Genomic DNA, 57,671 nt, shown 5'->3' on the forward strand with positions numbered 1-57,671 from the left:
CAGCAAGTTACCTGTGCGGAACACGTTGGTCAAGCCGGTTAGGCCACTCAAGCTAGTCAGATCTAGATTCGTACCCACGCATAGGCTCAAAGCAATCGGCGCCACCACTGGCGCATTCACGCCTGTCACCGAAATTGGCGTAGCGGTGGTGCAGCCTGTTGGCGCCGTACTTACCACATTGAAGAGGTTCACCCCAGCCCCAATGCTCACCGAGGTCGGTGTACCCAGAAGATTGCCTAGACCCAGCAGACCGCCTGTGCGGAACACGTTGGTCAGTCCAGTTAAGCCACTCAGGCTAGTCAAGTCCAGATTCGTGCCGACGCACAAGCTCAGGGCAATGGGGGCTACAACTGGAGCATTCACCCCGGTTACACTAATTGGTGTGGCCGTGGTACAGCCTGTTGGGGCCGTAGAGACGACATTGAAGAGGTTGACGCCTGCCCCGATGCTCACCGAGGTTGGTGTACCCAGAAGATTGCCTAGACCCAGCAAACCGCCTGTGCGGAACACGTTGGTCAAGCCAGTTAAGCCAGACAGACTCGTTAGATCTAGATTGGCCCCGACACATAAGCTCAGGGCAATGGGACCTACCACCGGTGCATTTATCCCCGTCACTGAAATCGGGGTAGCGGTGGTGCAACCTGTTGGCGCCGTGCTCACTACATTGAAGAGGTTCACCCCGGCCCCAATGCTCACCGAGGTCGGTGTACCTAGTAACGTACCCAGCCCCAGCAGACCGCCTGTGCGGAACACGTTGGTCAGCCCAGTTAGGCCACTCAAGCTAGTCAGATCTAGATTGGCCCCGACGCAGAGCGAGAGAGCGATCGGCGCTACAACTGGCGCCTCTATTCCTGTTACTGAAATCGGGGTAGCGGTGGTACAACCCGTTGGCGCGGTGCTTACGACATTGAAGAGATTCACCCCAGCCCCAATGCTTACCGAGGTCGGTGTGCCTAGCAACGTACCCAGCCCCAGCACACCGCCCGTGCGGAAGACGTTGGTCAAGCCGGTTAGGCCAGACAGACTGGTCAAGTCCAGATTCGTGCCGACACATAAGCTCAAGGCAATGGGGGCTACCACAGGAGCATTCACCCCGGTTACACTAATTGGTGTGGCCGTGGTACAGCCTGTTGGGGCCGTAGAGACGACATTGAAGAGGTTGACGCCTGCCCCGATGCTCACCGAGGTTGGTGTACCCAGAAGATTGCCTAGACCCAGCAAACCGCCTGTGCGGAACACGTTGGTCAAGCCAGTTAAGCCAGACAGACTCGTTAGATCTAGATTGGCCCCGACACATAAGCTCAGGGCAATGGGACCTACCACCGGTGCATTTATCCCCGTCACTGAAATCGGGGTAGCGGTGGTGCAACCTGTTGGCGCCGTGCTCACTACATTGAAGAGGTTCACCCCGGCCCCAATGCTCACCGAGGTCGGTGTACCTAGTAACGTACCCAGCCCCAGCAGACCGCCCGTGCGGAAGACGTTGGTCAAGCCGGTTAGGCCAGACAGACTGGTCAGATCTAGATTGGCCCCGACGCAGAGCGAGAGCGCGATCGGCGCCACCACCGGCGCATTCACTCCTGTCACTGAGATTGGCGTAGCCGTGGTACAACCTGTTGGCGCGGTACTTACGACGTTAAAGAGGTTCACCCCGGCCCCAATGCTCACCGAGGTCGGTGTGCCTAGTAACGTACCCAGCCCCAGCAGACCGCCTGTGCGGAACACGTTGGTCAGCCCAGTTAGGCCACTCAAGCTAGTCAGATCTAGATTGGCCCCGACGCAGAGCGAGAGAGCGATCGGCGCTACAACTGGCGCCTCTATTCCTGTTACTGAAATCGGGGTAGCGGTGGTACAACCCGTTGGCGCGGTGCTTACGACATTGAAGAGATTCACCCCAGCCCCAATGCTTACCGAGGTCGGTGTGCCTAGCAACGTACCCAGCCCCAGCACACCGCCCGTGCGGAAGACGTTGGTCAAGCCGGTTAGGCCAGACAGACTGGTCAAGTCCAGATTCGTGCCGACACATAAGCTCAAGGCGATCGGCGCCACCACCGGCGCATTCACGCCTGTCACCGAGATGGGCGTAGCCGTGGTACAGCCCGTTGGCGCGGTGCTTACGACGTTGAACAGATTCACCCCCGCCCCGATACTCACCGAGGTTGGCGTACTTAATAACGTACCCAGCCCTAGCAGACCACCCGTGCGGAAGACGTTAGTCAAGCCCGTTAAACCCGAAAGACTGGTTAGGTCCAGGTTCGTACCCACGCACAGGCTTAGCGCGATTGGTGCAAGGACTGGTGGGTTCACGCCCGTCACTGAGATCGGTGTGGCCGTGGTACAACCCGTTGGCGCCGTACTTACCACATTGAAGAGGTTCATTCCGGCGCCAATACTCACTGAAGTGGGTGTACCCAGAAGATTGCCCAAGCCCAGCAGACCGCCCGTGCGGAACACGTTGGTTAAGCCGGTCAAGCCACTCAAGCTAGTCAAGTCCAGATTCGTACCCACACATAGGCTTAGCGCGATTGGTGCAAGGACTGGTGGGTTTATGCCGGTCACCGAAATTGGTGTAGCGGTCGTACATCCCGTTGGTGCGGTGCTCACCACATTGAAGAGGTTCACCCCGGCTCCCACGCTTACTGAGGTTGGTGTGCCTAGTAACGTACCCAGCCCCAGCAGGTTACCTGTGCGGAAGACGTTGGTCAGTCCAGTTAAGCCAGACAGACTCGTCAGATCTAGATTGGCACCCACGCATAGACTCAAAGCAATCGGAACGATCGTTGGCGCATTCACGCCAGTCACCGAGATGGGTGTGGCCGTGGTGCAACCTGTTGGCGCGGTGCTTACGACGTTAAAGAGGTTCACCCCGGCTCCCACGCTTACTGAGGTCGGCGTACCTAGTAACGTACCCAGCCCCAGCAGACCACCCGTGCGGAAGACGTTGGTTAAGCCGGTCAAGCCACTCAAGCTAGTCAGATCTAGATTCGTACCCACGCATAGGCTCAAAGCAATCGGCGCCACCACTGGCGCATTCACGCCGGTCACCGAGATGGGCGTAGCCGTGGTGCAACCTGTTGGCGCGGTGCTTACGACATTGAAGAGATTCACCCCAGCGCCAATGCTCACCGAGGTCGGTGTGCCTAGCAGCGTACCCAGCCCCAGCAGACCGCCCGTGCGGAAGACGTTGGTTAAGCCGGTCAAGCCACTCAAGCTAGTCAGATCTAGATTCGCACCCACGCATAGACTCAACGCGATGGGATTCACCACGGGCGGGTTCACACCCGTTACCGAAATCGGTGTGGTTGTACTACAGCCGTTGGCATTGGTACTTACAATACTATATGTGTTTATTCCTGCCACCACTGTTGCTGGCACTGACCCTAACAGCGTGTTCGTCAAACCCGTTAAAATATTGTTCTGACCTAAGATGCCTGTCAGGTTCAGCGGTGAACCTACGCATAACGATGTGCTCGCTGCGGCCACAGTAGGTGGCGGATTCACAATGACCGTTACCGGGCAGCTGGATACTAAACCACCCAATATGGGAACCTGCGCGATAAAGGTAGTGGTAGCCGTGGGACTGAATACGTTCGATGTAACAGGGTTCAACAAGGCACCCAATGCATCGACGGTATTAAACACAACTGGCCCAAGCGCCGGTAGAACGCCGCCCAGCGTGGTTGACAAGGTTAAAGCCTGCCCAACACAAATAGCCGATTGTGAGGCCGATAGAGTCAACAACGTGGCGGCACTCGCCGTAACAGAAACAATATTGGTTGTGAAACAAGTCGGACTGTTCGTGATCGTAACGGTGAAAGTATTGACGCCCGAATTCAGGTTTGTCACAGTTGCCGTACCGGTAGTGCCCCCCGTAATCACCACCCCGGCAGGGCCAGTAACCGAATACGTATAGCTGCTCGATGGCGTAACCTGGGTTGTCAAGACAATAGGCTGACCAATACATACGGCGTTGCTGCTGGCTGTAGTGGTTGCCGTGAACGAACAGGGCACTACACCCGCGTCGAAGCTAAAGTTATTTTGCCCAACTCCACCTGTGGTGAATGATACAGTTGCCGTAGCGGCACCTGGCGTGAAGTCACTATCAAGCAACCGGTTCGATCCCGTGGTGGGCGATGTAAATACATAACCCGTCAACGGAGTCTGCGCATTGGCAATCCGAAGCTGATAAGCTGTATTGTACGTCAACGCTGTTGTTGTGGTCGATCGGAAGGTATACAGACCATTGCTGTCTGTAACCGTGGTGGCAATGGGCGTTGTACCCGTCGCCGTAAAGAGTTGTACGGTCACGCCGGCCAGTGGCGCTTCGCCCGGATCCTGAATACCATTCTTATTGGTATCGACCCATAAGCGGTTACCAATTTCGATAGGCGCCGCATTACAGGTAATGTCCATGGCACCCAGCCCGTTCGACTTACCGATGTTGTTAGCCGTTCCGCCACCAGCCGTGTAGCCGAAAAATATATTGCCGGCCGCTGTGATCTGGCCACTTCGGTTGCTCATCGACATAACGCCGACCTGACCCGTATGGCCAATGGCATCTACCTGCGAAACAATGACATTGGGCGAGCCCGGGATCTGAAGTATAGAGCCTTGCGAAGCTTCTCCCTCGAATCCATCATCACCCCAATAGTATTCGTATCCACCCGGGCCACGGCTGTTATCGACCATCCCGACCCGACCGGTATACGGGTCGATGTTTGGCGGAGCCGTCCCCACAAATGACTGAATACCCCCGCAAACGCCATTACTCTCAAGGGTCCAGCTGCCCGGCGTGGTTGAACAGGCGCGCAAGATATCACCGCCTACTACCCAGAAGCTTTCGTTCACGGCATCGGCCAGCCGAGACCGGATGCCCAGAATCATGTTTTCACCGTCGAACGTAATATCAGTCAACCAGGGCTGTGTTTTGGCCACCGGGCCGCTCCCCGACGTACTGGCCGCCGCCGCACTGGTAGGGCCAGCCGTCAGATCAGGATAGGTATTCCAGCCAACCCAGTCCAGGTTATTCCGGATGTAGTTAGGGAATGTACCAAATCCGTAATAGTTTGCATTAAATGACACATCATTTACACCATCATCGGCCCGTGAATAATCAAATGGAATGGTCAGTACCGTAGTGAAGGTGGACCCGTTATATTCATATACATACCCTTTCAGATTGGCTATGGTGCCTGATCCGCAGGTGACACCAATATAAATTTTGCCACGATGCACCCGAATCGCGAATGGCCGGTAGTCGTTGATACAGTCAGCGGGCGCCGGAATCGTCACCGAGGTAGAGGCGCCCGCTGTTGGTGTACCTGTTCCCAACGGGATACTGACCAGCGCGCGGGTGTTTAGGTTAATGGCATACAGCGTCTGCTCATCTTCCGACAGCGCAATGTTCCCCAAACCAATGCGCCCCACGTTACCAGCCGCGACCGCACCACCCGTCCCGGTAGCTGAACCAACGTTGGCAATGGTGGCAAACACCGCCGTAGTGGCCGTAGCACCCGACAGGTTGATGGCGTAGATTGTCCCAAGGCCGTTCCGAACGGGTGAGGCCGTACGCGCAAAAGCCGCAGCAAACAATATTTTGCTACGGCGGTGATAGGCAAATCCGTTGACAGTCCCAACCTGCGCCTGGGTAGCCAGCGCCGATTCGCTCATCGGTGGCGTTTGGGCAAATTGATTGGTCCCCCCGGTTGTTCCAGACACGAAGGGCTGTGCCGGATCATTGATTTGTGTAGGTACAAAACCAATAATAGCGGCATCAGTCAGCGTACCAACAGCGTTAAAACAGGATGTAATAACATTGGTCTGGCCAATCGCCTGGCAATATTCGCGGGGGTAGTTCAGGCCAAAATTGGCGGTGGTGCTGGCACCGGCTGTGACAAACTGCACGGATGTGCTAGTGCCGCCCGTTCCCAGCTGACCACCGTCGTAGTCAAAATTAGCCGCTGAAAAACCTGAAAATACCAGCCGCACAGCGGTGTTGGCTGGTAGCTGGGCGCTGGTGAAGGCATAGCTACCGGTACTGCTGGTAGTAGTCGTGAAGGATGCACCAGGCGTAGTAGCCACTACGGTTATACCCGATACCCCGGGTTCACCATATGTATACGTACCTGAAGCCGGTATACTCTGATAGGTACCGTTGGCATTAAAGTCCCGGTACGCAAAGCCCGTAACCTGTGCCTGAACAGCGGAGCTTATCAAAAGCGATATGACGACTACTGCCGAAAATAGCGATTGAAACAAGGAAGATGGTTGTCTCTGTAAAGACGGATACGTTCTCCCAGAAAATGTTGGCAGGAAGATGTTATTCATATGCAGCCGCTGAGTTGATCGTGCGACTGAGCACTTGCTAAAACTATGCCATGTTTATAAAATCTATGTACTTAGGTGATTACTACTCAGTTTCTCCAAATAAGTTTAAGTTAAATTACTAAAGGATACAAAGAATAAATACAGTACACCTCCTACTAAACAAAATGTCGACCAATACACTTTCGCTTTCCGGACAATCAGCGCTTTTAGGCATAATTATTGTCTATCTAACCAATCCCCCTCAGCCAAGTCCCCTTTCCAAACCGACTGGTAAAGCCTCTTCCGTCACAAAAAATCAGTAGGCGTATTCAGGCTATTTCCCCTGTCGGCAGCCATCGAAAATGGGCCTCGCTTTTCTAAACCGATAACGTTTAAACTGAGGTTCTATCAACAAAGGAATCGCATCTACCAGCCGACAAGTGACTTTACGTAGTAGCCGATCTGCCACGAAACATGACCATACTGCCAGCAGGGATCATTACCTGAATTTTGGCGAGCATATGCCTGTATCGGCTTATTGTCACGTTGACCTCCACACAGCTACGTAGCTGTGTGGGTGAAGCCTGCTCGGGTTGGGCGGTATCCTGGCGCCGTACAAACAGCGGAAAGAACGTGCCTCAGTTGGTGCGGCCCAGGTCATCCGCTACGGCTTTAGTGGCGTACCCCGGTTAGGAACCATATGGCCCTTGATCATCCAGACCTCGGCATTAGCGCCTCCATATGACTTCGTACTGGTCAGGGCAACCACGGTATCACCACGCAGTACGCTCAACGAATTCCAAAGCCCGCTATGCGTCGGCAGGATACGAAACGGCTCAGACGGGTGCTTAAAATTCCGGGCTTCGCGGTCGCCCAGATACACGACCAGCCTCGATACAGCCAATTGGTTACTGCTCCGACTTTCGGTACTCTGAACACCAAGAATGGTTATTCCCGATTTCAGTTGACGCAGATAAGGAGCACCCGCGTAGACCGATTCGCTCAGCGGCTGGCTAAGCGCGTAGCTCCGATTCGGACTATCGCCGCCAACGGGTCCGCTTTGCCAGTTATCGGCAATCCTGTTCCTTATTATATAGGGCTTAAAGGTTGTCTGATCATTGTCTTCCATAGAAAAGGCGATGTCGGTGCCGTTCAGCACAATCGGAACGGGCATTCCATCGCGTTTTCCAGCCCTGAACGAGACAACTTCGGGCTTAGCTGTCCAGGTTAGCCCCCCGTCGGTCGAGCGCATCAGGGAAATGTTTTGCTCGTTAGAGTTAGTGTAAACACCTTCATCAGAAAAGTAGAGCTGCACCTCACCGGATGGCAACTGTAGCGCAGCGGGTTCCCAACAGCCATCATCGAAGCGGGTACCGGCTTCGTAAACCAGTCGATTATCTGTCCAGGTGGCACCACCATCATCACTTTTTACGGTTCGAATACCAAACCGTTTTCCCATTGCATTGCGTCCCGGACGCGGGTTGTATGCAACCAGCAACGAACGGTCGGCCAGTTCCACAATTTCTGGTACGGCCATACTGACGCCCGGTTCGCTAGCCGCCACCACGACCCTCCCCGACCAGGTATTGCCCCCGTCGGCACTCCGCACAAGCGCTACTTGACCACTGGCTTCATAGACGCACAGCAACGTATTATCTGCACGTTGAATCAGTCGGGCATAACCACAGTAGCCAGCTGCCTGGCCAGGCAGCGGCGCAATTTTTCGCAGCGTGTTATCGGCCCAGACAATCCAGCTGTTGTCGGGTGGTTGCGCTGCCAGGTACGTTCCGGCCACACCGACGGAGGAAGTGACGGGTTTGGCACAGGCAAGAAGCAGCCCGATCACGGTTGAAAGAAGCAGGGTCCGTTTCATAGTTAGTATACTTACGAAATAACAGCCTAATTTCTTGGGCTTCCGTATGCCCAGTGTACCCATTCGCCAGCCGCGCGGGCGTGATTAGCCTGAAGTGGTTAGCCCCCATCCCCCAACGATTCAGTTGAGTGCTCACCACAAGCAGCTTGCGGTAGTATCGAAAGCATTCAGTTTGCGAGTCATACCGACACAGCCCTTTGTTGTTGAACGCCCCGATTTCAGGACGGTCGTTTTCCTGACTATCAATCCAGAAAGGGGTCACTCACCCATTAGTCCCGGCAGTTTACCCAGTGGCGGTAGCTTGACAACTTTTTTTGCGTAACCTTCAGCGACTTGAGCGGCGCCGGAAAGAACCCAGTTGGCTTATCCGAAAAAATCCTCAGATTTGAGGATACGATTACCCCAAAACCAAGGAGAGGAAACTCGCCGAAGAAAGCTGACCTTTGCCTACTAAACAGATTGACATACAACCACTTCCAGCTCCCCCATGCGTATTCTAATTGCCGAAGACCACCGGATTCTACTCGAAAGTCTCGCGTTGCTGCTGTCGAGCATCGAGGGCGTCGACGTGGTCGCCAAACATACCAACGGCAGGCAGGTATTGGATGCACTGGCCTACGAAACGGCTATTGACCTGGTTGTGTCAGACCTTCAGATGCCCGTTATGGGGGGCATCGAGCTGACTCTCCGCCTTCGCGAGCAGTTCCCGCAGGTGAAGCTCTGCCTACTCACCGTTGCCGACCAGCCCGAGGCCATCAAGGAAGCCCTCCGCGCCGGAGCCGATGGCTATGTGTTGAAAAGCGCCGAGAAAAGCGAACTGGAAACGGCCCTTACCATGATCGCCGGCGGGCATAAATACTACAGCGAACAAGTGCTGATGCTACTGGCCAATGACCCCAACGAAACCCTGACTTTTCAGGAGGCTAGCCCACAAAAAATTGCCATCACCCGCCGCGAGCTGGAAGTGCTGAAACTGATAGCCCAGGAATTATCGGGTACGCAGATCGCCGAGAAATTATTCATCAGCCCAACCACGGTAGAAACGCACCGGAAAAACCTGATGCAGAAACTGAATACCCGTACCACCATTGGGCTGGTGAAATACGCCCTTAAATTTCAACTCATTTAGCAAGTTTTTTCACCCGTTAATCACCCAAAAAAATGGCCGATCCCGCACGCCGACTCATTCAACTACAAAGCTTTGTCACCATCGAATACGGACAGGGCACCGTTAAGTTTATTCTGCTTGACAACGAAGGCAGGCCCATCAATGCCCAATCATCCCCGTTGGTGTTTGCCTTCGGACAAGTTTTTGATAAACAAGTATTTACCACAAAAATCAATAACCAGCCGGTGCTGTTTGTCAACGTACTGCTCGATGCCAACCAGGAGCAGTACAGAACGCTGAAAGATCTGACCCACACGACTGCCAACTTGGAAACACTTGAGTTCAGGGCGTTGGCAACCAGTAAAGATCCGCTTCGCCCACCGCGAAAAGATCTGGAAGCCAATACCGTAAGAGAGTGGACTATTGAAAACGGTGTACTGGCCACGGTCAGCCGTGTGGCCGAATCGATCGACTCACACCCCGCTTAAACTAAAGTAATCACTTGACTGTATCCCGAAAATTCCCATCGCTCAAAACGGTTTCGATGGGAATTTTCAGGCGTATGCGGGTGCCTGTTTCAGCGGGATGCAGGGTATTGAACGCCCCCCCCAGCGAATCAAGTCGGGCTTGAATATTTTGCAGCCCAATGCCCCGCTTATCAAGACTTTGGCCCAGGCCCACGCCATCATCGTCAACGGCGAGGTCGATTCCGGTTTCGGTTCGTACCAGCTCGATGGTTACGGATCTGGCTTTGGCGTGTTTAATGGCGTTGTTAATTAGTTCAAGCACGATGCTGTAGACATTAAACTCAATCTCCACCGGAAGTCGCTCCACTAATCCAATGATAGTCAGCACAAACTGAAGCGGTGAATTCTGATTCAGTTGCCCTACCAGCGTAGTCAGTGTACTCGCCAGCCCTAACTTCTCCAGTTCAGCGGGGAGGATATTGTGCGATATATTCCGCACTTCGACATAGGCGTTCTGAATGAGTTGCTTCACGTTCTGATACACAGACTGCTCGGATGCTGACAGGTGCTGCGGGTTGATGTACTGAATGCTCATATTCACCGCACTGAGAAGGCTACTCAGGTTGTCGTGCAGTTCGATAGCCACCCGCTTGCGTTCAATTGTTTGTCCTTTAAACAACGCACTTTTTATTTCTTCGTTTTTCTGAATCAGTTCGCGGTTAGCCCCCACTAGTTCAGCAGTTCGTTCATCTACCCGTTTTTCCAGGGTTCGGTTGATGTCGGCGAGTTGCTGTTGGGTGGTTTCAAGTAAAGCCCGTTGCCGGTTGATCTCGTGGTTTTTGGCTTGCAGCCGCCGGTTGTTCCAGAGCAACAGCCCAAGGCAGAGCAGTGCGACTGCAATACCCGCGAAGAGGCCGTTACGGGTTTGGGCGAGTTGTTGATTCTGGTTTTGCTGTGCCAGTAATTGCACCTGCTGTTTTTGAATGGCATTTTCTTTCTGCACATTATCATACTGTGCCTGCAACGCCTCGATCCGCTGCTGGGTACGTTCTCTAGACAGGCTATCTTTCAGGAAGGTTGCGTTTTCAAACGAGGCCAGTGCCTTTGCCTGTTCGCCAGTGTTCTTATAAATTCGATAAAACAGCTCTTCTGCCTCAACTACCACGCTGCTGTTATTGACCTGAACTGCCTTCTGTTTGGCGCGCTGGCAATAAGCCAATGCCAAAGACCATTTTTTCTGGTCAGTATATAACTCCGTGATGTTGAGTAGAATGCTTCCTTCCAGATCAACGCTCCCAGTTCCCTGCGACTGCACCAGGGCTTGTTGGTAATAGGCTAACGTCTTGGGCAGATCACCCATTTTCCGGTAGATCCGTCCCATGTGATGCAGGGCCTGCGCCTGGTACCAGCCGTCGCGTTCGCGTTTGGCCAGCTCGTATAACTCGCTGCAAACCCGGAGCGCACTGGCCAGTTTGCCCTGCTCCCGGTAGGCAGGTATCAGCGAGTTCAGAATACCCAGTTCAACGTACCTGTCGGGATGAGTACGCAGCACCGCCAGCCCCTGCTGACAGAATTTCTCCGCCTTCGCATAGTCTTTCAGGCTGCTATAAGCGTGGGCCAGCGCCCCCTGCGACATGGCTATTCGGGTGTACTGCTTCAGCCTCTCGGCCAACAGCAGGGCCTTGTAATGTACCTGAATACTTTGGTAATGATCGCCTTTTATCTGATGCAGAAAACCAGCAAACTGGTAGGCATAAATTAACTCTTTCTGTAGTGTTGGCTTATTGCACAGCGCAATAGCCAGCGTTGCGTAATGCATCGACGAGTCAACGTTTGCGTCAATATAGCCATTCATCACGGCCTTCAGCGTCTTAAACACGAGCGTATCACGGGCCAGTCCGCCGGGGCGTTGCTGCAACGTACCCAGTACTCGTTTCAAGCTGTCGATCTCATAAGTCTGGGCCAGGGCAGTTTGGGCCAGCAGACAGCACAGAAGCAGATACTTTTTCATAAGCAGGGCGTAGAGACCAGTAAACATACGAACCGGAATGTAAGATACAACCGGGACCGTCTGCCGCTGGGTACGTTTCTAATATCCTAGAATTCAGGGATATAAAATCATCACTATCCATGATTTCCGCTGAGTGCCAGCACCCGGACCTTTGGGGTGTTGGTTCGGCCAGGTGCTGAACATCGGTTAACCAGCCCGGTTAGTCGATGTCGGGCCACTCGTTTATCCGCTTTCCGCCAAACATCCATACCCCATGACACACAATCGTTTACCTCTTGCCCACCCGGTCGTTAGCCTTGCGTTATTGACCAGTTTGGTAACCTCGTGCAAAACAGATCCCGCCACCGACCCCAATAGCCCGGCCAGCATCGGCCCCGTTTTTATCGGAAACCTCGATGGCAGTTTCTACCCTCAAATTCACATAAACATGAAACGACATCTCACCTTCTTCCTTCTATTGGCTGTTATATCGCTTGCCGGTGCATGCAAAAAAGACGATATCGCCCCAACCCCGTCGATGGCGGGCTTTTGGGTGGGCAAATATGGAAACGGCGCCGCAGCCGCAACGGTAGATTACGCTTTCCTCATCAAATCGGATGGCTCGATGAAGGTCTACGCCAATAATGCTGACACCGCAAAGGCCTCGAAAGCCAGCGGAACGTATTTTGTGTCCGGGACAAAAATCAATGGTAGCTATTCGTACTCTGGCGGTACACAGTACTCATTCATAGCTACCACTGATGATAAATTCACTACCATGTCTGGTTCATGGGGTAGCGGAAGCGTCACGACAGGCAATACTTTTTTTATGAATAAAAAGTAACGACGTCATTGCCAGTTAGCCCTGTTCCATCACCTGAACAGGTACGTTGTTTTCAACCAATCATCCACCCATTTTCTTATTCACCAATGAACAAGCTCCTTAGCCTTGTCAGGCTGGCCTGTGTCTTTGCCTTGTGCCAGTCGTGCCGCACGGTCTACACGCCCAACGCCCTGAACGTACCCCTGTTGCAGGAACAGGGCGAGATTAAACTGATGGTGGCCCCCAACAATTACCAGGCGGCCTACGCAGTCACAGACAAGATCGGCCTTATTGCCAATGGCCGGGTAGCGACCTCGGCCAACAGCACATCGGTAAACGGAACAGCTACCGACAGCTTCGATGCCAAAAATTCAGTGTTCGAGGCGGGCGTTGGCTACTACGGCCGTACGGGGCGCAACCTCACCTATGAACTGTATGGGGGCGGGGGCATGTCGCAGGTGGGTTTCCACGGAACCGGCTCCTCGGTGGGCAAAAACTACGACGTATCGGGCCTGAAATTCTTTGTTCAGCCCAACATCGGGTTCACCAGCCAGGGTTTCGACATTGCCTTCAGCACGCGGCTATCTGGGCTTCAGTTCAGCACGGCTACTGGCAACTACTCGGCATCTGACCTGAAAAACAACGATCTCGACGGGCTGGCCAAAAGTACCCACCTGTTTCTGGAACCGGCCATTACGCTGCGTGGGGGCTATAAATACGTGAAACTACAGATGCAGCTTGGCGGCTCCTTCAAGCTGACGCAGGCTGTCATTCCCTACAATGGTCTCATTGCCAACGTTGGCCTGGTCTTCGATTTCGCCCAGTGGTACAACCACTAAGTCACACCCGTAAAACCCGATTTCCCTGCATGAAAACGTCTATAAGAACAACCCTACTCCTGCTGCTGCTGGCGGGAATGACCCTCACAAACACGTCGTGCGCCACGCTCTTTGGCGGCAAACGCACCCCGTACCAGCAAACCAAGCCATTGGCTGGTCAACCCGCCCGGTCGGTCAGGCCGGTGGCCCTGGTTGGCGACATTCTGTTGTTTTTCCCCATCGGCCTCATCGTTGACTTCGCGAACGGGGCCATTTACAAACCCTACGAACCTGTAGCCAGCAGTGGCACGTACCAGACTCCCGCCCAGGCAGCTGCCGCTCGTCCTACCGCCGTGGCCCCGCAACGGGCAACAGCCCCGAGCCAGCGAACAGCTCCCACTCAGAAAACCGCTACGCCCCGCAAGCGGCCCTAAGCAAGGTCACGGGTAGTAGCCAACCACGCCAGATCATGAAAAAGCAACTCATTATCAGCCTTATAGCCGCAACAGGGTTGCTGGCTGGCTGCGCCCGGACCTACACCGACAAGTCGGCGAACGTGGAGGGGCAAACGTTTGCGGTGCTGCCCTTCGATGTGCAGATCGTGAAGAACATCAACGTGCAGCGCACTACCCAGGCGCAGCTAGACCAGCAGGCCAAAAGCGAAGCCTACCGCTACCAGAGTTCGACCTACAACTACATGTTGAGCAAGCAAAAAGATTTCGTAATCGCTTTTCAGGACCCCGAAGAAACCAATACGATGCTGAAACGCAGCAGGATCACCTACGAAAAGCTGCACGACCTGACCAAAGCCGAACTGGCCACGCTGCTGAAAGTAGACGGGGTAATGTGGGGCAAGATGTACCGCAAGGAGGTGATGCCCCAGGCAATGGCCAAAGGCATTGATATTCTGGCGAGCCAGAACAAGCTGGGCATTGGCCCCATGACCGCCAACGAAGTAACGATGAACCTAAGCCTGTTCTCGAAACCCGAAAAGCGCGTGGTCTGGACCTATCAACTGAACGTACCTGGCGGAGCCGACGAGTCGCCCGAATCAATTTCGGCCAGCCTGATGAACAACGCAGCCCGCAAATTCCCCTACCGCAAACGGCGGTAAACCAATCCGGGCGCGGGACGCAGGAATCAGTCTACAGTTAAACCAATCCACAGATTATGAAAACGGTAAAACAAAAAATAGGCAGTATTAGCTGTCTATGCCTCTTGTGTCTGGCAATAGCCGTAACTGCTTGCAAAACAACGACCAGCGACGTGTTGCCCAGTAGTACACTGCCCGCCAACTACGACAATCAGGGTACGTTGATTGTAAAGAGCAACACGCTCCATATCTGCATCTGGGACTGGAGCGTCGTTGATGGCGATGTGATCGACCTGTTGGTCAATGGCAAAACGCTGCTCTCGAAATACGAGTTGACAGCCGACCACAAGTGCCTCGACGTCAAACTACCCGATGGCGAAAGCTGGATCGGCATCATCGCCATCAGCGAGGGATCCCTCGGGGCTGCCTCGCCTCATGTTGAACTTTCGGACGGGGTCAGCACACAGGCGTTCGATATTCTTGGCTACATCAGCAAGCCCGGCGGCTACAAGATTAAAGTGCAGAAGTAATAGCGTACAACAGGCCCCGCCGAAAGCCTTAAACCGAGTAGGCAACCAACATTTCTTCCACATAACTCATGAAACAGTCATTCATTTTCTTCGCCATTCTCCTGTTGTTTTCAGGCCTCCAAGGCTGCAAAAAAGCCGATGCCGAGCCAGACTGGGCCTCTGCCGTGGTGGGTAAGTATACTGGAAAACAGACAGAGAATGGAGGCATTAGCTACGCCTCGTCACTAACCATCACAAAAACCAGTGCCAAGGGCATTGCTATCACCCTGATCGACTTGCGCGACAATTCCGAGGACGCTCAGATCAACGACATTACCATGACCTCGGCAACTGCCTTCAACGTGTTGTATGACCCCTATCGCGATGGCAAGGGATTCAACATCGACGGCACCCTATCGGGAAACACACTGGCGGTGACGGTCAAATCATCGGGACAATTGCTGACTTCGTTTTCGGGCAGCAAATAAACCGCTATAAGCCTATCCACACAACCATGAACACCCTCAAAAACTGCCTCAGGTACGTCCTGCTGGCCCTGCCACTCCTCTTTTTTGCCTGCAAAGACAAAGACCCCGGCCCCGACACCGACGATGTGGTGTATGTGGGTAGCGTGGACGGAAAACTCTACGCCCTCGATGCCGCTACCGGCACCAAAAAATGGGAGTTCCTGACCGGAGGGGGCATTTACGGTAGCAGCCCCATCGTGAGCAACGGCGTGGTCTATGTGGGCAGCTCTGATAACAAACTGTATGCCCTTGATGCGGCCACCGGCACCAAAAAATGGGAATTCCTGACGGGCGGCGGTTCAAGCAATATGTATTCCAGCCCGGCGGTCAGCAACGGCGTGGTCTATGTGGGGAGTGCTGACACAAAAGTCTATGCAATCGATGCCGCTACCGGGACCGGCAAATGGGTTTTTGCAACGGGTGATCGTGTTCTTTCGAGCCCGATAGTCAGCAACGGGATTGTGTATGTGGGCAGTTATGACAACAAACTCTACGCGTTCGATGCCGTGACGGGAGCCAAAAAATGGGAGTTTCTCACCGCAGGCGACCTGGAAGCTACGCCGGTAGTCAGCAATGGGCTTGTGTACGTGGGTAGTAGCGACAAAAAATTCTATGCCATTGACGCAGCTATAGGCACAAAAAAGTGGGAATTTCTCACCACAGGATCGGGACTTTACTGGGGTGCGGCAGTAAGCAACGGGGTAGTGTACATAGCCGATAGCGGGGGCAAAGCGTATGCCCTTGATGCCGTGACAGGCACAAGAAAATGGGACTTCCAATCCACCAATACCGGATCTAATGGGTCATTTGGTCGCACAACCAGCGTGGCAAACGGGATTGTCTACACCGGCTTTTATAACACACGGTATGCCCTCGATGCCGCCACCGGCAGCAAGAAATGGGAGTTAGTCACCGGCGGTGATGCCCGCCATGCCACCATCAGCAACGGCACTTTCTATTGTGGCAGCCAGGACGGAAAGCTATACGTAACGGATGCCGCTACCGGGACCGGCAAATGGTCGTTCTCTGCGGGCGGTATAAACGGCTATGCCTGCGTGGTGACCAAGCAGGGCAAGGTGGTCCGGGGCAACCCCGGTGACTGATTATCATCCACCATTTTTCTCCCACACAATCATGAGAATCGCATACACTCTTACCCTTACTGCGCTGCTGATTGCAGGTACGTTTGGCTGTAAAAAAACCGAAACAACCGTCACGCTTGTTACGCCCGTAGTCCCAACGCCTGTTGTAGAAACCATGCCGAAAACAGCCGCCAACGATGAGGGCTTTTTGTTCTACAATGCCAGCACGGGTGCCTCCGCTTTTTATGAAGTAGGTGTCAACTTCAAATCGCTGAATCTGGTCAAAGATTACGGTACCCGGCTGGGTACTAACTGGACAACCGTGATGAGCTATCAGGGCTTTTTGTTGCTCTACAATGCCAACACAGGCGAGGCCGCGCTTTTCGACGGCCTGAAAATCACGAAACGGTTTAGTGGCTTCGGGTATGGTTTTACACACCTGACCAACATAGGCAATGGGCGGCTGGTATGCTACGATGCGCTGACAGGCAAGACCCTGTACCGAGTCTATGACGGCAGTGCCGAGACGTTTATTACTTTGGCCAACGTGGCTGTGGCGGCGGGTTATACGTCGGTGCTGATGGGTGCGCCCGGAGTGGCTACGGGTTATGTGCTGTGGTACAACAAAACCACCGGCAATATGACTATGGGCTACTTCAACAGCAACAACACCTACGCCAACCAGGCTACCGCCAAATTCAACGCGGGATGCCTGCTCTACAACCACTATTTCAGCTACCGGTTCTGGTATACGCCAACTACCGGGCAGGGTGGCACAGTCAATGCCGGTGTATTGCTCGACAAAGCCACCATCACGGCACCGGCGGCCAATTTCCCCGCTAAAGCCTGGAAGCTCATCGAGAGTTCGGAGAATTATGTGGTGACCTACGGCAGCACCGGCAGCTACGCCATTTATGCTACCGGTAAAGGCAGCGGCATCAACGGAAGTGGCACGTTTCAGGGAGTGGGCATAGGCACCAACATCCTGAAAACTGACTGGACCCACCTGACCTCTATTCAATTTTGATAGCTAGTCAACGCATCACGTGCCAGACGTATCGGGTACGATCATTTTCCACACAATCTTGAAACCGATAACCAATTGCCTCAGGTACGTCCTACTGGCCCTGCCACTCCTATTTTTTACCTGCAAAGACAAAGACCCCGGTCCCGACACTGATGATGTGGTTTACATTGCCGGGCAAAGCCTGTATGCCCTGGATGCAGCTACCGGCAACAAGCGCTGGACTTACAGCATTCCCGGTCCAAGCACGAGCTTTTCTGAAGGCAACCCGACCGTTACAAATGGCGTTGTTTACTGCGTTGGTCACAGTTTCCCTATCAGCAACCAAAATAGCCTGAATGCTATTAACGCCGCCACCGGCACACTCAAATGGCAGGTTACCAACGTCGGCAATTTTATGAGTGGACCGCCTGTGGTGGCCAATGACCTTGTCTACATTAGCGGCGGGGCCTTTGTCTACGCGCTCGATACCAACACAGGTACTGTACGCTGGAAAGCGAACCCGTTTGGCACCAACGACACAGGGAATCCTGCCGTGGCAAACGGCTTAGTTTACGTTACCAGCTACTCAAAATGCATGGCCTTCGATGCGATAACAGGTGCGCTAAAATGGACATTTACTATGGATACCGACAGCCATTTTCGCACGCCTATTATCAGCGGGGGTAGCCTCTACGTGGGGTCTGGTGGCACGTACTACGCCCTTGACGCCACTACGGGAGCAAGCAAATGGATGGTTAAAATGAGCGCTGGCTCTTATGCAACTGACCCACCAGTGGTGGTCGATGGGGTTGGGTACGTGGGTGATGTCAATGGCAATTTACAGGCCATCGACCCTGCCACCGGTATGTCTAAATGGACTAAAACCGGTCTTATGTTTCCCTACATGCCCAGCGTAGGAAAGAGCCTGCTGTACGTAGCGACCATCAACCCATTCCGGATTGTAGCTGTCAGCGTAGCCGATGGTAGCACGAAATGGGAGGTTAAGCTTCCCGATTTCTCGTCAGGTAGTCCTACCTTAAGCAACGGAACTGTCTACGTGGGCAATCAGCAGAAGGGCTTGTATGCCATCGACGCCGTGACGGGAACGGTTAAATGGACGGCGGCTTCGCTTGGTAACACAATCTACTCAAACCCCTGCGTGGTTACAAAAAACGGTAAGGTAGTGCTCCCTGGCATTGGCAATTAACGCATTAATTACAACAACGTACATCCCTCTCCGTTCGCCATGAAAACGTACCTATTTAGACTAGTTATCCCTCTAGCGATGGGGTTACTGCTCACTGGTTGCAATCTGGGAGTCTATGCCCCGGCGCATCAGAACGTGCCGCTTTTTCAGAAAAAGGGCGAGGCGCAGGTGTCAATCAATACAACAAATCTTCAGGCGGCGGTGGCTGTAAGCAACCACGTAGGTGTGGCAGTGAACGCCTTTGCGGTCATTAATGGTAAAAAATTCCTAACGCCGTCGGGAGAATTTGCTGTTAACCAGCGGCGGGCTGAGGTAGCCGTTGGGTACGTTACCTTACGAAAAACGCCCGAAAGTCCCATTGCCGAGGTGTATCTGGGCGGGGGTATGGGCACTACGGCGCAACGCTGGAGTGACCCAGACCCTCCAGCATCAACGTCGGCAAGCAGCGGTACGGCTCCAAGTTACCGGACTATTATCCCCGGTAGTATGAGCATACCGAACTGGAATGTATATGTACAGCCCGCCATCGGGATTCGGCGACGGAAAGGCAGCATATCGTTTTCCACGAAAATTAATTATACAGGCTATGGCACCGCCACCATTCTACCTGAAAATACACCTCCGGTAGATGCCCGCTCAGACAGTTTCGAGCGACTGAACCATTCGCACACGCTGTTTATTGAACCTGCCTTCACCGTTGCGGCTGCAGGCCCTACGTTCAGGATAATGCTTCAGTTATTCGGCTGGTTTCCAGTCGTTAACCAGAATAAGTTCGATGTGATCCATTCTGATCAGACGTTCATGAGGCTGGGCATGCAATGGCGGCTGAATCAGCGGCGAGCAGGCATTGTAACGCCCCGCACCGCAGCAACACTATATCCATGAAGCGCCAGCACCTATAAAAACCGGCATTTGAGTAACGGTGCCCGAAAAAAATGCCAGCGCAGATATGCAGCGATTTGACTACACTAATAATACCCTGGTGACCTACGCACCGAACTAGAGACGTTTCCCCGATAACCTGTAACTAGTACAGTTAGCTATGAAAACATATCTGCTCAGGCAACTTACCCCGCTGATGATGGGGGTTTGGCTGACTTCCTGCAATCCGGGAACCTATGTGTCGGCGTATCAAAATGTACCGCTGCTTCAACAAAAAGGTGAAGTACAGGCAGTGCTCAACGGAACCAATCTTCACCCATAGGCAGGTTACAATGGCGGCTGAACCAGCCACGAACAGCCGTTGCTCTTCATTTGTCGGCAAGTAGCCCATGACGCGCAAAGGCCGCTGATCGATCAGCGGCCTTCTTTGGATTCAGGTACGTTGCCTGTTAAGCAGGCAGATCTGTTTCGGGTTTTTTCCCCAACACATCATCGATGGCCTGTTCAGCGTTGGGGAAATTCGTTTTCAGCATTTCCGCCAGTTGGGTTTTTAACTTCTCGAAATACTCGGGGGCATTATCGATAGCGCCTTCGGCCTCGGCTTTTAGTTGCGTACCCTTCTCTTTCAGGTCGGCCATCACTTTCTCGCCTTCTTCTGTTTGCAGGTATTTGTTGAGGGCTACACCAGCGGCGGCCCCGAGAATGAATGTTGCCAGGTGTTTTGCGTTCACTGCCATTGGTTTGTGTTGTTTAGCGGAGCACGAACGTACGCTTTTTAGCGAAAGAGTGAAAGAGTGAATGGCGAAAGAGTGACGAGCGGTACCTGGGAATGGTGAAAGAGCGAAAGAGTAAATGGCGAAAGAACGGGCCGCCGCTGCGGTGAAAGAGCGAACTGATTCTCATAAGAGTATGCACATAGCTTAGGCATTAACTTTTTCCTGCTTCCACTCGCTCGCTCTTTCACCGCAGCGGCAGACCGTTCTTTCGCCATTCACTCTTTCGCTCTTTATCTTCGCCCCATGAAACGGCGTATCTTGTTGGGCATCTTGCTCGTCCTGTTGGCTTTGGGCCTCTGGCAACGCGAATGGATCGGTTATGGCTATATGCAGGCCAAAGGGCAAGTACATATTATGCTCAACACGCGCTCCGTTACCGACGTACTGGCCGACCCCACTTACCCCGATTCGCTGAAAGCTAAGATCCGGCTCATCCAGGCCATTAAACAATTCGCCCAGGATTCGCTGGGGCTTGAGCCATCGGCCAATTTCACCACGTTTCATGACCAGCAGGGTAAGCCATTGATGTGGGTGCTGGTTGGCTCGGAACGTTACGCATTGAAACCCGTTGTGTACGATATTCCGCTGCTCGGCACCTTTTCATATAAAGGCTTTTTTGATCGTCAGAAGCTGCAGGCGGCCGATACCCTGTTGCAACACCAGGGCTACGACACGCGTATTAACGAAGTAGCGGCCTACTCGACGCTCGGCTTCTTTAAAGACCCGATCCTGTCAAGTATGCTGAAACGGACAGAGGGTAGTCTGGCCGAGTTGATCATCCATGAACTGACTCATGGTACGCTGTTTATCAAAGACCAGCTTGAATACAATGAAAACCTGGCCGATTTCGTGGGTGACTACGGAGCCGAACGCTACATGGCCCAGAAATATGGGCGTGCTTCAACAACTTATAAAAATTATCTGGCAACAAAAGCTTATCATGAGCGGTTCGACGATCATATTCTTAGGGGCACCCAAAAACTCGATAGCGTTTATAGCGTAGTTAAACCATCAACACCTGTAGCCATCAAAGAAGCAACAAAGTGGCAAACCATTGGTCAGATCATGACCACTACCGATACGCTTACTGATGAGCGGTTGAACCATTCCGGGAAAAGACGGGTCTGGTTAAAAACTGATTTACCCAACAATGCGTATTTTGTAGGGTTCCTAACGTACCGAAAGCAACAGAACCGGTTCAAAACAGAGTTTGTTACTCAATTCAAAAGCGATTTTAAGCGTTATTTAACACACCTTAAAAAAATCTATCCGTCATTATAAAGGACTGATTGCCATGAAGAAAACGGGTATAACGCTGGGCATCCTGCTTATTCTGACAACGGCTTTTACGGTTGCCAACACCTATCGCCGCGTTGTGAATACAAGCTTCGGCCCGGGCGAACATCTCGAATACCGAGTTCATTACGGCATTATCAACGCTGCCGAGGCCCGAGTCGATGTGGCTCCGTCGCTCTATGCAGTGAACGGTCGGCCGTGTTATCAGGTCAACGTTTTTGGCCGTACTACCGGTGCTTTCGATCTGGTTACGAAGGTGCGCGACACCTGGCGCTCCTATATTGACACGGCGGCTATTCTCCCGCAGAAGTTTTACACTAATATTCAGGAGAACAGCTACCGTAAAGAAGAAAATATGACCTTCAACCACGCCGCCAATACGGTAAAGGCTGAAGAACGCACCGAGAAAGACCTCTTCAAAGTGCCTGATAATGTGCATGATGTAGTGAGCAGTTACTACTTTCTCCGCACCATCGACTTCAATCGACTGGGCGTGGGCACGATCATTGAACTCCCCGCTTTTTACGACGACACAGTGTACAACATGAAGGTCAAATACCGCGGAAAAGAGGCACTCAAAACAAAATTCGGTACGATCAACGTCATTAAACTGAGTCCCATTCTGTCGGCGAACGGTTTCTTTAAAGGGGAAGATGCGCTGCTGATGTGGGTATCTGATGATGTCAATAAAGTGCCAATTAAGGTGCAGGTTGAACTGGCTATTGGCTCGCTCGATATGGACATCAAATCTTCTGCGGGTTTGAAACAGCCATTGGCCTTCCGGAAATAAGGGCTTTGACCTGTTTCAATAGCCTCTGCCCGGAACGCTCCAGCCAACTTAACCGGCTCCAGCTGAGCACTACGTACGGTTGGGGAACGGCACCGAAACTCTCATAAAACGATACAACACCCGGTTTGTCCGGGCTTTCAAAATCAAGCACCGGCCAGACCGACGACGTTGGCATCGGTGCTTTTTTTTGTTTCTCCTGAATCAACCGATCAATCAGCACAGTCCGGGCGTTGAGGCGGCGCCCCTCGGCATTGGCGGCATTGAACAGGTAGATGAGTCGGCCATGCTGTTCAACGAATAGGGCCCCTGCCACGATCTCACCCGCCGCCCAGACATACTGCAACGTACCCAGCTCGCGCTGCTGAACAACAGCAAAGACGCCCCGGAACAAGGTATAAGCCCATTCGCCAACGCCTATTTCGGCGGCATGGTTTTCCCGGAAAAGGCGTAGTAAGGGGTCAACGTCAACCGACTCTGTTATCTGCCAATCAGGTACGTTGCCCAGCTGGCGAGCGGCACGTCGCAGATTCATCCTCCGGTCGGCGGTGTAGGAAGCGGTTCCAGTTCGGAGAGGCAAGACGTGTGTGTGCATTACCTGGCAACGTACCTGCAAGGGTAAATCGAACAAGGGGGCATCAAGCAGCAGTTGCCAGCTGGAGGCATATCTGTATCGGTCAAAAACCGCCTGCAAAAATGGAGTTGGGTCTACCGGTTGCCGGGAAAACAGGGCTAGAAACTGGCAGAACAGCGGCTGGTACACCACCCATCGCCCCCACCGACGACGCAGCGGAATAGGCACCACAACGTTGTAAGCACCAGGTACGTCCTCCTGCACAAGCCCCTCCCAGGCCCAGTCTGGCAAGTTCGTTACGGCGTCCAGATACCAGCTATGCCCATACAAGAGCGCGTTGTGTGCCTCGGACACGCAACGGTTCCAGGCATCATCATCGATCTGGCGGCGGGTCAGGAAGCGGAGCAAACTGTAAACTTATTTGAAATACCCTTTCAGCTTGGCTACCTCCTCTTTGGTATCAGGGTTTTCTTTGAGCAGGTCATTCACGAGTTGAATGGCGTGAATGACGGTGCTGTGGTCGCGTCCGCCAAAATGATAGCCAATTGATTTAAGCGAGAGTTCGGTCAGCTCTTTGGCCAGATACATCGCCACCTGACGCGGATAAACGACTTCACGTTTCCGACTCTTCGATTTCAGATCGGCAATGGTCGTATTGTAAAAATCAGCGACCAGCTCCTGCACCGTGTCGATGTTGATCTCTTTCTCGTCGTTGACAACGATGTTGCGAAGTGTCGCTTTGGCCAGATCGAGGTCGATCTCGCGCCGGTTCAGCGACGCCTGTGCCATCAGCGATACCACTACGCCTTCGAGTTCGCGTACATTGGTGTTGATGCTGTGAGCCAGGTATTCGATCACGCCATCGTCGATGTATACGCCTTCGGCTTGTAACTTCTTTTGAATAATGGCGATACGGGTCTCCAGGTCAGGCGTTTGCAAATCGGTCGTCAGGCCCCATTTGAAGCGCGAGAGCAGGCGATCTTCCAGCCCGTCGAGCGCACGCGGCGACCGGTCAGACGTCATAATGATCTGCTTTCCCGACTGGTGCAGGTGGTTGAAGATGTGGAAGAAAATTTCCTGTGTCTTCTCCTTTTTCTGCAAAAACTGCACGTCGTCGATCACCAGCACATCCACCTGCATGTAGAACGACGTAAAATCGCGGATGCCATCGGTACGTATCGCGTTTAGAAACTGGTTCGTGAATTTCTCGGATGTGACGTACAGGACAAATTTATCCTGGTTGTTATTCTTGATGAAGTTCCCGATGGCCTGCACCAGATGCGTTTTTCCCAAGCCTACACCGCCGTAGATCATCAACGGATTGAACGAGGTGACACCTGGCCGCGAGGCTACAGCGAAACCCGCATTCCGGGCCAGCCGGTTGCAGTCGCCTTCTACGTAGTTATCAAAGGTATAGGTAGGGTTCAGGTACGAATCGAGGGTCAGCGAATCAAGATCTTTCAGCGCAAACGGCGAGCGTAATACCGGGCTTACATTATCGGGCTTAGCCGATTGCGGGCTTTTGGTTGTCGGCATGCTCACCGCAATGGGCCGATTCTGGGCATCACCCTGATCCACTACGATCGAATATTCGAGCTGCCCATCACGACCGATGGCGTAATCGAGCGCCTTTCTGAGGGCATGAACGAAGTTTTCTTCCAGCCATTCGTAGAAAAACTCGCTGGGTACCTGAATGGTCAGTACTTTCCCATGCAACCGAACAGGCACGATCGGCTCGAACCAGGTTTTGAAACTTGGCTCGGGCACTATTTCCTGAATAACACGCAGACAATTGTTCCAGACAATTTGTACTTCGCGTTGCATGGAGCCGGGTGTTACGGGGGTGGTCACTGAATGAACGTTAAGTGGTGCAGCGGTTACGGTCGCTAAAAGGGAGACAAAAGTAGCACAATTTACGAATTACGGACTGAGAAAAAACAGTGCGTACCTTTAGCCCATTCTGTGACTTATTTCGCTTATGCCGACCCAATTCTCTGTTCCCTTCGCCCCTGCTTCGCTGGCAGACTGGCACGCACAGGTACAAAAAGACCTGAAAGACAGCCACGTATACGAAAGCTTACGCTGGGCGTCGCCAGAAGGGTTTACCGTTGAACCCTACTATACAGATACTGGAATTGAGCCACAGCAGCTCGCATTTTTGCAGGCCGCTCAAAAATCAACACCGGGCTGGCTCAATGTTCCTGAGTATACGGTACTTCCAGGCAGTGAAAAACAGCTGAACGCAACCCTGCGCAACGCGCTGGCCACCGGGGCCGATGCATTGCTTCTGACCATACCCCGCGCTGATTCGCCCAGCCAGTCTGTTGGCACACAGCATCCTGCTGGTGTTTCATTGCCCCATCTGCTTGATGGCATCAAACTAAGCGACACGCCTGTTTTTTTCAGGCTGGGCACCGGCGTCGACGAACCATTATTTTTACACGCTCTACAGCAGGTTGCTCCCTATCAGCTCCGGGGCGGTATGTTATCAGCGTCCAGTACAGCCCATCCCGCCGCAGGGGGGTCACCAATAACCAGTCTGTTTGATACGATCGGTCGGAGCAACGAGTCGCCAAACTTTCGTGTAATCAGCATCAGCAGCCACGATTTTCATACTGCAGGCGCTACCGCTACTCAGGAACTTGCCTTCACGCTGGCCAGGCTGACCGAAACGTACAGCCAGCTACTGCAATCGGGCCTGACGGTCGATCAGTTGATTCCGAAAACCCTGCTCTCGGTATCGGTTGGCACCAGCTATTTTATAGAAATGGCAAAGCTGCGGGCGTTACGTGTGCTGGTTGCCCGCTCCTACCCGGCAACGACAAGCCAGGCCGTGCTGGTACACGGCCAAACGTCGACGTTCTACGAAGCGACCGCCACGCCCTACACGAATCTGCTCAGGGCCACCACCGAAGCTATGGCAGCCGTACTTGGAGGAGCCGATGCGCTGACTGTTCGCCCATACGATGCAGTGCTGGCGGTCCCGCATCCGGGTACGTCCAGCGAGTTCAGTGAGCGTATTGCCCGGAATGTCTCTACCCTGCTGAAAGCCGAAAGTTATCTCGATAAAGTAACCGACCCGGCTGCGGGCAGTTATTACATCGAAAACCTGACGCATCAACTGGTCGAAGCCGCCTGGACGTTGTATCAACAGGTTCAGGCTATGGGCGGTTTTACGAAGGCACGGGAAGCTGGGTACGTTCAGCAAGCGCTGGACCGTGCCTACGACGCAAAAGTGACAGCCATTCGGATGGGTCGTGTGCTGGTTGGCGTTACTAAATTCCGGCACGACGAAGCGCCCCCCCCCCCGGCCCTTACGCCTATAGATACCGACGAACCAACCCGACGATTATCCGCAGAATTTGAGTAGCCATTCGTTTAGTCCGTAAAGCCCTCTACTTGCATGCAACCGCCTCTTCATACTAAACAAACCTCAACCAGTTCGGCCACGGGCAACACCTTCACTACAGCTGAGGGTATCCGGTTAAAACCACGGTTTACGCTGTCCGATGTACCCAGCAACGTACCTACGCAGGCAGGCATCCCCCCTTACTTACGTGGGCCATATAGCAGCATGTACGTTCGGCAACCGTGGACAATCCGTCAGTATGCGGGCTTTTCAACCGCCGAAGCGTCGAATGCTTTTTACCGGCGCAATCTGGCGGGTGGACAAAAAGGCCTGTCGGTGGCGTTTGATCTGGCTACGCACCGTGGCTACGACTCCGACCATCCGCGCGTGGTGGGCGACGTAGGTAAAGCAGGCGTGGCGATCGATTCGGTCGAGGACATGAAGATTCTCTTCGATCAGATTCCGCTCGATCAGATGTCGGTCTCGATGACCATGAACGGGGCCGTGCTCCCGATCATGGCGTTTTACATTGTGGCGGCTGAAGAACAGGGCGTTTCGCCCGAAAAGTTGTCGGGCACCATTCAGAATGATATTCTGAAGGAGTTTATGGTACGCAACACCTATATCTACCCGCCCGCTCCATCGATGCGATTGATTGGCGACATTTTCTCATATACCAGCCAGTACATGCCGAAGTTCAATTCGATCAGCATCAGCGGCTACCATATGCACGAAGCGGGAGCGCCCGCCCATCTTGAACTGGCCTACACGCTGGCCGACGGGCTGGAATACATTCGTACCGGACTGGCAGCGGGTATGGGTATTGATCAGTTTGCGCCACGCCTGTCGTTCTTCTGGGGAATTGGCATGAACCACTTCATGGAGATTGCCAAGCTTCGCGCCGGGCGGCTGCTTTGGGCCACGCTCGTAGCTCAGTTTGGTCCGCAGAATGCCAAATCGTTGGCGCTACGTACCCATTGCCAGACGTCGGGCTACAGCCTTACCGAGCAGGACCCGTTTAATAATGTAGCCCGCACAGCCATTGAAGCCCTGGCGGCGGTGCTGGGCGGCACGCAAAGTTTACATACTAACTCGCTCGACGAAGCCATTGCACTCCCCACCGACTTCTCGGCCCGTATTGCCCGGAATACGCAACTCTACCTGCAACACGAAACCGACATTACCCGCGCCGTCGACCCCTGGGGCGGTTCATATTATGTGGAGTATCTGACAAATGAACTGGTCGAAAAAGCGTGGGCATTGATTGAGGAAGTGGAGCAACTCGGTGGCATGACCAAAGCCATTGACACAGGCCTGCCGAAACTCCGCATTGAAGAAGCCGCCGCCCGTAAGCAGGCTCGCATTGATAGCGGTAAAGATGTGATTGTGGGTGTTAACCGCTACAAACCCACCACCGATACGGTTATTGACCTACTGGATATTGACAACCAGGCGGTGCGCGACTCGCAGGTGGCGCGGCTGGCGCAGGTACGTGCCAGTCGTGACCAGGCAAAGGTAGACCAGGCACTTGCCGCCTTGACGCAGGCGGCCAGCGGTGGCGATAACCTCCTCGCGCTGGCCGTTGAGGCAGCCCGTCAGCGGGCCACATTGGGCGAGATTTCTGATGCGCTGGAAAAGGTGTTTGGTCGCCACAAGGCTACGATTCGGTCGGTATCAGGTGTGTATTCGGCTGAAGTATCTGACGACGACAATTTCCGCCTTGCCCGCGAAATGACCAATCAGTTTGCGGCTGAAGAAGGGCGACGCCCCCGGATTCTGGTGGCGAAAATGGGGCAGGACGGCCACGACCGGGGTGCCAAGATCATTGCCACGAGTTTCGCCGATCTGGGCTTCGATGTGGACATGGGTCCCCTGTTCCAGACACCCGCCGAGGTGGCTCGCCAGGCTACCGAGAACGACGTGCATATTGTGGGCGTATCGAGTCTGGCAGCAGGCCACAAAACGCTGGTTCCGCAGCTGATCCATGAATTGAAAGCCATTGGTCGCGCCGACATTATGGTCATTGCAGGAGGCGTTATTCCGGCAGGCGACTACCAGTTTCTCTACGACGCGGGCGTAAAGGGCATTTTCGGCCCCGGCACCATTATTTCCGTAGCCGCCCAGAAAATCTTGGCGGAGCTGATGGAGCCAACGCCTCTAGAGCCTGATTGACAGGGACACTCAACTTGATGACGTGTTCTTGGAACGTACCCAGATTACGTATAGTTGAGTTGGTACAACAAATCGATATAACCATGCTAACCCCACTGCAATTAGAACTGCTCAAAACGTTCTCACGTCCAATTCCTGATGAACAAGTTCTGGAGATCAAGCAATTGCTAGCCGATTACTTTGCTCGGAAAGTAGAAGAAGATGTTGATGTACTATTTACGGAAAAGGGCTGGGATGTGAGCACCGTTGAAAACTGGGCTCAGGAGCACAACCGTACTCCTTACACTCACGATTGATGCGCATTGTCATTGATACAAACTGTTTCCTGGCAATTATTCCAAAGCTATCCCCATACCGGGCTGTTTTTGATGCCTATCGCACAGGAGCGTTTGAACTGGCTGTCAGTACTGAGGTTTTGGCTGAATATGCTGAGATTTTTGGGGCTCGTATGACGCCCGCTATTGCCGAAAATCTACTTGAATTGATTGACAGGCAGACTAACACGGTTAGAACCGAAATCTTTTACCGATGGGGTCTAATTACCGCCGACTACGATGACAATAAATTCGTCGATTGCGCATTATCGTCGGGAGCCGATTTTATCATTACGAATGACCATCACTTCGACATGCTCAAGTCAAGGGATTTCCCAAAAGTTAACTGCCTGACACTCTCTTATTTTGCCACCTGGATGCCGCTTAGGTAGCGAAGGCGTTTTCGGCCCCGGCACCATTATTTCCGTAGCCGCCCAGAAAATCTTGGCGGAGCTGATGGAATCCGCGGTTTAAATGACCAGCCGGTTAACTAGCCAAGGGCAATGTGAACCAGCTTTACCAGGACCGTCATGGTTATTTTGTAACTAGACAACGTTGACTACCCGCGTGTATCGGTAATCAACCCGTTCGACCAATGCCGTTTATGTTTTTTTAAGAAAGTCACTACCAACCGTTGGTCAGTGGCTTTAGTCTTTGTAGTAAATCGATACCCGCTTAACCGATGCGCTACCTTGTACTCCTGCTTCTGGCCACTACGGCTTCCGTTGCCCAGCCATTGAGTAAAACCCAGCAACTTGCTTCACTCTGCAAGGTGTGGGGCTTTTTAAAGTATTATCATCCAGTCGTGGCGTCTGGTCAACAGGATTGGGACCATCGGCTGGTCGAATTGATTCCTGCCGTGCAACAAGCTGATAATCAGCAGACGTTAAGCGCCGTTTATGAGGACCTACTCAACCAGCTAGGACCCGTAAAACCCTGTCGTAGCTGCCAATCCGAACCTGAACATACTGTTCTCGGACGACCTGGCCTGGATCTTTCGTTTCTGACCGATTCAACCCTGTTCACAGAACCGCTTCGCAGCCGATTAACTTACTTAGTGACCAATCGAAATCAAGGCTACAATTATTATGTACAGCAAGACAAGCACATAAAGAACACGAGCTACGAGAACGAGAAAGCCTATGCCGATATGGCGATACCCGATCGATCGCATCGGCTGCTGGCTCTGTTTCGATACTGGAACATCATTCACTATTTCTTTCCCTACAAATACGCCATAGACCGCACATGGGCTGACGTACTGACCAGTATGATTCCGGTTTTCGAGCAGGCAGAAACGCCCGAGACCTACCAGAAGGCTATCTATCAATTAGTGGCCAGTATTCAGGATAGCCACGGATTTGTTACGTCGACGGATAAAACGCGTTGCCTACGGTGCGATCTGGGTACGTTATGGCTACCCTTCGAACTGAAATTGTTCGACAGCAAGGCTATCATTACCCGTATCTATTCCGATTCGCTTACAGGCCCGTTACCCGTCAAAGTCGGTTCAGTCATCAGTCAGCTTGATGGTCAGTTCATTCAATCGCATATAGCCCGGCTCCGTCCCTACATATCAGCCTCCAATAGGCTGGACGTGCTACGTGATTTGGCAGGGCTGATTGGTGTAGGGCACGACCAACAAGCCCGCTTAACGGTAGTGCAGAACGGCCACGACACAACAGTCCAGGTGTCTCGTTTTCCGTTTCGGAAACTTATACCGTCTGTCTATAAGTCGGTTAACGCTCAGTATCCAGTCAGTCAGTGGTTGCCCGATCAGGTAGGGTACGTTAACATGGGGAAATTGATGTCCCGGCAGGTCGATAGCGTCATGAAACCGCTGTTGCGTGCCCGCGCCATCATTTTTGACCTGCGTAATTATCCGAATGGGACGTTCTGGCTCGTTGGCCGTTATTTACAGACCAAACCTGCTGCATTTGCCCGGTTTTCGGGGTCCGACCTGCGCTTCCCCGGCGTATTCCGGGAGGTAGGGTCCGCAAAGCTGCCTACGTTCAGCCGGAAATTAGAGCGATATACGGGTAAAGTCATTGTGCTGGTGAACGAAGAAACACAAAGTCAGGCTGAATTTACAGCAATGGGTTTTCGCACAGTGCCGGCGGCCGTCCTGGTTGGCAGTCCTACCGCCGGGGCCGACGGTACTATTTCGTGGGTGCCGCTGCCGGGCGGCTACCGAACGGCATTCAGTGGTATCGGTGTGTATTACCCGGATGGGCGGGAAACGCAACGGGTTGGCCTTATTCCGGATGTATTGATTCGGCCATCTATCGAAGGGCTCCAGGTAGGGCGTGATGAAGTATTGGAACGCGCCCTGGTACTCACCCGGGGCAACTGATTTAGTGCTCCATGTTGACCGGCCAACGCAGCATGAACGTAGCCCCTTCGCCGGGCTTCCCGATAGCCTTGATGGTTCCGCCATGCTGCTGCATCACACGGTAGCAAATGGCTAAGCCTATGCCCGTTCCTGTATACTGATGGTGGCGGTGTAGGCGCTGGAAAAGTTGAAAAATCCGTTCGTTGTAAATCGGATCGAACCCAATTCCCTGATCAGCAATCGTTAGTTCATGCTGATCAGGTACGTTCGGCGCGGTTATCCGTTGGTAGCTGATCGCTATTTCCGGGACAGTATTTGGCCGGTGATATTTCAGCGCGTTACTGATCAGATTGTCAATTACCTGTTCAAATCCAAACCGCATCAGCGACAGGGTAGGCAGTGAATTTATGCGTATTATCGCCTGTTTGGTGGCAATGGTTTCCTGTAGATCCGCACATACTTTATCAATCAGGCCAGCCAATTGAACCGATTCTATTCGTCGCTCGGCACTGTTTATCTGTGCATATGTGATCAAGTCACGGATAAGCTGTTGCATCCGTTCGGCCGCCCCAATCGAGCGGCGAAAAAACTCCTGCCCCTGTGCCGATAACCGACCTGCTTCTTTGTCCAGAATAAGCTGGTTGAAACTTTGGATCTTGCGTATCGGCTCCTGCAAGTCGTGGCTGGCCACATAGGTGAACGCGTTGGCTTCGGCCACGATCTGCTCCAGCTTCTTGTTTTTCTCTGCCAGCTGCCTGTTCAGGTCCAGCAGGTGCTGCTCCTGCTGCTTGCGTTTGGTGATGTCCATGTCGATCCCAAACACACCGATGGGCTCACCCGCTTCATTTCGAATGATCTGACCGTTGGTATAGATATAAATTTCACGCCCCAGTTTGTCATACCGTCGGTATTCCATCTCTACGTCGTCGCCCTGGAGCAATCGCTGCACTGCCGTTTCCAGGATGGGCAGGTCATCCACATGCGTTGACTTGGCCACACTATCCAGATCAACGCTTACTTCGTTGGGCTGGTAGCCCCAGAAACGATACATTTCCGGGCTCCATTGAATCTCCGTTCCGCCGAAATACCACTCCCAACTGGCCATGCCGGCCATACGCTGTGCCTGACTCAGTTGCGCTTCGCGCAACAGCAGTTTCTCACGTAGTGTTAATTCCTGATTGGTTGGCTGGACTGTCTGTGCTTTATCTGTGTCAGAATAGTCGTCAGGAGGATGAACAGACATAAATGGTGCTAGGTCGGTGGTAAAGGCAAGCCCAACCGACCTATGAATATACACAGGTTATGTACGATTACCGGTATATGGCCAATGTCTGTTCATAAAAAAAACTGGCGTACCACACATACCGAACCAATTTTCAGGCCCTGCAGCTGTGGTACGCCAGTTTTTTAACTTATACGCCTAATTTCGGGTGATGACCGAATCGGGCAGGAAGCGCACGTCGAGGCCGGTTGCTTTTTTCAGGGCAGCGTAGTTGTTCTTGCCATCCTGATAGGCCGGGTTCACCTCCATCGACTTATTGTAGTAATACGATGCCAACTGGTACTTGCCTTCATTCTGGTAGATTACACCCAGGTTGTTATAAGCCGGCGCATACGATGAAGCGGCCCGGATGGTCTGCTTATAATAATGCTTAGCCGAATCGACATTGGGTGTGATCCGCTGGAAGACGTAAGCCATTGAGAAATACGACTCCCCGAAATTCGGATAAATTTTGCACGACTCCTGCAGGTGATCCAGCGCCAATCGGGCATATTTACCAGCTTCTTTATTATACTCAGGCAGCATAGCCTGGTACTTCTTGATTGAATCGGCTTTGGTTTTATAGCGGGCCATCCGCACGTTGGCCGAGTCGATTTTGGCGCGTTCTTTCAGGCCTTTCTCAATCCATTCGTTGGCCACGTGGCGCTGCACCTGGCAGCTTGTTGGCGCGTAGGGCAGCGCCGAATTGAACAGCACAAAGTTGTTTTCCCAATCGGGATTGCGCGTAACGGTCTTGAACGAATACAAGCCACAGGTAATGCCAATAACCAACGCAAGTGGTGCATAATTGATAGCCATCTGAGCCAGTGCTGGTCTTGGCGACCGGATCGAATCGATCACCGATTGGCTGTCAGTAGCAGCCACTTCTTCAGGTACGTTCGTTTTGGCCTTGTCAAGCCCGAAACGGGCAATGGCAGCCTGAACCGCCCAGATCAGAATAAACGCGAAACCCATCACCGACGCATACAAGAACCGTTCGGCCAGGATACCACCCCGGCTATAGATAAAGCCCAGACCTGGCATCATAGTCACGAAGAACCAGAAAAGGCCGAACCCCCACAGCGTACGCCGCCGAAAACCGATCCACGAGAGCACGACCATGCCGACCATCGAGAAGAAGCCCAGCCACGACATGATATCGCCTTTTCCGCCCGTTGGAATGACATTGAACGAATAGTCGTAAACCAGCGGATGCGGCAACACCAGCAGTTTCAGGTAATACATGAAGAACTTGAACATAGTCGACGTCTTCGTGTTCAGAATGGCGTACGGATAGTTGGCCCAGTCGACGGGGGGGTTACCGCTCAGGGTGCCGATCATCTTCTGTTTCTGGTAGAAGAACAGCGCTGAGATGATCAGGAATGGCCAGAGGCTAATCATCGATTGATACACGTTACGACGGCCGAACCAGTATTGCATGGCCGGAATCAGCGCAAGGCTCACGATCGACGACTCTTTCGACAGAAAGGCAAAGTAAAGCGATGCACAGGCCAGTCCAACCCAGCTTGTCGATAGGGCGCCCATGATCACTACACCAATAACACCACCGGCGGTAGCGCCAAACGAGTTCACCAGCAGGCTGCTACCGATCACCCAACCGGCTACTACGTTGAAAATGGTCAGCACAGCACCGAGGGCAATGTCGGCCGATGGACCCTGATACCAGAATGACGTTTTCGCTTCGAGCTGCTTCCAGTAGGTGAGCAGCATCAGCGAGATAAACAGAAAGCTCAGCAGCTCGTCGCGGCCCTTGATGTTCGCGACAATTTCGGTATGAATGGGGTGCGTGATAAAAACAAGACCGATCAGGAAAGCGACCACTGTTTTACCCGGTAACCATTTCTGTAACAGCGCCCCGATGCTCAGCCCAGTGAGTCCATACAACGCCGCATTGATCATGTGGCTGTATTCGGGGTGTTTGTCACCGAAGAATTCCTGTTCGAGCGCAAACGTAATGAGTGAGAGTGGCCGGTAGTATCCCAGCGAGATATTGCTGAAATGCCAGAATTCAGTCCGCATCAGATCGGGTAACCCTTTGAGGCCCTGCTTCACGAACAGGTTCTGACCAATGGCGGCAATGTCGTCGAGCGCATACTGATGCCCGAACGTGTTCGCATAGAGCAGCACGCCAATGGCCGCGAGTGCCAGCATAGGCCACCAGGCCACCGGGCTACGGTCGATTGGCAGATCAGAAGCAGTGGGTGTTGATGGACGGGGGGCGGCAGTGGGCTGCGGCCGCGGAGGGGTAGCCACCGCTGCACGAGGCGTGGCAGCTTGCGGGGCTGTATAGCCAGTACGTTGCGGTACGGCCGGTTTCTTTTTACTCATACGTATGGGTTGTGATACTAAAATGCCCTAAAAACAGGCTACATTGTGGTTTCTGGTCTGTGTTCAGTAAATCTCAGTTTACTGGTAGCTTAGTCAAGTAAAGTTCCGCAAGTATGCTAACAAAATCAACGTTCATTCAAAATCGACTGCTGACAAATCTGTTCATCGGTAGTCTGGCACTGGCACTCAATGGCTGTTTGCCAACCCCGCAGGGCCCTAAACCTGGTAGTCGGCCAGCGCAGCCCACCAGCGAACACCTCACGCTGGGCAATCCAAGTCTGGCCACCACCATTGACCCCGACAATTACCTGATCGAAAAGCATCAGTTTTCGCTGAGTTTCAACCGTAGTCGAGGGATCGCCAATTGGGTCAGCTGGCACCTGAGCCCCGAATGGCGGGGTGATGCCGCCCGAACCAAAACCTTCCGCCCCGACCCTGACCTGCCCGCTGGTTATTCAACGATCAGATCAAGCGATTATGAGAAGACGGGCTTCGATCGTGGCCATTTGTGCCCATCAGAAGATCGCGACAGCAACCCGGTCGATAACGCTGCTACGTTCGTCCTATCAAACGTCGTGCCGCAAGCGCCAAAATTCAACCGGGAAACCTGGAAGTACTTAGAAGAATATGCCCGTAAACTGGTCGATAACGGCAATGAGGTCTATCTGATAGCCGGTACTGGCGGAACGGGAGGCACTGGTGAGCAGGGTGAAGCCAGCAGTATAGCGGGTGGCAAAATTACGGTGCCAGCCGCTCTGTGGAAGGTATTGCTGGTCTTGCCCAATGGGTCAGACGATCTTATCCGCATTGGGCCCAATACACAGGTGGTGGCCGTTTATATACCGAACCAGCAGTCGGCGGCCGAACGCAAATGGGATAGTTATCGCCTGTCGGTCAACGAGTTGGAGCAACGTACCGGTCTCCGTTTCTTCACAAACCTGCCTGTTGATGTGCAGGCTGCGCTGAAGAAGCAAACGGGCAATTTTTAGCTGCCTGGTGTAGTAAGGTATTGCGTTACCTTACTACGCTCCAGTGCCTACAACGACTTTCTGATAGTAAGCTGGAAAGGGTTCTTGATTTGCCCTGTCACTTTACCGGTTACCAGTTGCGCAGCCGTGCGCCCCATCTGAGCAAAGTCGGTCGAGATGACCGTAATGCCATCGAGCAATAATTCTTTCAGCGGCGTTTCATTATAAGACAGAATACCCACCTCGCGCCCTACCTGGTAGGGCGTTTCTTTAATTTCCTTGATGAGCGTCACCAGATCTTCTTCCATAAGATTGATATACGCACAATCGGGAATGATACCCGCCAGGGTGATGTCGGGCGTTACGTGCGCCTGGAAACCATAGTCGGTGCAGAACCGGTGAAAACCAGCCAATATGGCTTCGGGATGATAGGTGTAGTCGGGGAACAGCAGGTTCAGGTTGGCATATTTCCGTAGCAGCGGTAACGCGCTGATCAACGCCTGTACCAGATCATTCTCAAAATCCTGGTAAACAGCCGAATATTTCCCCGTCAGGCCCTCAATCAGCTTGTCCATCACCACCAGTTTATGTTTTGGCAGCGTGTTGATCAGATCGACGGCCCGCTCGCCACCTTCGTAAAAGTGCGGAATGATGACGTAGTGAGTGTAGCCGTGAGCGTGGTTTGGCAGAATGGTTTTGAACAGTCGGAAATCGTTGTTGTAAATGAAAAAGTCGATAGGGATATCGGGGCCTAGTTCGGCGGTGAACGCGTCGTAGATGATTTTCTTGTGGGCGCTGAGCTTGTTGAACAGCAGAAACACTTTTAGCGCCCTGTTTATTTCCAGGTCGCTGATGTATGAGCCTTTCCCTTTCGTCGATTCGATTACCTTTTTTTCTTTCAGCAGATCATACGCCCGTTCAACGGTCCGTTTCGACACATCGAACTCGGCGCATACTTCGAAGATTGACGGTAGCTTATCGCCCGGCAGGATGTCTTTATTCCGAATTCCTTCCGTAATGGAATTATAAATCTGGAGATACTTGGGCGTACTCGAAAAATCGTTAATCGCGATCTGCTGAAGCATTAGGCCGTAGCGACGAAGCTCCAGCTTCGGTCAGATAAGGAGGTACCAGGCATATTCACCAAAGCTGGAGCTTTGGCATTTCCTCAAAAATACCGCATTCATCACTATTCCGGCAGGTTGCTTCAGTATTACTTGATGATAAACACGGTCAGGCCACGGGCCCCATGTGCGCCAATCACCAGACTTTGTTCAATATCGGCGGTTTTAGAAGGGCCGGCAATAAAGGTACCGAAGCCCGTAGCTGCCACATCAATCCGGCGATAGGCTTCGTGCATGTTGGCCACCAGATCGGCCTCACGAATGACAATGGCCAGGTACTGCGTGATCATAGGGAGGGCGCGAAAATGCGACGGAATATGCTGCTCGTCGACCCAGATAGCGGCATTTTCGGCCACACCCAACTGCCCACCAATGATAGCGAGGTTCAGGCCAGCCAGATCATGAGGCACTGTAATGAGCGTCAGATCAATATCGGCTACGTCGGCTAGTTCAGGCAGGGTGGTGCCTATGCTCAGCACATCCGCGTAGGTCTGGCGCAGGTAGGTGGCAATGGCGGCATAGTCAGGTACGTTCACGGCCTGGCCGCCAACGAACGCCAGCACTTCCGCAAATTGCGCGGCCAAATCCGGGTACGTTGTCTCGAACGTAAATTGCTCTGGCAAGGCAATTCGTTCCGGCTGATTGGCTTTAATGGCAGCCAACATGGTGTCGCGTGAAGTCATTTTCATTGTAGTACAGAAACGGTCCGCCGCTGCGGCTCCAGCTTCGGTATTGAAGTAGGTCTTTAACTGCCGAAGCTGGAGCCGCAGCGGCGGACCGTTTCGGTGCTACACGTTTCTCTGCACATACCAATCCCGGAAACTCTCGGCTGGCGGCTCGGGCATCTCTCGATGGGTATACCAGGGGTTCAGACCGTTTTCGGCAACAATGGGCGCGAATCGCAATACGCCTCGCCCCACTTTTCCAGCCATACGGTATAGCCGGGGCGACGCCAGTACACCGGCCATTGTCTGCATCGCCACCGTTTTGGCTGTTGGCCCGTAGCCTTCCTGCATCAGTACCTGCCGCCATTTATACAGCTGTTCGTGAATGTCGATCTTTACAGGACAAACATTGGTGCATGAGCCACAAAGCGTACTGGCAAAAGGCAGATCAACGTTCTGACGCATATCCAGATTCGGCGCCAGAATTGACCCGATTGGTCCGGCAATGGCGGTATGGTAACTGTGTCCGCCGCTCCGCCGGTATACCGGACAGGTGTTGAAACAGGCGGCGCACCGGATGCACTTCAACGAATTTCGGAAGTCGGGTCGTCCCAGTTGGCGGCTGCGGCCGTTGTCAACGATCACCAGGTGCATCTGCTGGCCTTGCCTCGGCTTATGAAAATGGCTGGAAAATGTAGTGATGGGCTGGCCGGTAGCCGAACGGGCCAGCAGGCGTAGGAATACGCCCAGGTGCTCGGCTTGGGGAATGATCTTTTCAAAGCCCATACAGGCAATGTGTACATCGGCCAGATGAACGCCCATATCGGCGTTTCCTTCGTTGGTACACACCACAAAACCACCCGTTTCGGCAATAGCAAAATTAACACCGGTGAGGGCTACTTTTCGGGTCAAAAACGTGTCGCGCAGGTGCAGGCGGGCAGCTTCAGTAAGGTATTGCGGGTCGGTTGCGCCTTTATCTGTGCCCAGGTGCTTATGAAACGTATCGCCCACATCGCTCTTTTTCAAGTGGATAGCAGGCAGCACAATATGGCTGGGCGGTTCTTCGCGCATTTGCACAATCCGTTCGCCCAAATCAGAGTCGATTACATCAATACCGTGCGCTTTAAGGTATTCGTTCAGGTGACATTCTTCCGTCAGCATCGACTTCGATTTCACCATCTGGTTCACTTTATTATCGACCAGGATCTGATGCACAATGGCATTGTGTTCGGCGGCATCGGCGGCCCAGTGCACCCTGATCCCATTCTGTATTGCCTTCTGTTCAAACTGCACCAGCAGCTCGTGCATGTTAGAAAGCACATGATTCTTTATCTGCGACGCCGCTTCGCGCAGCCCCTCCCATTCGGGTATCGATTGCGCTGCCCGGTCCCGTTTGCTCCGCACAAACCAGAGCGTTTCGTCGTGCCAGTCAACGCGGGCTTCATCTTTATTGAAGACGGCGGCAGCCTCAGCGTGCGTTTGCTTACTCATAGATCAGTTCACTAATAGCTCAGCAATGTGCTTCACGTCCACTTTACTACCCTGCCGACGCAGGATTCCCTGCATGTGCATGAGGCACGATACATCAACGCCTGTAATAACGTCGACCTGATGCCGGAGATGGTCGGCCACACGGTCTTTACCCATTTTCGATGAGATGGCCTCTTCCGTCACGCAGAATGTACCCCCAAATCCACAACACTCATCGCGGCGATCAAGGTCCACTAATTCAAGTCCTTTCACCAGTTGAATAAGCCGGGCGGGTTTAGAAATCCCCTGCTTGCCAACCAATTCCGACATAGGTGACAGATGTAGCCCGCGCTGTCCGTGGCAGCTCTGATGCAGCCCCACACGTAACGAAGGCACCCGGGATGAACGTACCTGGTCTGAGGCGGGTAGAGCATCTACCTTCAGCACGTCGGTGAGAAATTCAGTGAGTTCGTAAATCCGGCCGCGAATGGCTGCCGCCGCCTCATTGGTAGCCGAATCGTGGCTATGCAGATGCTGCTTCACGTGCAGTGTGCAACTACCCGACGGTGACACGATGTAGTCGTACCCAGCAAAATTTCGGATAAAATTCGCATCGCAACCGCCCGCCAGGTGGGCGTAGCCCGAGTTGGCCATTGGCTGCCCGCAACAGGTCTGGTTGAGCGGATAATCAACGGTACAGCCCAGTTTTTCCAGAAGCGTCAGCGTTGCTTTGGCTACCTGCGGGTAAAACTGATCGACGTAACAGGGAATGAATAGGCCTATTTTCATGGGAAACCCTACCAAACGGGTTATTAACGCTCCGGCTCGGTTTCAGGAGCGGGGTAGTACGTTAAGTCTATCAAATCTGACGGAATCGGTTCTGGATTCCAATGGGCGTGAATGGCCAGCGCAGCTCCCAGCGAGGTAGCCTGTGCTACCGAAGCAGCCCAAATATCGATCTCAGGAAAGGCGGCTGCCAGCAAGTTCATGTAAATCGAATTATGGCTAAACCCACCGTCGACGAATATGCGCGAGATCGGGCTCACCAGGTTACCGGGAATAACCAGTGCCGTTGAGATAAGCTGCTGGGCCATCAGGTCGAGCATCAGCTGGTGATAGGCCGTTTCGTAGTCGGGAAACTGGTTCAAATCACGCTTTACAAATGCCGACTGGGTGAAGGGCGGAATCGTGGCGGGCGGGTCCATACCCAGCCATCCTTCTTCCTGTTCGCCCTCTCCGGGCTGGGTACGTTGCAGCCGCGCAATTATGTCGGCATCATATTCAACCTGTTTGAAATATGAATCAGGTACGTTAAAATGCGCCGCCAGCCGTTTTGTCTGCTGCTCGTGCTCATTCCCTGCAAAAAGCCGCGACGCTTTGACGGGCTGCCCTTTGTAGGTGAGGTAACACAGGCAATCGTACTGCAATTCTTCGGCCGTTAGCGGATCGGTATTGAACGGGTTCATGCTGATACACCAGGTACCCGTTGAAATCAGCACGAAGGGTTCACGGAACGAGGCCAGATAAGGGATCAAGGCCGACGATGAATCGTGCAGGCCAACGCCTACCTTAACAGACTTGTCGCCTACCAAAATTACTTTAACACTATCTGATGGGGCCAGCACTGACAGACAGGCATCCAGGTTTTCCTGTTTCACCCAGTCGTGATACTCGGCCTGTGTAAAATCCCAGAGCATGGTATGGCAACCAATACTGGTCATTTCGGCAACCGGCTGATGGGTGATCAGGTAGCTCATATACTGCGGCAAATGCAGGGCATAGGCTACCTGAGCGAACAGATCAGCACGTTCATGTTTCAATCGGTATAACTGCAGTCCTGAATTCAGACTATCGAGCGCCGGCGACGCGGTACCCACCGACAGTTTATCGGAAGGGCCATACAGATCGTAAAATTGCTCGCGCAACGCGTCCGGGTACGGCTTCAGGTAATTAGAGAGACAGCCAACGGTGTCTCCATTCTTATCCACATACACAAAGCTGGCTCCATACGTCGTGAAGTTCAGCGCCTGGACCGCAAAGTCAGGCAACGCCAGTACACCATGCACAGCATTCAGCGCCCAGTCGATGAGTTTTTCCAGGTCTTCGCAGGGGTCGCCATCTTCATCGACCGTTTCAGCAAACTGCTCAGACCGCTCCCAAACCAGCTGGTATTGACGGTCAAAAAGGAACACCTTTTTGTTCGTCTTGCCCACATCAATAATGGCAATTACGGGCGTTTTCAAAGAGTGAAAGAGATAAGGGGTGAAAAGTGTAAAGCGTGAAAGAGGTGACGAGCGAACGAATGAACAACTGTGGGTCAGGCCATTGCGGCGCACACTCTTTCACTCATTACCTCTTTCGCCCTTTATTGTTATAGCCCTGTAGCTACTGTTTTCAGACCACGTTCGCCAATGAGCTGTCCGCGCACATCGAGCTGGCGAAACAACGCCAGCGGATTCAGCGCCCCACCAGCCCGCATCCGTGCTTCAGCCACCAGTGGCCGAACGTCGGTGCGGAAAGCATCCTGCAGAATTTCCTGCGCACGTACTACATCGTTGACCTCACGCGCTTCCTCGAGGGCAGCCCGGTCAACCAGCAACGCCTGCGCGTAGGCCAGTTGAATGGCCTCTACCGATTGTAACAGGTCTTCGAGTGGATCTTTCACGTTGTGACTGGCGTCGATCATCCAGCCAAGGTCTTCGGCGTGATTCATTCCCTGCGCGTCCATCCCTTCGATGAGTTCGCAGAAGATCAGGAACAACTGGTATGGCCGAATACTGCCCACAGTCAGATCATCATCGCCGTATTTGGAGTCATTGAAATGGAAACCACCCAGTTTACCTTCCTGCAACAGGATAGCCACAATCTGCTCAATGTTGGCGTTGGGCAGGTGGTGGCCCAAATCGACAAGTGTATAGGCTTTGGGGCCTAACTTGCTGGCATACAGATAGCTGCTACCCCAGTCGCCAACGGTCATGGAATAAAAGTTGGGTTCAAAGGCTTTGTACTCAACAAACAGTTTCCAATCGTCGGGCAGGGCGGCATAAATAGCTTGCAGGCTTTCCAGCGTACGCGAGAACGCTTTGCGAAAGTTAAGCTGGCCAGGAAAACAGGACCCATCAGACAGCCAGACGGTCAGTGATTTTGAACCAAGCGCCACGCCATGCCGGATCACGTCGATATTGTGATCGATTGCCTGCTGACGAACCGCGGGATCAACGTGTTGCAGTGAACCGAATTTGTAGCTCAATTCCTGATTAGGCTGATCCTGGAACGTGTTGGAGTTAACGGCATCGAACCGTAAACCGAGTTGCAAAGCCCGTTGCTGAATAGCCGCTACATCGCTGGGTACGTCCCACGGAATGTGTAGTGAGATGGCTCCACTACTGCGGTTTAAGGCGTGTAACAGACCCACATCGTCCATTTTCTCTTCGAGCGAACGAGGCTCGCCGCCACCCGCGAAACGACCAAACCGCGTGCCACCCGTTCCTAATGCCCAGCTTGGTATCGCGATCTGAAAATCGATCAGTTTCTGAATAACTGCCTCTGCGTTCTCCAGCTCACCCGTCCAGGGAGCTAATTTGCGCTGATGCCCGGCTAGCAGGCTATCGTTGTGGTTTTGTACTTGATTATGAGTCAGGTTCATGGAAGTAGGAAGTAAAATCGAAATGGTCTGCCGCTGCAGACCGTTTCGGTACTACAGGTTACCGAACAAATGCCATCGCAACGCCACCATCAACATTCAGGACGTTGCCCGTCGATTTGTTGAGCAGTCCGCCCACAAACGCAAAGCAGGCATTGGCAATATCATCGGGGAGAATGATTTCGTTCAACAGGGTACGTTTGGCATAGTAGGCAGGCAATTCGGCTACCGTAATTCCATATGCCTTGGCCCGGCCTTCGGCCCAGCCGCCAGCCCAGATATTCGAGTCAGAAATAACGGCATCCGGATTTACGGTATTCACCCGGATATGATCGCCACCCAGTTCAGCTGCATTCAATCGGCTCAGGTGAAGCTGAGCCGCTTTGGCTGAGCCATATCCTGCATTGTTTGGACCAGCTACCAGCGCATTTTTCGACACAATATTGATTACATCGCCACCGAGCTTTTGCTTCCGCATAACAGCGACGGCGCCCTGCGTGACCATAAACTGGCCTTTCACCAGAATATCGTACAGGCGGTCCCACTCAGCGATAGTATGCTCGGCAATAGGCCGCGAAATGCTGATTCCTGCATTATTGACAACAATATCGACGCCACCGAAAGCCAGACATACTGCCTTATAGGCTTCCTCAATGCTTCGTGCATCCGTCACATTCAGGGTCGTCGTTGACACTACATCGGCGCCAAACGTTTTAACGAACTCGGCTTTCGACGCATCTATACGCCCCTGATCAATATCGTTCAGGATAACGCAGGCACCCTCTTGGGCAAACTTTTTAGCAATGGCTTTACCAATGCCCCCCCCGCTGCCCGTTACCAGCGCAATCTTGCCCGATAGTGGCTTGGGCTTCGGCATTCGCTGGAGTTTTGCTTCTTCCAGCAACCAATATTCAATGTTAAAAGCTTCCTGACGGGGCAGCGATGTATACTCGGAGATGGCCTCAGCGCCGCGCATCACGTTGATGGCGTTGATGTAGAATTCGGCAGCTACGCGGGCCGTCTGCTTGTCTTTGGCGAAGGTGAACATACCCACGCCCGGCCACAGCAACACCACAGGGTTTTTGTCGCGGATTGCCGGGCTGTTTGGATGCTTGCAGGTATCGTAATACGCCTGATACATGGCCCGGTACGCCTCAAAAGCAGGTGCCAGTTTAGCCTGGATAGCCACCGTGTCTGTTACATCCTCATCAGGAGCAAGGTCCAGCACAAGCGGACTGATTTTGGTTCGCAGGAAGTGGTCGGGGCAGGACGTACCCAGCGGAGCCAGCCGCGACAGGTCATTTGAATTAATAAAGTCCAGCACACGCTCATCATCGGTGAAGTGGCCGATCATGTGGCGCTCGCTGCTGCACAACCCCCGCAGCACGGGTGCCAGCGTAGCCGCCTGCGCCTGACGAGCCTCGGGCGATGCACTGCTTATGCGCTGACCACCAAACACAGGCCGGGATGCCGTACCACCTTTTTCACCCATGTTCGATTCTATGTATTCGGCACAGCGTTCAACTACTTCAAGCGTGTTTATGTAGCTTTCGTAGGCAGTGTCACCCCAGGTGAACAGGCCATGCGAACCAAGCATGATACCCCGTAGCTGGATGCCATTGGCCGCGTTTTCGTCCAGGCAATTGCGCAGTTGCAAACCCAGGTCGAAACCGGGTTTCTGCCACTCGACCCAGCCAATCTGTCCGTCGAATAATTCCTGGGTAATGCGCTTCCCGTCTTTAGCGGCTGCAATGGCAATAGCCGCATCAGGGTGCAGGTGATCGATATGGGCAAATGGCAGGAAACCGTGTAACGGCGTGTCGATAGAGGGTGCCTTCGAAGCCAGATCGTAGAGACAGTAGTTGAACAGCTCAACCATTTCGTCTTCCTGATCGATTCCTTTATAGATGCCCTCCAGGCTCCGTAGCCGATCAACGTAGAGCGCAGCTAGCCCGGAGCGGGTGAGGGTACCAATGTCACCTCCCGATCCTTTCACCCACATCACCTCGGTAGGCTGACCCGTCAGCGGGTCATTGGCCATTGCCTTGCAGGATGTGTTCCCTCCCCCGTAGTTGGTCAGGCGCAGGTCGGCTCCCAGCAGGTTTGAGCGGTATATAAGCAGGGCTACCTCGCGTTCGTGCGGTTCGCCGGTGGCTAATTCGGCAGCTTTGGCCTCGTCCCAGAGGTAACTGACGTGATTGAAGACGTGCGTGTGATTTAGCATACAGCTAACTCGATGTGTTGCAGGTAAGAAGATTCAACACAAACGTACCTACTGCCATTTGGCTTAGTTTCCTCCTCCTCCCTACCAACAAAACGCAAAAAAGCCTGCTACAAAATAGAAGCAGGCTTTTTCAGGTACGTCTTTAACTCGATTATAATTGCGGAATCCGCAGCACCTGACCAGGGTAAATCAGATCGGGGCTTTTCAGCATTGGCTTATTGGCCTCGAAGATGATGCCGTATTTCATTGGGTCACCATACACTTTCTTAGCGATAGCCGACAGTGTATCGCCCTCTTCAACGGTATGAAATTTAGCTTCTGGTTCAGGGCTCTCAACCACCAGCTGGTTGTCTACCACCGTCACGCCTTCAACGTTCCCAACGGCCAACGCTATTTTCTCGGCATCTTCCTGGGTAGCCACCTGCCCCTCAATCGTTACCGTGTCGCCTTTGGTTTTAACAGTCAGCGTCTTGTAAGCAAGCCCGAGTTGCTTAACATGGTTTAGTAAAGCACTGGCTTTCAATGGCTCCGGATCAGCGGCAGCGGGGGTTGCGGCAGGTGTCTCTTCGCCTTTTCCGAAGACTTTTTCACCAACACCTTTGAAGAAACTTAACAGACCCATGTGTATACAAAAAGATTAAGTGTGAAACATTAGTTTTAATACGGACACAAACAACGCGTTTTCGCCCTACAAACCAACATCTAGACGTACTTATTGTTCAGTTGTCACCCCAGACAGATTACCAGGTTGCCAAAAAAACTTTGGGGAATCCTATTCAACGCATTAATCACCGCATAACGCCCTATTATCTTTGTGTCATCATCGACACGATGGCTTCATATAATCTTCTTACTGCTTATGCAATTTCGCTTTACTCATTCCCTGCGCTGGGTAGCCCTAATGGGGCTTATGGTCAGTACAGTCGGGTGCTATGAAAATGATCGGGCCGATCTTCTTGATCCGCTCTCGCCAGGGACAGCCAATTTTACCAAATACGTTGCCGTGGGTAATTCACTCACGGCTGGATATGCCGACAATGGCCTTTATCGCGATGGTCAGCTCAACTCCTACCCCAGTATTCTGGCGCAGCAGTTCAGGCTCGTCTACGGTGGCACATTTACCCAGCCGCTCTTCACGCCCGAACAGGCGGCTGGTACAGGCTACCTTAAACTCACCAGCTTACCTACGGCTGCGTCGGGTGGTTTACCTGTCACAGCACAGGTAGCTCCGCAGGCAGTTCGTGGCCTGGTCAATGGCAAGCCACTTTTCACCAAGTACACGGGCCCGATTAATAACTTTGGTGTTCCTGGCATTCGGATGAGTGACCTGCAAACACCGGGCTATGGGTCGGCAGCGGGCAATCCATACTTCGAGCGCTTACTGCCCGACATTACGCCCCTACGTACCTACCAGCAGTTTGTAAGCGACAATGTGACCGACGCTACGTTCTTTTCCTGCTTCATGGGTAATAACGATGCCCTTGGGTATGCTACAACGGGCGGCGCTACACCGTTCACCCCAACAGCGTTGTTCACAACGAACTACAACGCGCTGATCAGCACGCTCAATGCCAACAACCGTAAAGGGGTAGTCATTGGTATTCCTAAGGTCACTACGGCGGCTTTCTTCCAGACCATTACCCTTACGCAGGTACTGGCCAGTGTTACTGCCGCTGTTCGGGCTGCCAACCCAGCGGCTCCGGCTGTTACCGCCCTGGTCATTCAGTCACCGTTGGCAGCGGGTGGTATTCGGGCTACAAAAACAGGTGATCTACTCCTGCTGGCGCAACAAGCTGCTTACGGTACTATCGGACGGACAGATGTGGGCACGAAAGTTGGCCCGTATGGCCTTTCGTTGACGAATCCGCTTGCCAATGAACTGGTGCTGGACGCCGAAGAAGTTGCAGCGTTGAACGCTAAAATTGATGAGTATAACGGCATCATGAAAGCGCAGGCCGACGCCCGGAATCTCGCCTGGGTCGATCTTTCGACGCTAACTAACCAGTTGGCAACGGGACTCGCCCAAAACGGGGTCAACTTCTCGTTGAGCTATATTTTGGGGGGTGTCATGAGCCTCGACGGCATTCACTTTACACCAGCCGGCTATGCCCTGCTTGCCAATGAAGTGCTCAAAAGCATCAACGCTAAATATGGCGCGTCTATACCGCTGGTCGATGCAACACGCTACCGCAAAGTCCTGGTTCAACCCTAATAATGAGCCGTGCCTGGTGATGCCCGAATTAAAGCTTGCCCGCCGGAAGTCAGCCAGGGGTACTCTTTAGTTTGCATTCGCTGTGCGGGTCGCGTTTAACTGACAAGCTATGAAACATTCATTCTATACACTTTCTGCTGCTCTGCTGTTGACCTCATCGGTCGCACTGGCGCAGTCTACCGCTCAATCATCAGTACGCCTCACAGAATTTGGCCTCAAAGGCGGGCCAACTTTCGTGAGTGGATACACCAATATTCCGGCGGTTCCAACGGGTATTACGGGCGTAACTTTCCCGGCCATCGAAAACAAGGGAAACGGCACTGGTACAGGTTACACCGCTGGTACCTTTGTTCGGTTCAATAACTACAGGCGGAAAGGATTCGTACAAATCGAATTGACTTACAACCGGTACGTTTTGAAACAACGCGCAAACGTTACCCTCGATGTTAATGCCGAACCAAGTCTGGCAGCTCAACTACCCATTAGTTTTGCCCCTGGCCTGCTCAACGCCACAGTTGATGTCACCTCTGAGTCGTCGATTGAGTCGTTCAACGTACCTGTCTTGTTTGGTCGGCGGCTGTTGAATGAGAAACTGCGTATCTACTTAGGCCCAACGCTGATCTTCGTCAACAAATCGCAGGCTGATCGTGTCACTCAGGGCCAGATAAATCCTAATGCGGCCATCGGTTTTTCAGCCGCTATTCCCATTCCGGCCACGCCCGAGACAACGAACCTCCTAGACAACCGGGAGGCGGCTAATCTGGAAGTTAAACGGTTTACCTGGGCGTTGGAAGCAGGTATTGGCGTGTCGCCACTGCGTTGGCTTGATCTCGACGTTCGCTATGCCGTTCCGGCAGGTGGCGTTTACAAGGATACAAACATCAAAGGTTTTCTGGGAATCGCCAGCGTTACGGCAGGCATCAAGATTCCATAAACCATTAAGTTCGTCATGTGACAAAAAGGACCGCACAGTGGTGCGGTCCTTTTTGTCACATGACCTACGGTTCATCCAGCATCTATGTCAGTTGAGCACTCGTTTCCGCAGATAGGCCGTGCTGAATGGCTGAGCAGCAGATAGTTTTACAGCATCATCCTGTCGAACAGTCAACCGACACAACCATGCTCTCTGCCTGTCATGTGCCCATCGCATCACCGCTACCCATTAGAGCGCTTGCCAGTTTACCGGCGACAAAACACCTGGAAGTACCTTTTCGAAGTAGACTGCTTTGGGTCGTGTTCTCCGATATTGTTTGGCTGGAGGGCGCCGGAAACTACACATACATTCACACCCGGGACAACAGGCGTTATCTATTATCGAAAACGCTGACTGGTAGACCCTTCTTTTTGCCGGGTCCATACGTCGGCAAGTAAGGCGCTATCAACGTATTAGCGCGGCCGATCAGCAGCCAGCAGCCTAAGAACGTACCTAATGGAAAAGCCACATCTGGCAACCAGATGCGGCTTTGTAAGAAACTGGTTTTAAGGCTACAGCGACGAAAAATCGAAGCCTTCCAGGAAAGCGGTTGTAAAGTTACCTGATTGAAAACCAGGATCATCCATCAGTTTTATATGAAATGGGATCGTTGTTTTCACACCTTCAATGACGAACTCCTGCAAAGCCCGCTTCATCCGGGTCAGCACTTCAGCCCGCGACTGCCCCGATACGATCAGTTTAGCAATCATTGAGTCGTAGTTGGGCGGAATAACGTACCCAGTATAGACATGGCTATCGATACGAACGCCGTGACCACCCGGAAAATGCAGGTTGGTGATCTTACCGGGTGAAGGCCGGAAGCCATTGGCAGGGTCTTCGGCGTTGATCCGGCATTCGAGAGCAAACAGCTTCGGCGTGTAATTGGCCCCCGAGATAGGTACGCCCGCCGCGACCTTGATTTGCTCCTTGATTAGGTCGAAATCAGTTACTTCTTCCGTAATTGGATGTTCAACCTGAATTCGGGTATTCATTTCCATGAAGTAGAATTCGCCATGTTTATCAACCAGGAATTCGACCGTACCAGCCCCTTCGTACCCAATCGACTGGGCCCCCCGAATAGCCGCTTCGCCCATTCGCGCCCGAAGGTCATCGGTCATGATAGGCGAAGGGGTTTCTTCTAATAATTTCTGGTGCCGGCGCTGAATAGAGCAGTCGCGCTCTGACAAGTGGCACACCTTACCATATTGATCGCCTACGATCTGGATTTCGATATGACGAGGTTCTTCAACGAATTTTTCGAGGTACAGGCCATCGTTACCAAAAGCGGCTCCTGCTTCAGTACGGGCGTCATTCCAGGCTTTTTCGAATTCAGACTCGGCTTTTATGATACGCATACCGCGGCCACCACCGCCAGCAGTAGCCTTGATGATTACCGGATAGCCCATACCGGCAGCCAGTTCTTTACCCTGTTCAATCGACTCCAAAAGGCCATCTGAACCCGGAATAACAGGCACACCCGCTGCGCGCATACTGGCTTTTGCCGTCGCTTTATCACCCATGCTGTTGATCTGCTCGGCAGTGGCACCAATAAACTTGATCCCATAGTCGGCGCAGATCTGCGAGAATTCGGCGTTTTCAGATAGGAAACCGTAACCAGGATGAATAGCATCAGCCCCGGTTACCTCAGCAGCGGATATAATACTGGGAATATTCAGATACGATTGGCGGCTGGCTGGTGGTCCGATACACACCGCTTCGTCAGCAAACCGCACGTGCAGGCTATCACGATCGGCCGTTGAGTATACCGCTACAGTACGAATGCCCATTTCGCGGCAGGTACGTATAATCCGTAGTGCAATTTCGCCCCGGTTTGCAATTAAGATCTTCTTGAACATAACGAACAGTTTTCCGTCTGCTGTCTTCCCTCTGCTGTTGCTCCGCTAACTCGAGAACCGTGAATATGCGGAGCAACAGCAGACGGAAGACAGCAGACGGAAAACTTAAATGGGTTCTACAATAAACAAGGGCTGGTCGTACTCGACAGGCGTAGCATTTTCAACAAGCACCTTCACAATCCGGCCTGAAATCTCAGCTTCGATTTCGTTGAACAGCTTCATCGCTTCGATGATACAAACCACTTTACCAGGTTTGATCTCATCGCCAACCTCTACAAACATAGGCGACTCAGGATTAGCCGACCGGTAGAACGTACCGATCATGGGTGACTTGATCGTGATCTGATTAGTGGCCGGAGCTGCGGCTGGTGGTGTAGCCACAGGAGCCGCCGCTGGCTGCGTTGGGGCCGCCGCCACAAGCGCAGTAGGCAGTGAAGCGGGTGCCGGCGCCGTGATAACGGTTGGTGTAGCCGACCGTTTCACGTTGATTTTCAGCTCGCTGGTCTCGATTTTCACCTCATCAAGGCCCGATTTCGAGATAAAATCAATTAGTTGTTGAATGTCTTGTGTGCTCATATCTAAAAAAGGGTTTACAGTTTTCAGTTTGCTGTTTTCAGTTGCGATGCTTAGAAACCAGTTATCGCGCTAGCGTAGCAACTGAAAACAGCAAACTGAAAACTGTAAACTTTCTTTACTTCACTCGTTCCTGGTATTCCCGTGTGCGGGTATCAACACGGATTTTATCACCCTGATTAATAAACAGCGGCACGTTGATCATTGCACCAGACTCAACTTCGACCCGTTTTTTAGCGCCGCTCGAGGTATCGCCTTTTAAACCGGGTTCAGCATACGTCACTTCCAGTTCAACAGATACAGGTAATTCGCAGGTGAGCGGCGTTTCGTTTTCGGCATTCATCAGTATCTCTACTTCCTGACCTTCGCGCATGAGATCAGCCTGGTCAAGGATCTTTTCGTCGATGTTAATCTGATCGAACGTTTCCTGATCCATGAAGTTATAACCGGACTCATCTTTGTAGAGGTACTGAAATTTGCGACGCTCTACACGCACTGGCGTAATGCTCACGCCTGAATTAAACGTATTGTCAATAACCCGGCCTGTGGTCAGGCTTTTCAGTTTCGTCCGTACGAAAGCGGCCCCTTTACCAGGTTTAACGTGTTGAAATTCAACAATCTGAAAAAGGTCATAATTGTGATTAATCACCAAGCCGTTCCGAATATCTGCGGTCGTTGCCATAAAAAATAGTTTACAGTTTTCTGTCTACAGTTTTCAGTTGCTTCGCTTATCACATTCCCCACCTGGCGGCAGAGCAACGGTAAACCGTGAACAGAAAACTGTAAACTGGTTTAATAAGCCCACTTTACGTATACGGCCGCCCAGGTAAACCCACCACCAAAAGCAGCCAGGACCAGGTTATCTCCTTTTTTCAAGGTCGATTCATAATCGAAGAGACATAATGGAATGGTGGCAGCGGTCGTATTTCCGTATTTGTGAATATTCAGCATCACTTTATCGGACCCGATCCCCATGCGGTTGGCGGTGGCGTCAATGATGCGTTTATTGGCCTGATGCGGCACTAACCAGGCCACGTCGCCACCATCGAGGTGATTCCGTTGCATGATTTCTGCCGATACATCAGCCATGTTTTTTACAGCGAATTTAAAGACCGACGGGCCATCCTGATACACATAGTGCCAGCGCTTCTCTACGGTTTCGTGGCTGGGTGGGTATCGGCTTCCGCCCGCTTTCTGAAACAGGTGATACTGCCCAACCCCGTCTGAACGAATGATTGAGTCAAGGACCCCGTATCCATTTTCAGCCGCCTCAAGCAGTACAGCACCAGCTCCATCGCCAAAGAGTACACAGGTTGTCCGGTCGGTATAATCGGTGATGGCCGACATTTTATCTGCCCCCACGATGATTACCTTCCTATATTTCCCGCTTTCGATAAACTGAGTACCGACGGTAAGTGCATATAAAAAGCCTGAACAGGCAGCCTGAATATCGAAGCTGCCAATGTTACGGATGCCCACCATGTCGCAGATTAGGTTTGCCGTTGCCGGAAAGACGTAATCGGGTGTAACGGTGGCGCAAATCAGCAAGTCGATCTCCTCAGGAGCGGTGTTCGTCTTAGCCAGCAATCCGCGCACAGCTTCGGCCCCCATGTGTGAACTGCCCATACCCTCGCCTTTGAGAATATGACGCTCTTTGATGCCTGTGCGCGAGGTGATCCACTCATCGTTGGTATCCACCATCCGCTCCAGTTCGGCATTGGTCAGTACGTAGTCAGGTACGTAGCCATGGACACCGGTAATTGCTGCTTTCATCATAAATCTGTTACGGTATACTCACTTAAACATCTGAGCAATTTTGGTGTGGGCATCTGCCTCTACCTGCCGGATAGCCAAACTGAGCATATTTTTTATAGCCGTAGCCGACGATATACCGTGGGCGATAATCACGTTGCCATTTACACCGATTATGGGGCTTCCCCCAACCGATTCATAGTTGGTCTTATCCAGGAAGTCATCCGTCAAGCCTCGTTGTGTTGCGGCTTCGTAGAATGATTCACCGAGTTTAAACAAGGCGTTTCCTGTAAACCCATCGGTTACGATCACATCGGCGCGGTTCATAAACATATCTTTCCCTTCGATATTACCGACAAAGTTGATTCGACGTGAATCTTTGAGTAATTGATGGGCGGCCTGTACAACCAGTGATCCCTTTTGTTCTTCTTCGCCAATATTCATAAGGGCAACCCGGGGGGCGTCTATCCCAAACATATACTTGGCATAGATCGACCCAAGTTCACCAAACTGAGCCAGCATTTCGGGCTTGCAGTCGGCATTGGCGCCAATATCCAGCATCACCGCTGTGCCGCCGTCCAGCTGCGGTACAAAACCCGCGATGCAGGGGCGAATAACGCCTTCAATTGCTTTGATGCTAAAGAGTGCGCCAACATGCATGGCTCCTGTATTACCAGCGCTACAGAACGCATCAATCTGACGTTCTTTTAACAGCTTGAAACCAACGCTGATCGTCGAATTCGGTTTTTGCGAAAGCGCCTTGGTAGGGTGTTCGCCCATGCCAATGACTTCTTCGGCCTGAACAAACTCGAGTGACGAGTGCGCTTGCACGCCCTGTTTCTCTAACTGCGTGGCTAGCACAGATTCTGGGCCTATCAGCACGATGGTGACGTCTTCGGGTAAACCGGCCTTCAGGGCATCGGCAACGCCTTCGATAATCGCTTCTGGTGCAAAATCGCCTCCCAGGGCATCCACGGCAATCTTCATTTTATCGAGCAGCTTAATGAGCCAACAACCGGTTTAACTAGGTATTGGGCGCGTAAAATTAGTAGCCGAGGGGCAATAAAAAAGTATTCCGCGTTCATCTTAGACCTGATGTCGGCGAAATACTCTTTTACTTCATCTGATGAATGTACCGTTAAAAGGTCTTTTTTTACGTAAAAAAGCCTCCCCGGCAGAGTCGGGAATCAACCGGCTTTAGACAGTAGGTCGGTAGCCTTCGATAATCACTTTGCCACGGTAATACAGGTTTCCCTCGAATACGTGGGCATGGTGACGCTCGTGAACTTCACCCGTTGCTGCATCAGTGGCCAGCGTAACGGCTTCTACTTTGTAATGAGTCCGACGTTTGTCGCGACGAGTGGTCGAGTGGCGGCGTTTGGGGTGTGCCATTGTTAGTCTATTGGTTTGACGTCTGAGGTTTGGCGTTCTCTGTTAACGTACCTGGCCGGGTAAAACAGCCTGGTAACATCAAACGTCCAACGGCAAACGCCAAACAGTTTTTAGTTATTACTCAGCTTTCGCAGGGCCTCCCACCGGGGATCCACTGCGGGTTTTTCTTCGTTATCTCCGTCAGGGTCTGTTTCTGAAACAGGCGCTGATGAATAAATCAATTTACCGTCTGAAAGATCATCGTCTTCATCACTGAATCGTGGATGAAGCCCTTTCATGGGCATCGACAATACGATATAATCGAATATGTAGCGGGATACATTGATCGTTGCCGTGTTCCGCTCGATCAGTTCGATTTCATCCGTCAATTCCTCGTTTCGATCGGCGAATTTCAGAAACAACGTCTGTCGTGTCTCCACATATTCGTCGTATACATCAAGGCTACGGTCGCAGGTACGTTCCACAGACCCCTTGATTGAAAAGTCGAGCCGAATCATTGTCTCAGACTTATCGAGCACCAAGTGCGTCTGCACATTGCCTTTGCTAATCAGCTGTTGATCAAGGGCCTGAAAAAACGCATCGCCCGACGAATAGTCGTATTCATAGCGTTTTTGCTCTAATCCAATGATGTTGATATCGTATTGACGTAGCTCGTTCACCTCAATCATTCGCTAACAAGGCCGCAAAGATACGAATCGTTTGCGAATTGGTGAAGACCCACGGCGGAATTTACCGGTAAATCCTTAGCTAGGCGGCCTTACTGGTCAGCTTCTGCTTCACAAACTGAACCACAATCGGCAGTAAGGAGAGGCCAACAATACCGAAGACAACAATCTCAAAGTTTTTCTGTACGATCGCCAGGTTGCCGAAGAAATAGCCCAGCAGCGTAATACTAACGACCCATAGCACGGCGCCAACAACACAGTTTCTGATATACATACTGTAATTCATGCTACCCGCGCCCGCAACGAATGGTGCAATCGTGCGCACAATCGGGATGAAGCGGGCAATGATCACCGTTCGGCCACCATGTTTAGCATAGAATTTCTCTGTCTCATCAATGTATTCGCGCTTGAAGAACAGGATACGCTCTCTCGACTTAATCTGCGTGCCCAGCTTACGCCCCACAAAATAGTTAACATTGTCACCCAGCAGAGCCGCTACGATCAGCAAGGGTATGATGACGGCTACGCTCAATTCATTTGTATCGCGGGCGGCCAGGGCACCAGCCGCAAACAGCAGCGAATCGCCCGGTAGCAGTGGCATTACGATGAGCCCTGTCTCCGTGAATATGATCAGGAACAGGATGGCGTAAAGCAGTACACCGTATTCATTAGCCCACACATCAAGAAATTTGTCGAGATGAAGCAGGAAGTCGAGAAGCGATTTGAAGAATTCCATAGGTGTTGTCGTCTGGTTAGTCGTAGAGTGGGAGTCCTGCCGGCCTACGACTGACTAGGCAGACTGGTAGTGGTTATTTATCTAAAAAGAAACTGAATGTATCACCACGCAGCCCTAACCGAATTGTTTCAAGCGGAATAATCTCATGGGGGGCAATGTTTCCAACGTTAACATTAGCGCCCAGCAGTTTCACAAACCATACCTGCTGCTCTTTCTGCGGTGCTTCCCAGATAATCTTTTCTGATGGGATCTGGGTTAGAATCTCTTCGACAAGACCCTGGCGCACTTCGCCACTCGCCCGGAACAAACCAACGGTACCCCCTTCACGAGCTTCGCCAATGACCTTCCAGGCACCGGCTTCGAGCTCAGTGGTCATCAGTTTGATCCATTTATAAGGAGGAATAATTTTGGCTTCATCTTTCGACCCTACTTCAGATAGAACGGTCACCTGTTGCGCCAGTGTCCGTATGTAGTTGCATTTCTCATCGGGGTCCATTTCCAGTGACCCGTCTGATACTTCGGCAAATTTCAGATCGTATTTATCGAGCAACCGGCGGTAGTCTTCGAACTGGTTACGCACAACGAATGCCTCGAACAGCGTACCCCCAAAATAGACGGGAACGCCAGCGGCCTTATACGCGTCAAGTTTCTGCTGTAGGTTTGGTGTGACGAAAGAGGTAGCCCAGCCCAGTTTGACAATGTCGATATATTCAGCCGACATCGACAGCATATCTTCTACCTCGCGAAGGCTAAGGCCTTTGTCCATGACCATCGTAAAGCCACTGTGACGTGGTTTAACGGTGCGTTCTGGAATTTGAGTTAACGTATAATTCATTCGGTTTTGTACGGATACCTGTTAATGAAATTCGCGCAAAAGTAGCAAGACTTACCAGAAACTCACAATTAAATACACAAATACAAGCTGTTTCAGCTAGTATAGCTTAGTTAAATACTATTTTCGTTCTATGGAAATAAACGCCAGACTTTCTCTGTTCCAATCGTTGATTGGGCAGCCGATGAGCCAAAGCCCATCTGGGCTGGGCAGATGGCTACATGGCACCTTGCTGACCGTCGATGAAGGCCACACCACGGCCAGGTACGTTGTTCGCGACGATATGGTAAACCCCATGCAGATACTACACGGTGGCGCGGCCTCCGCCATTCTGGATGACCTGTGTGGACTAACGGTCTTCGCCATGGGCCGCGAGTATGGGTATACATCGGTGAACCTAACCGTAGACTTCCTGAATGCTGCCCGCCTTGGCGAGACAATCGTGGCAGAAGCCACTGTCATCCGGGCGGGGCGAAACATTATTCATGTAGAAGGGCGCATCAGTAGCGCCGAGGGTAAACTTATTGCGAAGTGCAGTACCAATCTGGTACAGACGGCTGTGAAAATATAGTTTACAGTTTACAGTCTTCTGTTGCGCTGCCAATCAACGACTTGTTTCATTGGCAGCGCAACAGAAGACTGTAAACTGTAAACTATATTTTCACAGCCCCTCCTCGTGGGCGAAGTCGAGCAGTTGGGACAGGTGAGTGATGTTGAGCTTTCGATAGATGTTTTTGCGATGTGATTTTATCGTTTCAAAGCTAACAAACAGCTGATCACCAATCTGTTGTGTACTACGCCCCTGCCGAATCAGAGCAATGATTTTCAGTTCGGTGGGAGTCAGTTTGAACCGCGTCACGAAGCTATCTTCCGCGTGCATGTCGGGAACAGTCGGCGCGGGAAAAATGCGTTCACCAGTCAGTACCCGCACGATGGTATCCAGCATCACCGGCACCCGGACACTTTTAAGCAGGTAGGCGGCTGCTCCCGCCTCACGACACTCAGTAATGAAATGCTGATAGGCATACATCGTGAGCATGACGGTCTTGACGGCTGGGTACGTTGCTGAGAGCTGGCGCAGGCAATCAATCCCATTCGGCACGGGCAGATTGATGTCCAGCAGCACTACGTGTGGTGCATATTGCTGCACCGCCGGTAGCACATCACCTCCCCGAAACACCTGCCCTACCACCGTCACGGCGGGGCTTGCCTGGGTTAACTGCAAGGCTAGTCCGTCGCTGAATAGCGCGTGGTCATCAGCCAGTAACACCCGGATAGACGCGGCGCGGTCGAGGGTCATGAGTAGGGAATGTCGAGCCGGATAGTAGTACCCATTGCCGACGAGTCGATGGCCATTTTACCACCTAACCAATCGGTTCGTGAAGCTACGTTTTTCAAGCCAATTCCACCACTTGCTGCTGGTTTTTGTGTATCGAACCCCCGACCATTGTCTTCAACTGTAATGTTCAGCAGGTCAGCATGATAGACCAACTGCACGATGGCCTCGGTGGCACCGCTATGCCGGGCCACATTATGCAGCAGTTCCAGCACGGCCCGGTAGATGGCCAGTTCGGCCGCATCGGTAAACACGACCACGTCGCCCGCACAGACCGCTATAAAATGGATCGCCGATGAGTGCTCGAACCGCCTGACAGCCTCACTGACGGCACCAGGCAGGCCAAGGT

At 52.6% G+C, this 57,671-nt stretch carries 51 protein-coding genes (1 of these 51 running past the window's edge); 24 read left to right on the forward strand and 27 right to left on the reverse strand.

Annotated elements, in window-relative coordinates; genetic code table 11:
* On the reverse strand, positions 1–6,216 hold a 6,216-nt coding region (locus ACAW75_RS05165), incomplete at its 3' end, for an SdrD B-like domain-containing protein (RefSeq protein ID WP_370727618.1).
* A gap of 754 nt (positions 6,217–6,970) precedes the next feature.
* Positions 6,971–8,179 (reverse strand): sialidase family protein, encoded by a 1,209-nt coding sequence (locus ACAW75_RS05170; protein ID WP_370727619.1) that lies wholly within the window; start codon positions 8,177–8,179, stop codon positions 6,971–6,973.
* A 487-nt stretch (positions 8,180–8,666) separates the two neighbouring features.
* Here ACAW75_RS05170 and ACAW75_RS05175 point away from each other — a divergent pair, with 487 nt between their 5' ends.
* Both ACAW75_RS05175 and ACAW75_RS05180 read left to right on the forward strand, forming a co-directional pair.
* Entirely contained in the window at positions 8,667–9,308 is a 642-nt protein-coding gene (locus tag ACAW75_RS05175; RefSeq protein WP_370727620.1) for a response regulator, read from the forward strand.
* A gap of 32 nt (positions 9,309–9,340) precedes the next feature.
* Entirely contained in the window at positions 9,341–9,775 is a 435-nt protein-coding gene (locus ACAW75_RS05180) for a hypothetical protein (RefSeq protein WP_370727621.1), read from the forward strand.
* A gap of 10 nt (positions 9,776–9,785) precedes the next feature.
* Here the strand turns inward: ACAW75_RS05180 and ACAW75_RS05185 are convergent, their stop codons facing one another.
* The gene (locus tag ACAW75_RS05185) at positions 9,786–11,765 is read right to left on the reverse strand and encodes a tetratricopeptide repeat-containing sensor histidine kinase (protein WP_370727622.1); all 1,980 of its coding nucleotides are present in this window, start codon (positions 11,763–11,765) and stop codon (positions 9,786–9,788) included.
* Between the two features lie 253 nt (positions 11,766–12,018).
* On the opposite strand from ACAW75_RS05185, the gene ACAW75_RS05190 reads away from it, so the two are divergent.
* From ACAW75_RS05190 to ACAW75_RS05240, 11 genes are all read left to right on the forward strand, one after another.
* On the forward strand, positions 12,019–12,588 hold the full coding sequence (locus ACAW75_RS05190) for a hypothetical protein (protein ID WP_370727623.1): 570 nt from the start codon (positions 12,019–12,021) through the stop codon (positions 12,586–12,588).
* An 86-nt stretch (positions 12,589–12,674) separates the two neighbouring features.
* A complete protein-coding gene (locus ACAW75_RS05195; RefSeq protein ID WP_370727624.1) occupies positions 12,675–13,406 on the forward strand; it encodes a hypothetical protein in 732 nt (243 codons plus the stop codon).
* 29 nt (positions 13,407–13,435) lie between these two features.
* The gene (locus tag ACAW75_RS05200) at positions 13,436–13,819 is read left to right on the forward strand and encodes a hypothetical protein (protein WP_370727625.1); all 384 of its coding nucleotides are present in this window, start codon (positions 13,436–13,438) and stop codon (positions 13,817–13,819) included.
* 35 nt (positions 13,820–13,854) lie between these two features.
* Positions 13,855–14,499 carry a hypothetical protein gene (locus tag ACAW75_RS05205; RefSeq protein ID WP_370727626.1) on the forward strand — a complete coding sequence of 215 codons (645 nt, stop codon included), beginning with the start codon at positions 13,855–13,857 and terminating at the stop codon, positions 14,497–14,499.
* A gap of 56 nt (positions 14,500–14,555) precedes the next feature.
* Complete coding sequence (locus ACAW75_RS05210) at positions 14,556–15,008, forward strand: hypothetical protein (protein ID WP_370727627.1); 453 nt, start codon at positions 14,556–14,558, stop codon at positions 15,006–15,008.
* A 68-nt stretch (positions 15,009–15,076) separates the two neighbouring features.
* Positions 15,077–15,475, forward strand: coding sequence for a hypothetical protein (locus tag ACAW75_RS05215; protein ID WP_370727628.1), 399 nt, complete (start codon positions 15,077–15,079; stop codon positions 15,473–15,475).
* 26 nt (positions 15,476–15,501) lie between these two features.
* Complete coding sequence (locus tag ACAW75_RS05220) at positions 15,502–16,617, forward strand: outer membrane protein assembly factor BamB family protein (protein ID WP_370727629.1); 1,116 nt, start codon at positions 15,502–15,504, stop codon at positions 16,615–16,617.
* Between the two features lie 31 nt (positions 16,618–16,648).
* Positions 16,649–17,623 (forward strand): hypothetical protein, encoded by a 975-nt coding sequence (locus ACAW75_RS05225; protein WP_370727630.1) that lies wholly within the window; start codon positions 16,649–16,651, stop codon positions 17,621–17,623.
* A gap of 58 nt (positions 17,624–17,681) precedes the next feature.
* Entirely contained in the window at positions 17,682–18,809 is a 1,128-nt protein-coding gene (locus tag ACAW75_RS05230; protein WP_370727631.1) for an outer membrane protein assembly factor BamB family protein, read from the forward strand.
* 78 nt (positions 18,810–18,887) lie between these two features.
* Positions 18,888–19,694, forward strand: a complete 807-nt coding sequence (locus tag ACAW75_RS05235) for a hypothetical protein (RefSeq protein WP_370727632.1) — start codon at positions 18,888–18,890, stop codon at positions 19,692–19,694.
* 157 nt (positions 19,695–19,851) lie between these two features.
* Positions 19,852–20,013: a hypothetical protein gene (locus tag ACAW75_RS05240; RefSeq protein WP_370727633.1), complete on the forward strand. Its 162-nt coding sequence runs from the start codon at positions 19,852–19,854 to the stop codon at positions 20,011–20,013.
* A 127-nt stretch (positions 20,014–20,140) separates the two neighbouring features.
* Here ACAW75_RS05240 and ACAW75_RS05245 read toward each other — a convergent pair whose 3' ends face one another.
* Complete coding sequence (locus ACAW75_RS05245; RefSeq protein ID WP_370727634.1) at positions 20,141–20,428, reverse strand: YtxH domain-containing protein; 288 nt, start codon at positions 20,426–20,428, stop codon at positions 20,141–20,143.
* 282 nt (positions 20,429–20,710) lie between these two features.
* Here ACAW75_RS05245 and ACAW75_RS05250 point away from each other — a divergent pair, with 282 nt between their 5' ends.
* Entirely contained in the window at positions 20,711–21,748 is a 1,038-nt protein-coding gene (locus tag ACAW75_RS05250; protein ID WP_370727635.1) for an aminopeptidase, read from the forward strand.
* A 13-nt stretch (positions 21,749–21,761) separates the two neighbouring features.
* On the forward strand, positions 21,762–22,553 hold the full coding sequence (locus ACAW75_RS05255; protein ID WP_370727636.1) for a DUF3108 domain-containing protein: 792 nt from the start codon (positions 21,762–21,764) through the stop codon (positions 22,551–22,553).
* Here the strand turns inward: ACAW75_RS05255 and ACAW75_RS05260 are convergent.
* Positions 22,507–23,532, reverse strand: a complete 1,026-nt coding sequence (locus ACAW75_RS05260) for a GNAT family N-acetyltransferase (protein ID WP_370727637.1) — start codon at positions 23,530–23,532, stop codon at positions 22,507–22,509. The genes ACAW75_RS05255 and ACAW75_RS05260 overlap by 47 nt on opposite strands.
* A 9-nt stretch (positions 23,533–23,541) precedes the next feature.
* The gene (gene dnaA, locus ACAW75_RS05265; RefSeq protein WP_370728084.1) at positions 23,542–24,948 is read right to left on the reverse strand and encodes a chromosomal replication initiator protein DnaA; all 1,407 of its coding nucleotides are present in this window, start codon (positions 24,946–24,948) and stop codon (positions 23,542–23,544) included.
* A 154-nt stretch (positions 24,949–25,102) separates the two neighbouring features.
* Here dnaA and ACAW75_RS05270 point away from each other — a divergent pair, with 154 nt between their 5' ends.
* The 5 genes from ACAW75_RS05270 (at position 25,103) to ACAW75_RS05290 (ending at position 31,312) form a co-directional block, all read left to right on the forward strand.
* A complete protein-coding gene (locus ACAW75_RS05270) occupies positions 25,103–26,494 on the forward strand; it encodes a methylmalonyl-CoA mutase family protein (RefSeq protein WP_370727638.1) in 1,392 nt (463 codons plus the stop codon).
* A gap of 33 nt (positions 26,495–26,527) precedes the next feature.
* The gene (gene scpA, locus ACAW75_RS05275) at positions 26,528–28,645 is read left to right on the forward strand and encodes a methylmalonyl-CoA mutase (RefSeq protein WP_370727639.1); all 2,118 of its coding nucleotides are present in this window, start codon (positions 26,528–26,530) and stop codon (positions 28,643–28,645) included.
* A gap of 83 nt (positions 28,646–28,728) precedes the next feature.
* The gene (locus ACAW75_RS05280) at positions 28,729–28,941 is read left to right on the forward strand and encodes a DUF8507 family protein (RefSeq protein ID WP_370727640.1); all 213 of its coding nucleotides are present in this window, start codon (positions 28,729–28,731) and stop codon (positions 28,939–28,941) included.
* Positions 28,941–29,351 carry a putative toxin-antitoxin system toxin component, PIN family gene (locus ACAW75_RS05285; RefSeq protein WP_370727641.1) on the forward strand — a complete coding sequence of 137 codons (411 nt, stop codon included), beginning with the start codon at positions 28,941–28,943 and terminating at the stop codon, positions 29,349–29,351. The genes ACAW75_RS05280 and ACAW75_RS05285 overlap by 1 nt, the downstream gene beginning before the upstream one ends.
* A gap of 290 nt (positions 29,352–29,641) precedes the next feature.
* The gene (locus tag ACAW75_RS05290) at positions 29,642–31,312 is read left to right on the forward strand and encodes a S41 family peptidase (protein WP_370727642.1); all 1,671 of its coding nucleotides are present in this window, start codon (positions 29,642–29,644) and stop codon (positions 31,310–31,312) included.
* Between the two features lies 1 nt (position 31,313).
* On the opposite strand, the gene ACAW75_RS05295 is transcribed toward ACAW75_RS05290, so the two are convergent.
* Together ACAW75_RS05295 and ACAW75_RS05300 are read right to left on the reverse strand one after the other, a co-directional pair.
* Complete coding sequence (locus ACAW75_RS05295; protein ID WP_370727643.1) at positions 31,314–32,534, reverse strand: sensor histidine kinase; 1,221 nt, start codon at positions 32,532–32,534, stop codon at positions 31,314–31,316.
* A 177-nt stretch (positions 32,535–32,711) separates the two neighbouring features.
* Positions 32,712–34,901: a tetratricopeptide repeat protein gene (locus tag ACAW75_RS05300; RefSeq protein ID WP_370727644.1), complete on the reverse strand. Its 2,190-nt coding sequence runs from the start codon at positions 34,899–34,901 to the stop codon at positions 32,712–32,714.
* 113 nt (positions 34,902–35,014) lie between these two features.
* On the opposite strand from ACAW75_RS05300, the gene ACAW75_RS05305 reads away from it, so the two are divergent.
* Positions 35,015–35,890 carry a DNA/RNA non-specific endonuclease gene (locus tag ACAW75_RS05305; RefSeq protein ID WP_370727645.1) on the forward strand — a complete coding sequence of 292 codons (876 nt, stop codon included), beginning with the start codon at positions 35,015–35,017 and terminating at the stop codon, positions 35,888–35,890.
* A 47-nt stretch (positions 35,891–35,937) separates the two neighbouring features.
* Here the strand turns inward: ACAW75_RS05305 and ACAW75_RS05310 are convergent, their stop codons facing one another.
* The 8 genes from ACAW75_RS05310 to lysM form a co-directional block, all read right to left on the reverse strand.
* Positions 35,938–36,954: a GntR family transcriptional regulator gene (locus ACAW75_RS05310; RefSeq protein ID WP_370727646.1), complete on the reverse strand. Its 1,017-nt coding sequence runs from the start codon at positions 36,952–36,954 to the stop codon at positions 35,938–35,940.
* A gap of 128 nt (positions 36,955–37,082) precedes the next feature.
* On the reverse strand, positions 37,083–37,676 hold the full coding sequence (locus ACAW75_RS05315) for a LutC/YkgG family protein (RefSeq protein WP_370727647.1): 594 nt from the start codon (positions 37,674–37,676) through the stop codon (positions 37,083–37,085).
* A gap of 105 nt (positions 37,677–37,781) precedes the next feature.
* Complete coding sequence (locus tag ACAW75_RS05320) at positions 37,782–39,149, reverse strand: lactate utilization protein B (RefSeq protein WP_370727648.1); 1,368 nt, start codon at positions 39,147–39,149, stop codon at positions 37,782–37,784.
* A gap of 3 nt (positions 39,150–39,152) precedes the next feature.
* Positions 39,153–39,917: a (Fe-S)-binding protein gene (locus ACAW75_RS05325; RefSeq protein WP_370727649.1), complete on the reverse strand. Its 765-nt coding sequence runs from the start codon at positions 39,915–39,917 to the stop codon at positions 39,153–39,155.
* A 23-nt stretch (positions 39,918–39,940) separates the two neighbouring features.
* The gene (locus tag ACAW75_RS05330) at positions 39,941–41,371 is read right to left on the reverse strand and encodes an FGGY-family carbohydrate kinase (protein WP_370727650.1); all 1,431 of its coding nucleotides are present in this window, start codon (positions 41,369–41,371) and stop codon (positions 39,941–39,943) included.
* Positions 41,372–41,499: 128 nt separating this feature from the next.
* The gene (locus tag ACAW75_RS05335) at positions 41,500–42,774 is read right to left on the reverse strand and encodes a sugar isomerase (protein ID WP_370727651.1); all 1,275 of its coding nucleotides are present in this window, start codon (positions 42,772–42,774) and stop codon (positions 41,500–41,502) included.
* A gap of 58 nt (positions 42,775–42,832) precedes the next feature.
* On the reverse strand, positions 42,833–44,995 hold the full coding sequence (locus ACAW75_RS05340; protein WP_370727652.1) for a bifunctional aldolase/short-chain dehydrogenase: 2,163 nt from the start codon (positions 44,993–44,995) through the stop codon (positions 42,833–42,835).
* A 151-nt stretch (positions 44,996–45,146) separates the two neighbouring features.
* On the reverse strand, positions 45,147–45,617 hold the full coding sequence (gene lysM / locus ACAW75_RS05345) for a peptidoglycan-binding protein LysM (protein WP_370727653.1): 471 nt from the start codon (positions 45,615–45,617) through the stop codon (positions 45,147–45,149).
* Between the two features lie 237 nt (positions 45,618–45,854).
* Between lysM and ACAW75_RS05350 the strand changes: the two genes are divergently transcribed.
* Complete coding sequence (locus tag ACAW75_RS05350) at positions 45,855–47,207, forward strand: SGNH/GDSL hydrolase family protein (RefSeq protein ID WP_370727654.1); 1,353 nt, start codon at positions 45,855–45,857, stop codon at positions 47,205–47,207.
* 109 nt (positions 47,208–47,316) lie between these two features.
* Positions 47,317–48,141 (forward strand): outer membrane beta-barrel protein, encoded by an 825-nt coding sequence (locus ACAW75_RS05355; protein WP_370727655.1) that lies wholly within the window; start codon positions 47,317–47,319, stop codon positions 48,139–48,141.
* Positions 48,142–48,692: 551 nt separating this feature from the next.
* On the opposite strand, the gene accC is transcribed toward ACAW75_RS05355, so the two are convergent.
* The 9 genes from accC to ACAW75_RS05400 all read right to left on the reverse strand — a co-directional run bounded on the left by accC (position 48,693) and on the right by ACAW75_RS05400 (position 55,989).
* The gene (gene accC, locus ACAW75_RS05360; RefSeq protein WP_370727656.1) at positions 48,693–50,036 is read right to left on the reverse strand and encodes an acetyl-CoA carboxylase biotin carboxylase subunit; all 1,344 of its coding nucleotides are present in this window, start codon (positions 50,034–50,036) and stop codon (positions 48,693–48,695) included.
* Between the two features lie 105 nt (positions 50,037–50,141).
* Complete coding sequence (gene accB, locus ACAW75_RS05365) at positions 50,142–50,612, reverse strand: acetyl-CoA carboxylase biotin carboxyl carrier protein (RefSeq protein WP_370727657.1); 471 nt, start codon at positions 50,610–50,612, stop codon at positions 50,142–50,144.
* 115 nt (positions 50,613–50,727) lie between these two features.
* A complete protein-coding gene (efp, locus tag ACAW75_RS05370) occupies positions 50,728–51,291 on the reverse strand; it encodes an elongation factor P (protein ID WP_370727658.1) in 564 nt (187 codons plus the stop codon).
* A 110-nt stretch (positions 51,292–51,401) separates the two neighbouring features.
* Entirely contained in the window at positions 51,402–52,385 is a 984-nt protein-coding gene (locus ACAW75_RS05375) for a beta-ketoacyl-ACP synthase III (RefSeq protein ID WP_370727659.1), read from the reverse strand.
* 18 nt (positions 52,386–52,403) lie between these two features.
* On the reverse strand, positions 52,404–53,348 hold the full coding sequence (gene plsX / locus ACAW75_RS05380) for a phosphate acyltransferase PlsX (protein ID WP_370727660.1): 945 nt from the start codon (positions 53,346–53,348) through the stop codon (positions 52,404–52,406).
* Between the two features lie 210 nt (positions 53,349–53,558).
* Positions 53,559–53,753 carry a 50S ribosomal protein L32 gene (gene rpmF / locus ACAW75_RS05385; protein ID WP_370727661.1) on the reverse strand — a complete coding sequence of 65 codons (195 nt, stop codon included), beginning with the start codon at positions 53,751–53,753 and terminating at the stop codon, positions 53,559–53,561.
* A gap of 110 nt (positions 53,754–53,863) precedes the next feature.
* Entirely contained in the window at positions 53,864–54,412 is a 549-nt protein-coding gene (locus ACAW75_RS05390; protein WP_370728085.1) for a YceD family protein, read from the reverse strand.
* An 88-nt stretch (positions 54,413–54,500) separates the two neighbouring features.
* Entirely contained in the window at positions 54,501–55,154 is a 654-nt protein-coding gene (locus ACAW75_RS05395) for a DedA family protein (protein ID WP_370727662.1), read from the reverse strand.
* Between the two features lie 73 nt (positions 55,155–55,227).
* Complete coding sequence (locus tag ACAW75_RS05400; RefSeq protein ID WP_370727663.1) at positions 55,228–55,989, reverse strand: phosphosulfolactate synthase; 762 nt, start codon at positions 55,987–55,989, stop codon at positions 55,228–55,230.
* 130 nt (positions 55,990–56,119) lie between these two features.
* Between ACAW75_RS05400 and ACAW75_RS05405 the strand changes: the two genes are divergently transcribed.
* Positions 56,120–56,557, forward strand: coding sequence for a PaaI family thioesterase (locus ACAW75_RS05405; RefSeq protein ID WP_370727664.1), 438 nt, complete (start codon positions 56,120–56,122; stop codon positions 56,555–56,557).
* Positions 56,558–56,647: 90 nt separating this feature from the next.
* On the opposite strand, the gene ACAW75_RS05410 is transcribed toward ACAW75_RS05405, so the two are convergent.
* Complete coding sequence (locus ACAW75_RS05410; RefSeq protein ID WP_370727665.1) at positions 56,648–57,286, reverse strand: response regulator; 639 nt, start codon at positions 57,284–57,286, stop codon at positions 56,648–56,650.
* Positions 57,283–57,671 carry the end of a sensor histidine kinase gene (locus ACAW75_RS05415; RefSeq protein ID WP_370727666.1) on the reverse strand. The gene runs 1,429 nt beyond the window's last position, so the window shows 389 of its 1,818 coding nt (coding positions 1,430–1,818); its start codon lies off the right edge, out of view; the stop codon is at positions 57,283–57,285. The genes ACAW75_RS05410 and ACAW75_RS05415 overlap by 4 nt, the downstream gene beginning before the upstream one ends.

The sequence above is a fragment of the Fibrella arboris genome (assembly GCF_041321095.1).
Taxonomy (GTDB): domain Bacteria; phylum Bacteroidota; class Bacteroidia; order Cytophagales; family Spirosomataceae; genus Fibrella; species Fibrella arboris.

Excerpts from the sequence above, each read along its gene's own strand:
- ACAW75_RS05170 (WP_370727619.1), bottom strand. The coding sequence starts at position 8,179 with ATGAAACGGACCCTGCTTCTTTCAACCGTGATCGGGCTGCTTCTTGCC.
- ACAW75_RS05175 (WP_370727620.1), top strand. The coding sequence starts at position 8,667 with ATGCGTATTCTAATTGCCGAAGACCACCGGATTCTACTCGAAAGTCTC.
- ACAW75_RS05180 (WP_370727621.1), top strand. The coding sequence starts at position 9,341 with ATGGCCGATCCCGCACGCCGACTCATTCAACTACAAAGCTTTGTCACC.
- ACAW75_RS05185 (WP_370727622.1), bottom strand. The coding sequence starts at position 11,765 with ATGAAAAAGTATCTGCTTCTGTGCTGTCTGCTGGCCCAAACTGCCCTG.
- ACAW75_RS05190 (WP_370727623.1), top strand. The coding sequence starts at position 12,019 with ATGACACACAATCGTTTACCTCTTGCCCACCCGGTCGTTAGCCTTGCG.
- ACAW75_RS05195 (WP_370727624.1), top strand. The coding sequence starts at position 12,675 with ATGAACAAGCTCCTTAGCCTTGTCAGGCTGGCCTGTGTCTTTGCCTTG.
- ACAW75_RS05200 (WP_370727625.1), top strand. The coding sequence starts at position 13,436 with ATGAAAACGTCTATAAGAACAACCCTACTCCTGCTGCTGCTGGCGGGA.
- ACAW75_RS05205 (WP_370727626.1), top strand. The coding sequence starts at position 13,855 with ATGAAAAAGCAACTCATTATCAGCCTTATAGCCGCAACAGGGTTGCTG.
- ACAW75_RS05210 (WP_370727627.1), top strand. The coding sequence starts at position 14,556 with ATGAAAACGGTAAAACAAAAAATAGGCAGTATTAGCTGTCTATGCCTC.
- ACAW75_RS05215 (WP_370727628.1), top strand. The coding sequence starts at position 15,077 with ATGAAACAGTCATTCATTTTCTTCGCCATTCTCCTGTTGTTTTCAGGC.
- ACAW75_RS05220 (WP_370727629.1), top strand. The coding sequence starts at position 15,502 with ATGAACACCCTCAAAAACTGCCTCAGGTACGTCCTGCTGGCCCTGCCA.
- ACAW75_RS05225 (WP_370727630.1), top strand. The coding sequence starts at position 16,649 with ATGAGAATCGCATACACTCTTACCCTTACTGCGCTGCTGATTGCAGGT.
- ACAW75_RS05235 (WP_370727632.1), top strand. The coding sequence starts at position 18,888 with ATGGGGTTACTGCTCACTGGTTGCAATCTGGGAGTCTATGCCCCGGCG.
- ACAW75_RS05240 (WP_370727633.1), top strand. The coding sequence starts at position 19,852 with ATGAAAACATATCTGCTCAGGCAACTTACCCCGCTGATGATGGGGGTT.
- ACAW75_RS05245 (WP_370727634.1), bottom strand. The coding sequence starts at position 20,428 with ATGGCAGTGAACGCAAAACACCTGGCAACATTCATTCTCGGGGCCGCC.
- ACAW75_RS05250 (WP_370727635.1), top strand. The coding sequence starts at position 20,711 with ATGAAACGGCGTATCTTGTTGGGCATCTTGCTCGTCCTGTTGGCTTTG.
- ACAW75_RS05255 (WP_370727636.1), top strand. The coding sequence starts at position 21,762 with ATGAAGAAAACGGGTATAACGCTGGGCATCCTGCTTATTCTGACAACG.
- dnaA (WP_370728084.1), bottom strand. The coding sequence starts at position 24,948 with ATGCAACGCGAAGTACAAATTGTCTGGAACAATTGTCTGCGTGTTATT.
- ACAW75_RS05270 (WP_370727638.1), top strand. The coding sequence starts at position 25,103 with ATGCCGACCCAATTCTCTGTTCCCTTCGCCCCTGCTTCGCTGGCAGAC.
- scpA (WP_370727639.1), top strand. The coding sequence starts at position 26,528 with ATGCAACCGCCTCTTCATACTAAACAAACCTCAACCAGTTCGGCCACG.
- ACAW75_RS05280 (WP_370727640.1), top strand. The coding sequence starts at position 28,729 with ATGCTAACCCCACTGCAATTAGAACTGCTCAAAACGTTCTCACGTCCA.
- ACAW75_RS05285 (WP_370727641.1), top strand. The coding sequence starts at position 28,941 with ATGCGCATTGTCATTGATACAAACTGTTTCCTGGCAATTATTCCAAAG.
- ACAW75_RS05290 (WP_370727642.1), top strand. The coding sequence starts at position 29,642 with ATGCGCTACCTTGTACTCCTGCTTCTGGCCACTACGGCTTCCGTTGCC.
- ACAW75_RS05295 (WP_370727643.1), bottom strand. The coding sequence starts at position 32,534 with ATGTCTGTTCATCCTCCTGACGACTATTCTGACACAGATAAAGCACAG.
- ACAW75_RS05300 (WP_370727644.1), bottom strand. The coding sequence starts at position 34,901 with ATGAGTAAAAAGAAACCGGCCGTACCGCAACGTACTGGCTATACAGCC.
- ACAW75_RS05305 (WP_370727645.1), top strand. The coding sequence starts at position 35,015 with ATGCTAACAAAATCAACGTTCATTCAAAATCGACTGCTGACAAATCTG.
- ACAW75_RS05310 (WP_370727646.1), bottom strand. The coding sequence starts at position 36,954 with ATGCTTCAGCAGATCGCGATTAACGATTTTTCGAGTACGCCCAAGTAT.
- ACAW75_RS05315 (WP_370727647.1), bottom strand. The coding sequence starts at position 37,676 with ATGACTTCACGCGACACCATGTTGGCTGCCATTAAAGCCAATCAGCCG.
- ACAW75_RS05320 (WP_370727648.1), bottom strand. The coding sequence starts at position 39,149 with ATGAGTAAGCAAACGCACGCTGAGGCTGCCGCCGTCTTCAATAAAGAT.
- ACAW75_RS05325 (WP_370727649.1), bottom strand. The coding sequence starts at position 39,917 with ATGAAAATAGGCCTATTCATTCCCTGTTACGTCGATCAGTTTTACCCG.
- ACAW75_RS05335 (WP_370727651.1), bottom strand. The coding sequence starts at position 42,774 with ATGAACCTGACTCATAATCAAGTACAAAACCACAACGATAGCCTGCTA.
- ACAW75_RS05340 (WP_370727652.1), bottom strand. The coding sequence starts at position 44,995 with ATGCTAAATCACACGCACGTCTTCAATCACGTCAGTTACCTCTGGGAC.
- lysM (WP_370727653.1), bottom strand. The coding sequence starts at position 45,617 with ATGGGTCTGTTAAGTTTCTTCAAAGGTGTTGGTGAAAAAGTCTTCGGA.
- ACAW75_RS05350 (WP_370727654.1), top strand. The coding sequence starts at position 45,855 with ATGCAATTTCGCTTTACTCATTCCCTGCGCTGGGTAGCCCTAATGGGG.
- ACAW75_RS05355 (WP_370727655.1), top strand. The coding sequence starts at position 47,317 with ATGAAACATTCATTCTATACACTTTCTGCTGCTCTGCTGTTGACCTCA.
- accC (WP_370727656.1), bottom strand. The coding sequence starts at position 50,036 with ATGTTCAAGAAGATCTTAATTGCAAACCGGGGCGAAATTGCACTACGG.
- accB (WP_370727657.1), bottom strand. The coding sequence starts at position 50,612 with ATGAGCACACAAGACATTCAACAACTAATTGATTTTATCTCGAAATCG.
- efp (WP_370727658.1), bottom strand. The coding sequence starts at position 51,291 with ATGGCAACGACCGCAGATATTCGGAACGGCTTGGTGATTAATCACAAT.
- ACAW75_RS05375 (WP_370727659.1), bottom strand. The coding sequence starts at position 52,385 with ATGATGAAAGCAGCAATTACCGGTGTCCATGGCTACGTACCTGACTAC.
- plsX (WP_370727660.1), bottom strand. The coding sequence starts at position 53,348 with ATGAAGATTGCCGTGGATGCCCTGGGAGGCGATTTTGCACCAGAAGCG.
- rpmF (WP_370727661.1), bottom strand. The coding sequence starts at position 53,753 with ATGGCACACCCCAAACGCCGCCACTCGACCACTCGTCGCGACAAACGT.
- ACAW75_RS05395 (WP_370727662.1), bottom strand. The coding sequence starts at position 55,154 with ATGGAATTCTTCAAATCGCTTCTCGACTTCCTGCTTCATCTCGACAAA.
- ACAW75_RS05400 (WP_370727663.1), bottom strand. The coding sequence starts at position 55,989 with ATGAATTATACGTTAACTCAAATTCCAGAACGCACCGTTAAACCACGT.
- ACAW75_RS05405 (WP_370727664.1), top strand. The coding sequence starts at position 56,120 with ATGGAAATAAACGCCAGACTTTCTCTGTTCCAATCGTTGATTGGGCAG.
- ACAW75_RS05410 (WP_370727665.1), bottom strand. The coding sequence starts at position 57,286 with ATGACCCTCGACCGCGCCGCGTCTATCCGGGTGTTACTGGCTGATGAC.